Here is a 57671-nt window from a genome sequence, read left to right as displayed (position 1 = left end):
GTCTGGATGTCGGTGTATTTCAGGCCAGCATCTTCAAGGGCACGCACCAACAGGTAGTGCACGTTGGAGCCTTTGTTGAGCACCACTTTTTTGCCTTTGAGGTCTTTCACCGAGATGATCGGCGAATCCTTGGGCACCAGAATCGCTTCGCTGGTCGGCGCGGGTGGCTCATAGGCGACGTACAGCAGATCAGCGCCTGCGGCCTGGGCAAAGACAGGCGGGGTTTCGCCGGTCACGCCGAAGTCGATTGAGCCCACGTTCAGGCCTTCAAGCAGTTGCGGGCCGCCGGGGAACTCGGTCCATTGCACGTCGACGCCTTGCTCGGCCAGACGCTTTTCCAACGTGCCTTTGGCCTTGAGCAGCACCAGCGTGCCGTATTTCTGATAGCCGATACGCACGGTATCGGCTTGAGCTTGCAGTACAACGCCGAACGACACAGCCGCAGCAAACAGTGCGACCAGACCACGACGCAAAATAACAGGGCGCATGGCGCTCTCCTTATTTGTAATTCGATAATCGGGTAGCACCTGCCGAGCCGTTAGCGGTTCAGTAAGGTGGGTGACGCTTATAACGTCTTTGTAGGAGCGAGCTTGCCTCGCGATTTTTTGATCTTTTAAAAGATCGCGAGGCAAGCTCGCTCCTACAGATTGTGTTTATTAATTCAGATACTCCAGCGAGCCGTGCGCAGGCGCTCGTTGAGGATGTTGGGGTCCAGTGGTTTCGGACGGCGAGCCAGGGCGCTGTAGAAGTGCTCCAGGGACTCGTTCAAACGTTGCTCCAGAACCGGCACCAGTTGCGCTTGAGCGCTGCCCTCGCCGTAAGCAATTTGACTGTCTTCAGCAAAAATCCCGTGCAGCATTTCTTGAGCCTTGAGCGCCGACAAGACGGGCTTCAGCGCGTAGTCCACCGCCAGCATGTGAGCGATGCTGCCGCCGGTGGCGATAGGCAGAACCACTTTGTGGCTCAGGGCGCGCTCAGGCAGCAAGTCGAGCACGGTTTTGAGCGCACCACTAAAAGAGGCTTTGTACACCGGGGTCGCAATCACCAAACCATCGGCACGTTCAATTTGCTGCAACAGGTCGATAATTTTTGGGCTGTCGAAGCGCGCATGCAGTAAGTCTTCAGCCGGAAAGTCACGTACCTGATAACTCACCACTTCAACGCCTTGCTGGTTGAGCCAGTGCTTGGCGCGGTCCAGCAATACCCCGGAGCGGGATCGTTGGCTTGGGCTACCTCCGAGTGTCACGACCAGCATTAGGTGTTTCCTTGATTGAAGTGTGCAATGTGTTGTCAGCGTTTTCGCTTGAGTGAGGTGACATTAACAGGTGATTTTTATATCTATAAATCATATTTATTCATTTGTTTATTCCATAAATGCATATGAATTTATACGTAAAAAAAAGGCCGTCGAAACGGCCTTAAACCCTGTTGCATTGAAGAGGAAAACCTCATGGGAGCGAGCTTGCCTCGCGATCTTTTGATCATTAAAAGATCGCGAGGCAAGCTCGCTCCTACGGAAAACGGGTTACTTGTTTGGCTGTGGCGTCAGGCGCAGGTAGGGCTTCACGGCGCGGTAGCCTTTAGGGAAGCGTTTTTTGATTTCGTCTTCGTCCTTGAGCGACGGCACGATCACGACCTCGTCACCGTCTTGCCAGTTGGCCGGAGTCGCCACTTTGTAGTTATCGGTCAGTTGCAGCGAATCAACCACGCGCAGAATTTCGTTGAAATTACGCCCCGTGCTGGCCGGGTAGGTGATGGTCAGGCGAATCTTTTTGTTTGGATCAATCACAAACAGTGAGCGCACGGTGAGGGTGTCGCTGGCGTTGGGGTGGATCAAATCGTAGAGGTCAGACACTTTGCGATCGGTGTCGGCCAGGATCGGGAAGTTGACCACGGTGTTCTGTGTTTCGTTGATGTCGCCGATCCACTTGTGGTGCGAGTCCACCGGGTCAACCGACAGGGCAATGGCTTTGACGCCGCGCTTGCCAAATTCATCCTTGAGCTTGGCCGTGAAGCCCAGTTCGGTGGTGCACACCGGGGTGAAGTCGGCCGGGTGCGAAAACAGAATGCCCCAGCTGTCGCCCAACCATTCATGAAACTGGATTTTGCCAGCGCTGGAATCCTGTTCGAAATCGGGGGCGATGTCGCCGAGTCTTAGGCTCATGGTGCAGCTCCTTTTTGTAGGGAATGGCAGGGCGTGATGGGCTTACTCTGCCTGCGTCACGAGCGAATTAAAAAGAATAAATATCGATTTGGTTAGTCCTGAAAGGAATATTAAATACTGTTTCATTGGACGCAACCCGGTACCGGGTCCACTCTGGATCCAGGTTTAGGCAAGGGGAGTGGCAGGGAGCTACGACTATTAATGTGTTGCGAATTGACCGTTCAGGTCTTCGGTAAACACCCTGCCCGGCATTGCGCCGGGCAGGATTTTTCTTTCTTTTACGTCTTACTTTTTTTCGCTACAAACGGCTTACAGCAACGGGATCGAGTAGCTCACGATCAGACGGTTTTCGTCTTGGTTGCGCTGGCCAGCGATGTCGTTGCGCCACATGGCGTTTTTCCACATGAGGCCCAGGTTTTTCAACGCGCCTTCTTGAACAACATAGGCAACCGTGATGTCGCGTTCCCATTCGGAAGCGCCGTTGTTGTTCTGCTTGCCACCGCTGTAGGTGTCAATGTTGTCGCCGTGCAGGTAAACAGCACCTGCGGTCAGGCCAGGAACACCGACCTTGGCGAAGTCATACGAGTAGCGTGCTTGCCAGGTACGTTCGCCAGCACGGCCGAACTTCTGGATTTGCGAGTCAGTGATGGTGTAGTTCGACGAACCGTCGCCTTGGTTCAACCAAGGGAAGTCGCTGCTACCGTTGCTGACTTGGTAGCCGCCACCGAAGGTGTGGCCAGCAACGGTGTACAACAGCAAACCGCTGTACAGGTTGTTGTCGACTGGGCCTTTGCCGCTAGCGTTGCCGCTGTAGGAACCCGTGGTGTAGTAAGACGACTGGTTGCTGTTTTTGCCATCGTCGGTGCTGTTGAAATAACGCAGGTCAGTTTTCAACACGCCTGGACCGATTGCCCAGTTGTGAACCAGACCCAGGAAGTTCTGCTTGTAGAAATCTTCCAGGTTGCCGTAGTAGTACTGCAGCAACAGGTCTTTGGTGACCTTGTAGTCAGCACCGGCATAGCGGAATTTGTTGCTGAACTCACCCGTCACCGGGTTGTTCGCGCCCGAAATCGACAACTGTTCGTTGTTGCTGGAGTTACGGCCTTTAACGTGCTCGATCTGACCGCCGATCAGGGTCAGGTCCTTGATCTCGTTGGAGGTGATCTGGCCACCTTCAAAGGTCTGTGGCAGCAGACGACCATCGTTATAGGAAATAACGGGCAGTTTGGGCATCAGGGTGCCGTAACGCAGTTCGGTCTGAGAAATTTTGGCTTTGGCAGTGACGCCCAAGCTTGAGAAGTCATTAACAGCGTCGCCGTTGGACTTGCTCGGGAACACAGTGCCGCCGTACGAAGTAGCCGTTGCGCCGTTGGTGCCGCCGCCCGAATCCAGACGTACGCCCAACAGAGCAATTGCATCCACACCGAAACCTACAGTACCGGCGGTGAAGCCCGAGGTGTAGTCAACCTGGAAGCCTTGGCCCCACTCTTCGTTTTTGCTTTGCGCGCCTGCAGCTTTGGTGCCTGCATCGCGGTTATCCGTGTTGATGTAGAAGTTACGCAGTTTGAGCGTCGCTTTACTGTCTTCGATGAAGCCATCAGCGCTCGCTTGTTGCGCCAACAAACCGAGGGCTACAGCCACGGCCACGGTGGACTTGTTCATTGTGTTGCTCCTTTACATTTCTAATTTTTGTAGTTCGTTCGCCCAAGATCTGACGTCTCGGTGCTACTGGATGCGCGATTAGCGCCAGACCGTGAATGACAAGTCAATCCCAACATCTGGCGCCTACGACCTTCGTCTAGTGATCTACCGTAGACACGAAGGTTAAAGACTTTTTTATAAACCCAAAAAGAATTATTTCTAAATCTTTCATAACTAATAGGTATATGTAAGGAAAAGTCCTACGACCGCGCGAGCGGATGCTATCGGCCTTTGGTCGTATTCATAAATAGATTTTTATGAAATTTTTAAGTTGAGTCTTCCGAGCGGTTTGCGGCATGCGTGCCATGACTGAAAAACCCGGATAAAAGCTCGTGCGCGCGCACGAATGAAGAAGTCAGAACTTCATAAGCTAATGCTTAAAAGTTATTTATTTACTCGTTCTTAGATCATTTAACCTCGCATCTGCCGATAACCGGCCGCCTGCCGAGGACTCTCCCGATGAAACTGAACGCCCCCCTACGCCTTTTGGCAGCCCTGTCTCTGGCCGGTGCCAGTTTCTTTGCGCAGGCCGCCGCCGATGTGACCGTGGCTTACCAAACAACCGTAGACCCGGCCAAAGTGGCCCAGGCTGACGGCGCTTACGAAAAAGCCACGGGCGCCAACATCAAATGGCGCAAGTTTGATAACGGCGCAGACATCATTGCCGCCATCGCCTCGGGCGACGTGCAAATCGGCTACTTGGGTTCAAGCCCGCTGACGGCCGCCGTCACCCGCAAGGTGCCGGTAGAAACCTTTTTGATCGCCACCCAGATCGGCGGCGCAGAGGCGCTGGTCGTTCGTGATGGCTCCGGCATTAACGGCCCGCAAGACTTGGCGGGTAAAAAAATCGCCGTGCCATTCGTATCGACCGGCCACTACAGCCTGCTCGCCGCGCTGAAGCACTGGAACATCGACCCGTCGAAAGTGACGATTCTGAACCTCGCGCCACCGGCCATTGTGGCCGCCTGGAAACGCGGTGATATCGACGGCACTTACGTCTGGGACCCGGCACTGGGCGCAGCCAAAGAGAACGGCAAAGTGCTGATCACCTCTGGCGAGCTGGGCAAGCTGGGCGCACCGACCTTTGATGCCTGGATCGTGCGCAAAGACTTCGCCGCCAAGCACCCGGAAGTCGTTAAAGGCTTCGCTAAAGTCACGCTGGATGCCTACGCCGACTACCAGAAAGATCCGAAAGCCTGGGTGGCCAATCAGAGCAATGTCGACAAGGTTGTAAAACTTTCCGGCGCCAAGGCCACTGACATTCCTGGACTGCTGGAAGGCAACGTCTACCCGCTGGCAGCCGAACAAGTGGTTCTGCTCGGTGCACCGACCACCAAAGCACTGACTGACACGGCCGCCTTCTTGAAAGAACAAGGCAAGGTCGACGCGGTACTGCCGGACTACGCACCGGCGGTCAACGCCAGCTTCATCACTCAATAATTTACGCCCGCTGAGGAGTCGACCGTCATGGCCTTGTTATCACTGGAGCGCATCAGCGCACAGTACCCAGGCGCAGCTGAGCCGGTGCTGTCGGATATTTCCGTCAATCTCGGACCTCAGCAACTGCTGGTCGCACTTGGCCCTTCGGGCAGCGGCAAAACCTCGCTGCTTAACCTGATTGCCGGTTTTGTTGAGCCCAGTGCCGGACGCATCACCCTCGATGGCGCCCCGGTAAAAGGCCCCAGCGCCGAACGTGGCGTGGTGTTTCAGGACGATGTGCTGCTGCCTTGGCAAGACGTGCTGGCTAACGTCGCTTTCGGTCTGGAACTGGCTGGCATTGCGCGGGACAAACGCGAAGCGCGCGCCCGCGAAATGCTCTCGCTGGTGGATTTGTCGGGCTTTGAAAAGCGCCGCGTGTGGGAGCTTTCTGGCGGCCAGAAGCAACGTGTGGGCCTGGCCCGCGCCCTGGCGGCTGACCCGCGCGTGCTGCTGATGGATGAACCTTTCGGCGCCCTCGATGCTTTCACCCGCGAACAGATGCAAGAACTGCTGTTGCAAGTGTGCAAGCGCACCGACAAGCCGGTGTTCCTGATTACCCACGACATCGAAGAGGCCGTGTTTCTGGCCACTGACCTGATTTTGCTGGCGCCCAATCCTGGCCGTATCGTTGAGCGCCTGACCCTGGATTTCGGCCAGCGTTACAACGCTGGCGAGTCGGCTCGCTCGATCAAATCCGACCCTCGTTTTATTGAAACCCGTGAGCACGTGCTTGAGCGCGTGTTTTCACAACGCGGTGCCGCTCAGCGGCAGGAGCGCGCATGAGCAGCTATGAAGCCGTCGCAGCCCCCGTTGCTGCACCCCACGCGCCGCGCCCTGTAAAGCGCAGTTTGAGCACGCGCTGGATCAGCGTCATCACCCTCGTTACGTTAATCGCCACGTGGTGGGCCGTGACGGCGGCCGGTTTGATCGAACCGCTGTTTCTGCCGCCGCCGTCTGACGTGCTGGAAAAAGGCTGGTTGCTGGCGACCAAAGGCTACATGGACTCCACGTTGTGGCAGCACTTGGGCGCGAGCCTTAGCCGCATTGGTCTGGGCTTGGGCTTTGCGATTTTGACCGCCGTACCGGTGGGTATTGCGATTGGCCACAACCGGATTGCACGCGGCATTTTCGATCCGCTGATCGAGTTCTATCGCCCGATTCCGCCGTTGGCTTATTTGCCGCTGATTGTGATCTGGTGCGGCATTGGCGAGCTGTCGAAAGTGTTGCTGATTTACCTGGCGATTTTTGCCCCGATTGCGATTGCGACCGCCACTGGCGTGCGCACCGTCGACCCGGCCAAAGTCCGCGCTGCGCAGTCGTTGGGCGCCACCCGCTGGCAGTTGATTCGCCACGTGATTTTGCCGAGCGCCTTGCCGGACATTTTGACCGGCGTGCGCATTGGGCTGGGGGTGGGCTGGTCGACACTGGTCGCCGCCGAACTGATCGCAGCCACCAGCGGCCTGGGTTTTATGGTGCAGTCCGCGGCACAGTTTTTAGTCACCGACGTGGTGGTACTGGGGATTTTGGTGATCGCCATCATCGCCTTCGCCATGGAAATGGGCCTACGCGCCCTGCAACGCAAGCTGGTGCCGTGGCACGGCCAGGCTCACTAACAACTTCGAATAACATCGACGCTGATTAATCAGCGCGCAGATAACGAGATGACCATGAGCCTGACCATTACCCCTATTAGCTCTGCCCTGGGCGCCCAGATTGACGGCGTTGATCTGACCCAGCCACTCAGCCTGGAACACCGCGATGCCATCGAGCAGGCGCTGCTTAAGCACCAGGTCATATTCTTCAGAAATCAGCCCGTGACCCCGCAGCAACAAGCGCGTTTCGCGGCCAATTTTGGTGACCTGCACATTCACCCGATCTACCCCAACGTGCCCGAGCAACCTGAAGTGCTGGTGCTGGACACGGCCGTCACCGACGTACGTGACAACGCGATGTGGCACACCGACGTGACCTTTTTGCCGACGCCTGCTCTGGGCGCAGTCTTGAGTGCCAAGCAGTTGCCAGCGTTCGGTGGCGATACGTTGTGGGCCAGCGGCATCGCCGCCTTTGAAGGGTTATCGAAACCGCTGCAAGTGTTGCTCGACGGTTTGACCGCAACGCACGACTTCACCAAATCGTTCCCGCTGGAGCGCTTTGGTTCGACCCCGGAAGACTTTGCGCGCTGGGAACAAACCCGCAAAAGCAACCCGCCGCTGTCGCATCCAGTGATTCGTACGCACCCGGTGAGCGGGCGCAAAGCGCTGTTCGTCAACGAAGGTTTCACCACGCGGATCAATGAGCTTTCAGACCTGGAAAGCGAAGCGATTTTGAAGCTGCTGTTTGCTCACGCGACCCGCCCCGAGTACACCATTCGCTGGCGCTGGCAGGAAAACGACGTAGCGTTCTGGGACAACCGCGTGACCCAGCACTACGCCGTGGACGACTACCGCCCGAACCGCCGCGTGATGCACCGCGCGACAATTTTGGGTGATGCACCGTTTTGATCTAAGGCCAGTGCGAGCTGGCTACAGACAATGCTGTTCACTTAAGAGTAACGGGCTTGCCAGCGATGCAGGCGATGCAGTTTTTCTGTTAAACCGCATCGATTCCTTCGCGGGCAAGCCCGCTCCCACAGGGGCGCACTTCACGTTGCTACAGGGCCGGTGCAATCGCTTGGCGTTTTGGCAAAAAAGGCGGCAGGTATAACCCCAAATATGCATCAAACACGCGCTGACCTTCTTCGGCCATGCGCGGGGTGATGCAGTCGTGCAACTGGATCGAGCGCGCATACACCCGATCACCCAACTCCATCGCCAGCGCAAACACGTCCACGTCCTGTGGCAGTGTCGGCAATTCAAAATGACGCATAAACAACGCATGCATCAATTGCCCGAGTTCAAGGTCGTGCTGACGGTCAGCTCGCGTCACTTCGGTCAGCCCATGCTGGGCCAGGATCAGTTGCCGGGCTGCCGCATCTTCGCTGTAGATCGACAGCATGCGCCGCTCAACGATGTGCGACAGGTCACGCCAGGTGTTCAGGCTTTCGTGGGCGATGGGCGCTTGCAGGCACGCACGAAAAGCGGCGTGCACATCGCCGGTCAGCGCTTCGAGCAAGGCAGGCACATTGGCAAAAAAATGATAGACCGAAGAAGGCGGGATTTCAGCGCGCTCGGCCACGCTGTAGATCGACAGGCTGGACACCCCTTGCGTCGCCATCAAGGTGCGGGCAGCGGCGAGTATCGAATCGATTCGGCCCTGGCTGCGTGCACGGGATTTGCGAGGGGTTGCACGTGGGGTGGCGAGGCGCGTCATGGGTGTCTCCTGCAGGGCAGCAGGCATTGTACGAGCCGGGGGAACGGATTGCACAGGCATAAAAAACGCCACAGGCTGTGAAGCCCGCGGCGTTTTTTATGAGCGCTGCAATCGCTTACACGGTATGCAGGTACCAGTTGTATTCGAGGTCGGAGATGGAGTGTTCAAACTCTTCCAGCTCGCTCTCTTTACAGGCCACAAAGATGTCGATGTATTTCGGATCGATGTACTTGGCCATGACTTCGCTGTCATCCAACTCGCGCAACGCATCACGCAGGTTGTTTGGCAGGCTTTGCTCGTTTTGCTCGTAGCTGTTGCCTTCAACCGGAGCGCCCGGCTCGATTTTGTTGGTCAGACCGTGGTGAACACCAGCCAGAACAGACGCCATCAGCAGGTACGGGTTGGCATCGGCACCGGCTACCCGATGTTCGATGCGCACGGCATCAGAAGAACCAGTCGGTACGCGAATCGCGACCGTACGGTTGTCCAGGCCCCAGCACGGCGAGTTCGGCACGTAGAACTGTGCGCCGAAACGGCGGTACGAGTTGACGTTAGGGCAAAGGAACGCCATCTGCGCCGGTAGGGTCTCCAGCACACCGCCGATCGCGTGACGCAATGCGGCGTTCTGCTCGGGATCCTCGCTGGCAAAAATATTTTTGCCCTCTTTGTCCAGAATCGAAATGTGAACGTGTAGTCCGTTGCCCGCCTGGCCCGGGTAAGGCTTGGCCATGAAGGTGGTGTCCATCTCATGGTCGTAGGCGATGTTTTTGATCAAACGCTTCAGCAGTACCGCGTAGTCGCAGGCCTTGATCGGGTCGGCAACGTGGTGCAGGTTCACTTCGAACTGCGCCGGGGCACTTTCTTTAACGATGGCGTCAGCCGGGATGCCTTGCTCTTTCGCACCTTCCAGAATGTCCTGGAGGCAGTCGACGTATTCGTCGAGGTCGTCGATCAGGTAAACCTGTGTCGAATGCGGGCGTTTGCCGGAAATCGGCGAACGTGGCGGTTGTGGGCGGCCGTTTACGTTCTCCTGGTCGATCAGGTAGAACTCAAGCTCAAAGGCTGCACAGATGGTCAGGCCCAGATCGTCAAACTTGGTAACCACTTGACGCAAGACTTCGCGCGGGTCGGCGAAGAAAGGTTCACCTTCAAGTTCGTGCATGGTCATCAGCAGTTGCGCGGTCGGGCGCTTTTGCCATGGCTCATTGCACAGGGTGTCAGGGATTGGATAACAGATTCGGTCTGCGTCACCGATGTCCAGACCCAGACCGGTGCTTTCCACCGTTGAGCCATTGATATCCAGAGCAAATAAAGAGGCCGGCAGGTTGATGCCTTTCTCGTAAACCTTGTGGAGGCTGGTGCGTTCGATGCGCTTGCCGCGCACCACACCATTCATATCCGCAATTAGAAGGTCAACGTACAGAACCTCAGGATGTTCCTTAAGGAACGCGTTCGCTTCATTCAGCTGAACGGCACGCGGGGGTACCGACATGATGCAACACCTTTGTTGTTAAAAATATCAATCATTGAGCGCTACGGGTTTCAGTCAACCCGAACGGCATACCGAAGTCAAGCAGCCTCTTTTTTGCCCTAAAAAAGCGCTTAAAGGGCATTTTTGACGCATTTTAGGGCGAATTTCGCCCTTAGATCGTTGCCGCACCCGCAGTGTTGAGCGGGCCGTGTTGTATTTTTTACGGGGGTGTTGTGTAAAAAAATGAACGAGGCTAAGCTCGATTCAAACCCATAACAGCAATAATACCGGGGTGTTACATGTCACGCCTGCCGATAATCGGCGTCACCGCCTGCACCAAGCAGATCGGTTTGCATCCTTATCACATCACTGGCGATAAGTACGTGCGAGCCATTGCGGTGGCAGCCAAAGGCTTGCCTCTGATCCTTCCGTCACTGGCGGAACTGATTGATCCGACCGATATTCTGGACAGTCTGGACGGCCTGCTGTTTACCGGGTCACCCTCCAATATCGAACCTCATTTTTATCACGGCCCCGCCAGCGCGCCTGGCACCCTGCATGACCCTGACCGTGATCGCACCACCCTCCCCCTGATTCGCGCCGCATTGGCGGCAGGCGTTCCGTTGCTCGGCATTTGCCGGGGCTTTCAAGAGTTAAATGTAGCCCTGGGTGGCTCACTTCACCAGAAACTGCACGAAGTTAAAGGCTTTATCGAGCACCGCGAAGACCCCAGCGCACCGGTTGAGGTGCAGTACGGTCCAAGCCACGCCATGCAGGTTCAGCCGGGCGGTGTTTTAGCAGGTTTGGGCTTGCCGACGACGTTCGAGGTCAACTCAATTCACACCCAGGGCGTTGACCAATTGGCCCCGGGGTTGCGGGTTGAAGCCTGCGCGCCGGACGGCCTGGTCGAAGCGGTCTCGGTGCAAGACGGCAAGGCTTTTGCTTTAGCAGTTCAATGGCACCCTGAATGGCAGGTAAGCTCTAACCCGATTTACCTCGCCATCTTCCAGGCATTTGGAGATGCCTGTAGACGGCGCGCAACACAACGCGACGCCGATGCGTCAGTAAACGCCTGACTTATTCAAGTCAGGAAACTCAGCCCAGAGGCATTTATGAGTAACAACCTCGACCAGCTCACCGATTGGTTGAAAGACCACAAGATCACAGAAGTCGAATGCATGATCGCCGACCTTACCGGGATTACTCGCGGGAAGATTTCGCCGACCAACAAGTTCATTGCCGAAAAAGGCATGCGCCTACCCGAGAGCGTATTGCTGCAGACCGTTACGGGCGACTATGTCGAAGACGACATCTATTACGAGCTCCTCGATCCGGCAGACATCGACATGGTCTGCCGTCCCGATCAGAACGCAGTATTTCTCGTGCCATGGGCCATCGAGCCCACCGCTCAGGTGATTCACGACACCTACGACAAGCAGGGCAACCCGATTGAGTTGTCGCCGCGCAACGTGCTTAAAAAGGTCCTCAAACTCTATGCCGACCACGGCTGGCAGCCGATCGTGGCGCCAGAAATGGAGTTTTACCTGACCAAGCGCAGCGACGACCCCGACTACCCGTTGCAGCCGCCAGTAGGCCGCTCCGGCCGCCCGGAAACCGGCCGTCAGTCGTTCTCTATTGAAGCCGCCAACGAATTCGACCCGCTGTTCGAAGACGTTTACGACTGGTGCGAGCTGCAAGAGCTGGATCTGGACACCCTGATCCACGAAGACGGCACGGCGCAGATGGAAATCAACTTCCGTCACGGCGATGCCCTGTCGCTGGCCGACCAGATTCTGGTGTTCAAACGCACCATGCGTGAAGCCGCGCTCAAGCACGACGTCGCCGCCACGTTCATGGCTAAACCCATGACCGGCGAGCCGGGCAGCGCGATGCATTTGCACCAGAGCATCATCGACATCGAAACCGGCAAAAACGTCTTCTCTAATGAAGACGGAACCATGAGCCAGCTGTTCCTTAATCACATCGGCGGCTTGCAGAAGTTCATTCCTGAACTACTGCCACTGTTCGCCCCGAACGTGAACTCTTTCCGCCGCTTCCTGCCTGACACCTCAGCGCCGGTCAACGTGGAATGGGGCGAAGAGAATCGCACCGTGGGCCTGCGTGTGCCCGATGCCGGCCCGCAAAACCGCCGGGTCGAAAACCGCTTGCCGGGCGCCGACGCCAACCCGTACCTGGCCATTGCTGCCAGCTTGCTGTGTGGCTACATCGGCATGGTCGAAAGCATCAACCCAAGCGCGCCGGTCGTGGGCCGCGGCTATGAGCGCCGCAACCTGCGCTTGCCGTTGACCATCGAAGACGCCCTGGAGCGGATGGAAAACAGCAAGACCGTCGAGAAATACCTCGGCACCAAGTTCATCACCGGATACGTCGCGGTAAAACGTGCCGAACATGAAAACTTCAAGCGCGTCATCAGTTCGTGGGAGCGGGAATTCCTGCTGTTCGCCGTCTGACACGCCGGGTGTCGCTGCACCGGGAGCGGCGACACCCCAACTGAATAAAGGAGAGCTGTATGACTAGCAAAACCCCGCAAACCCTCGAATGGCAACAACTGAGCAACGACCATCACCTGGCACCGTTCAGCGACTTCAAACAATTGAAAGCAGTCGGCCCGCGCATCATCACTCACGCCAAGGGCGTGTACCTGTGGGACAGCGAAGGACACAAGATTCTCGACGGCATGGCCGGCCTGTGGTGTGTTGCCATTGGTTATGGACGTGACGAGCTGGCCGATGCCGCCAGCAAACAAATGCGCGAACTGCCGTACTACAACCTGTTTTTCATGACCGCCCACCCGCCGGTGCTTGAGCTGTCCAAAGTCATCGCCGACATCGCGCCAGAAGGCATGAACCACGTGTTCTTCACCGGCTCCGGCTCTGAAGGCAACGACACGATGCTGCGCATGGTTCGCCACTATTGGGCGATCAAAGGCCAGCCGAACAAAAAAGTCATCATCAGCCGCAAAAACGGTTACCACGGTTCGACCGTGGCAGGCGCCAGCCTGGGCGGCATGACCTATATGCACGAACAGGGCGACTTGCCGATTCCGGGCATTACCCACATCGCGCAGCCGTACTGGTTCGCTGAAGGCGGCGACATGACGCCGGAAGAGTTCGGCATCTTCGCGGCCAATCAGCTGGAAGAACGCATTCTGGAAATCGGCGTCGACAATGTCGGGGCCTTTATTGCCGAGCCGATTCAGGGCGCCGGCGGCGTCATTATTCCGCCAGACACCTACTGGCCGCGTATCAAAGAGATCCTGGCCAAGTACGACATTTTGTTCGTGGCCGATGAAGTGATCTGCGGTTTTGGTCGCACCGGTGAGTGGTTTGGCAGCGATTTTTACGACCTCAAACCCGACATGATGACCATCGCCAAGGGCCTGACCTCGGGTTACATCCCGATGGGCGGCCTGATCGTGCGCGACGAAGTGGTGGCAGTGCTCAACGAAGGTGGCGATTTCAACCACGGCTTCACCTATTCCGGTCACCCGGTAGCGGCCGCCGTTGCGCTGGAAAACATCCGCATTCTGCGCGAAGAAAAAATTATCGAGAACGCGCACAACGAAACGGCACCGTATTTGCAAAAGCGTTTACGCGAACTGAACGATCACCCGTTGGTGGGCGAAGTGCGCGGTGTGGGTCTGTTGGGCGCCATTGAACTGGTGCAAGACAAAGCCACTCGCAAACGCTATGAAGGCCGCGGCGCTGGCATGATTTGCCGACAATTCTGCTTTGATAACGGCCTGATCATGCGTGCCGTTGGCGATACCATGATCATCGCGCCACCGCTGGTGATCAGCAAAGATGAGATCGATGAGCTGGTGACCAAGGCTCGCAAGTGCCTGGATCTGACTTTGGAAGCACTGCAAAGTTAACTGCTAGGCTCTGAGCGCAAGACAACTGCAATTTTAATGTAGGCAATTGCGCTTAGAGCCTTAGGAATCAAGGCTCTTCCCTTGAAAGCCTGCCCCGGATCTTGCCAGACTAGCCCCCGGCTTTGGTTACCCTGATAACAGGTCGCTGAATCGGTGGTTTAAAAGAACAATTGGAGCATTACAGATGAAGGCATCAGGTTTTAAAAAAGCGGGCATGACCCTTCTCGCCCTGTCCTTGATGGGTGTGATGGCCGGGGCAGCACAGGCAGCCGATAAAGTGCTGCACATTTACAACTGGTCCGATTACATCGCACCCGATACCGTCAAAAAGTTCGAAGACAAGACCGGTATCAAAGTGGTTTACGACGTGTTCGACAGCAACGAGACCCTAGAGGCCAAGTTGCTCGCGGGCAAGTCCGGCTACGACATCGTCGTGCCATCCAACAATTTCCTGGCCAAGCAGATCAAGGCCGGGGTTTACCAGGAGCTGGACAAGTCCAAGCTGCCTAACTGGAAAAACCTCGACCCTGCGTTGCTCAAGGCCGTTGGCGATGCCAGTGACCCGGGTAACAAATATGCGTTCCCCTACATGTGGGGCACCATTGGCATCGGCTACAACCCTGAGAAAGTCAAAGCCGCTCTGGGCATCGACAAAATCGATTCCTGGGACGTGATCTTCAAGCCAGAAAACGCAGCCAAACTCAAAAGCTGTGGCATCAGCGTGCTCGACTCGCCGACCGAAATGCTGCCTGTAGCGCTGCATTACCTGGGCTTGCCGACCAACAGCCAGAAGAAAGACGATCTGCAGAAAGCTGAAGAACTGTTTCTCAAGGTTCGCCCTTCGATCGCTTACTTCCACTCCTCCAAGTACATCTCTGACCTGGCCAACGGCAACATCTGCGTCGCCGTGGGTTACTCGGGTGACCTTGAGCAATCCATCACTCGCGCTAAAGAAGCCGGTGACAAGGTCAAACTCCAGTACGTGATTCCGAAAGAAGGTGCAGGTAGCTTCTACGACATGGTCGCCATCCCTAAAGATGCCGAAAACGTCGAGGCTGCTTACGCTTGGATGAACTACCTGATGGAACCGGAAGTGATGGCTGAAATCACTAACAGCGTGCGTTTCCCGAACGGTAACAAGGCTGCAACACCACTGGTGAATAAAGACATCTCGGGTGATCCGAGCATTTATCCATCCGATGAAGTGAAAGCGCACCTGTACGCGATCAGCGACCTGCCGCCAGCAACCTTGCGCTTGTTGACCCGCAGCTGGACCAAAATCAAGTCCGGTAAGTAACACGGCAATCCTGTAGGAGCGAGCTTGTCTCGCGATCTTTTAAAAGATCAAAAGATCGCGAGACAAGCTCGCTCCTACAGGTCAGATCTCATGTGAGATCAGTGTGTTATCGCAATAAATCGCAGAAAACTTTGCTGTGCAGGTTTATCGAGGGTAAGTTGCGCGCCGGTTTTGTCTTTGGCGGCTCAGCTGCCGTGTGACGCGGGCAACTCAGGACCAACTATTTAGAGGACCACCACGTGTCTAATTCTTTGTTTCGCAAGACCTTGATGGTCGGAGCTGGTTTGGCGCTTGCCGTCAGCGTACAAGCGGCACCTACCGTGCACATTTATAACTGGTCGGACTACATCGCACCGAACACCCTGGCCGACTTTGAAAAGGCCACCGGGATCAAGCCGGTGTATGACGTGTTTGACTCCAACGAAACCCTGGAAGGCAAGCTGCTGGCTGGCCGTACCGGTTATGACGTGGTCGTTCCGTCTAACCACTTCCTGGGCAAACAGATCAAAGCGGGCGCGTTCCAAAAGCTCGACAAGTCGCAGCTGCCCAACTATTCCAACCTGGACCCGGCCTTGCTCAAGCGCCTTGAGCAAAACGACCCGGGCAACCTGTATGCCGTGCCGTACCTGTGGGGCACCAATGGCATCGGTTACAACGTCGACAAGGTCAAAGAAGTCCTTGGCGTCGACAAAATCGATTCTTGGGACGTGGTCTTCAAACCCGAGAACATGAAGAAGCTGACCCAATGTGGTGTGGCCTTCCTGGATTCAGCCGATGAAATGATGCCGACCGTGCTCAATTATCTGGGCCTGAATGCCAACAGCACCGACCCAAAAGACTACAAAAAAGCTGAAGCAACCCTGTTGTCGGTGCGTCCTTACGTCACCTACTTCCACTCTTCCAAATACATCTCCGACCTCGCCAACGGCAACATCTGCGTAGCGATCGGTTTCTCGGGGGATGTGTTCCAGGCCAAGGCGCGCGCCGCCGAAGCTAAAAAGGGCGTCAACATCGCCTACATCGTTCCCAAGGAAGGCGGCGCCCTTTGGTTTGACATGCTGGCGATTCCAAAAGACTCCGGCAACGTCAAGGAAGCTCACGCATTCATCAACTACCTGCTCCAGCCTGAAGTGATCGCTCAGGTCAGTGATTATGTTGGCTATGCCAACCCCAATCCTGCGTCCGACAAGGTGATGGATGAGTCCATTCGTACCGACGAAGCGGTTTACCCAACCCAAGCGGTGCTGGACAAGACTTACGTTTCGACCGAACTGCCCCCGAACATTCAGCGTCTGATGACGCGTTCGTGGACCAAGGTCAAGACGGGTAAATAGCTCGCAAGACCACCTATCCAAGGCCTGAGCATCTTGCTCGGGCTGCTAAATTTGTTGGGAGTTTCGTAAATGGCTGTTGCCTCCGGCGCCTATAAGAAAGCCCTCGAGGGCGACCAGACACCTAAACAGGTGCTGGTCAAAATCGACCGGGTCACGAAAAAATTCGACGAGACGATTGCCGTGGACGATGTGTCCCTGGAAATCAACAAAGGCGAAATCTTCGCCTTGCTCGGCGGATCGGGATCGGGCAAATCCACCTTGCTGCGCATGCTCGCCGGTTTCGAGCGCCCAACAGAAGGTCGTATTTTCCTGGATGGCGTAGACATCACAGACCTGCCGCCCTACGAGCGGCCGATCAACATGATGTTTCAGTCCTACGCCTTGTTCCCGCACATGACCGTGGCTCAAAACATCGCTTTCGGCCTCAAGCAGGACAAAATGTCCAACGCCGAGATCGATGCCCGCGTGGGCGAGATGCTCAAGCTGGTGCACATGACCCAGTACGCCAAGCGCAAGCCGCATCAATTGTCGGGCGGTCAGCGCCAGCGTGTGGCCTTGGCCCGTTCGCTGGCCAAACGCCCTAAATTGCTGCTGCTCGACGAGCCGATGGGCGCACTGGACAAAAAACTGCGTTCGCAGATGCAACTCGAACTGGTGGAAATCATCGAGCGCGTTGGCGTGACGTGCGTCATGGTGACTCACGATCAGGAAGAGGCCATGACCATGGCCCAGCGCATCGCGATCATGCACCTGGGCTGGATCGCCCAGATCGGCAGCCCGATCGACATTTATGAAACCCCGGTCAGCCGTCTGGTGTGTGAGTTCATCGGCAACGTCAACCTGTTCGACGGTGAAGTGGTCGACGACGCCGAAGGCTACGCACGCATCAAATGCCCGGAGCTGGAGAACGACATTTACGTCGGCCACGGCGTGACCACCTCGGTGGAAGACAAACACACCACCTACGCGATTCGGCCGGAAAAAATGCTGGTGACCACCGAAAAGCCGACCTACGAATACAACTGGTCGCGCGGCAAGGTGCACGACATCGCCTACCTGGGCGGGCACTCGGTGTTCTACGTTGAATTGCCTGGCGGCAAGCTGGTGCAATCATTCGTGGCCAACGCCGAACGCCGTGGCGCACGTCCGACCTGGGACGATGAAGTCTACGTGTGGTGGGAAGACGACAGCGGCGTGGTATTGCGCTCATGAACATGCGAAAGCTTAAACGCCGACTGCAACGAATAACCCCCGGTGGCCGCCATATGGTCATCGGGATTCCATTCCTGTGGCTGTTTCTGTTTTTCATGCTGCCGTTCTTCATCGTTCTGAAGATCAGCTTTGCTGAAGCAGACGTCGCGATTCCGCCTTACACCGAGATCTACAGCTACGTTGACCAAAAAGTTCAGTTGCTGCTGAACCTGGGCAACTACGCCATGCTGGGCGACGATGAGTTGTACATCGCCGCTTACCTGGGCTCGCTGAAGATGGCCTTCTTCAGCACGCTGTTGTGCCTGCTGATCGGTTATCCGATGGCCTACGCCATCGCCAATGCGCGCAAAGAGATGCAGACCGTACTGGTGCTGCTGATCATGATGCCGACCTGGACCGCGATCCTGATCCGCGTTTACGCGTGGATGGGCATCCTCAGCAATAACGGGTTGCTCAATGGCTTCTTGATGTCGATGGGCTGGATCGACCAACCCTTGCAGATCCTCAATACCAACATTGCGGTGTATATCGGCATTGTGTACTCGTACCTGCCGTTTATGATCCTGCCGCTGTACGCCAACCTGGTAAAACACGACCACAGCTTGCTGGAAGCCGCGTCTGACCTGGGTTCGAGCACCATCAACAGCTTCTGGAAAATCACCGTTCCGCTGTCCAAAAACGGCATCATCGCTGGCTGCATGCTGGTGTTTATCCCGGTGGTCGGTGAGTTCGTGATCCCGGAACTGCTGGGCGGCCCGGAAACCCTGATGATCGGTAAAGTGTTGTGGCAAGAGTTCTTCAACAACCGTGACTGGCCGGTAGCCTCTGCGCTTGCCGTGGTCATGCTGGCGATCCTGATCGTGCCCATCATTCTGTTCAACCGCAGCCAGGCTAAAGAGCTGGAGGGCAAGATATGAACCGCATCCGTTTCTCTAGCTTTATGTTGGTGGCGGGGCTGTTGTTCATCTACCTGCCGATGCTGATCCTGGTGATCTACTCCTTCAACGCCTCCAAACTGGTGACGGTATGGGGCGGCTGGTCTCTGAAGTGGTACACCGGCCTGCTCGACAACACCCAACTGATGGGCTCGGTGATGCGCTCGCTGGAAATCGCCTGTTACACGGCGATTGCAGCGGTCGCGCTGGGCACATTGGCGGCGTTCGTGCTTACGCGCATCAGCCACTTCAAGGGCCGCACGCTGTTCGGCGGCCTAGTGACGGCACCGCTGGTGATGCCAGAGGTGATCACCGGTCTGTCGCTGTTGCTGCTGTTCGTGGCCATGGCGCAGATGATTGGCTGGCCGCAAGAGCGCGGCATCGTCACCATCTGGATTGCTCACACCACGTTCTGTGCGGCCTATGTGGCGGTTGTGGTGTCGGCGCGTCTGCGTGAACTGGACCTGTCGATCGAAGAAGCGGCCATGGACCTGGGCGCCAAGCCCTGGAAAGTGTTCTTTTTGATCACCATCCCGATGATCGCTCCATCGCTGGCAGCGGGCGGCATGATGTCCTTTGCCCTGTCGCTGGACGACTTGGTACTGGCCAGCTTTGTGTCCGGTCCGGGTTCCACCACCTTGCCGATGGAAGTGTTCTCGGCGGTACGTCTGGGGGTTAAGCCCGAGATCAACGCCGTGGCCAGCCTGATCCTGCTGGCGGTGTCGCTGGTGACCTTCCTGGTGTGGTTCTTCAGCCGTCGTGCCGAAGAACACCGCAAAAAGGCCATCCAGCAAGCCATCGAAGAATCGGCGGCCGAGTCCTGGAAACAACCCGATGTACGCCGTCCACAAACGCCAAACGCGGTTTAAGACAGCGATATAAAAAACCTCGCCTCCTGTCACAGGGAGGCGAGGTTTTTTTATGGGCGCCGGGCCGTGAGATTGATTAATGACCGCTCTTGCGTTTGTGCTGAGTCAGATTGCCCTGCAAGGTGTACGTCTTGTAACAACCCGGAGCACCGCACCAGAGACGTGCTGCTTGTGTGTGAGTCAGTCGATGCCGCTTGAGGTTGCTCGAATCTGTAAAGCTTTTTGTGCAGCCAGGTTCAGGGCATGAGTGCGGTGTATCACCTGTGTGAGTCCGCTGGTGCAGCTTTAGATGTTGCTTGAGCGTAAAACTTTTTGCGCATCCAGGCTCAGAGCATGAGTGAGGTTTATCGCCGGTATGAGATCGCTGGTGCTTCTTCAGATTAGCGGCCTGCGTAAAGCTTTTTGTGCATCCAGGTTCAGCGCACGTGTGGGGCTTATCGCCCGTATGAGTGCGGGCGTGGTTTATCAGATTGTGGTTGCTGGTAAAGCTTTTATTGCAGTCAGGAGCACTGCACTGAAAACGCTTTGGTGCTGGCACCGCGGGCATCTTGAAGAGGCTCTGGGAAGACGTACTCGGCTGCGGTTGAACGCCAGCGGTGGCCAATGAGCCCACGATGGCGTCGTATTGCGCCTGCAAGCTGGGGGGTGACAACAAATTGAGATCAAAATCACTCAGAGATGGCGTAGGTGAAGACGGGGCCGAGAACAGACCCACATCAAAATCACTGAGCGACGGGGCCCGTGAAGGGGGTGGCCTCGCCCCCTCGCTGTGCGTGGCGTGTTCAGCTTCAGACCCGGCCGCTTCGGGAATCACGCTGCCATCCGCTCGTCTCTTGATCTGCCCATCGGTATCCACATGGCCTATCGGATCATTACCCACAAACCCATACACATTCAGCCCATCAATGGCGCCACCGGGGTCCGGGCTCAGCCAGCGTTGCAACCACGGCGCGTAGTAGCGATAACCGTAGTAATACAGGCCCGAGGCATCGCGTTCCTTACCCGAGTAACGAATGGTTTTGACGGTGGCTTCAATCGCACTGTTGGCCGCCCACCAGGCCGTGCCGCCAAAAGGGTAGTAGCCCTCCTGACTGATCAACGCGGCCTGCTCATCAAGCTCCACGGTGCAACTGCCCGTCATGTCCGACAGGCTGAAGCGCAATTGCTCATCGTCCCTGTGCGCAGGCCGCTGCTGCTCCCATTGCAACGCCCTGACGGTGGTGCGCCCGGCCTCGATCGACAGCACGCAGAGCCATTGCCCAGTGGCGTGATCGCGGCGCAGTTCAAGCCCCGGCAAATACATGACTTCGCGGGTGTGTGTCAGGCTTTTGGCCTTGCTCAACCGCCGTTTGAGGACACGTTGACCCGCCGCATCGTAGGTGTATAGCTCCTCATCGTGACCACCGTCCTCACGCAGCACTTGTGTCACCTGCGTCAGTTGTTGACGCACGTTCCAACTCATCGCCTGCCCCGCGACCAACGTCTGCTGATTGCCGCACAGATCAAAGCCACTCCCCAGCCCCGGGTTGTCGTGCGAGCCCTCCATTACGCTGTGATTGCTGCGCGCCGCCACGCTCATGCGCTGGGTATAACCCTGGCCTGTAGAGGGCACGTGCTGCATGTGCAACGCATTGCCCGCCGCATCGTAGTGGTAATGACGGGTGTACTGCCCCCAAGAGGTGTTTTGCGTTGCGCCCGGCAAGACCACACCCGGCAACGCCGCCCCGCGGGTGCTCTGAGCATTTTCACGGCCAGAGGCCTTGATCAACTGGGACAGCGAGTCGTAGTGGTACTGGCTCACGGCATCGATTTTGGCGTTACTGAACCAGACCGTGGGTTGGGCCGCGTCATGGATGCGGATCACATTGCCGACGCGGTCATACACATAGGAAAGGTCTTGCAACAGGCTATCCATTTTCTGCGACCGATAGACCTGCTGCCGTTGCAAACGGCCATCGAGCGCATCGTAGCGGGACACGCTGACTGTTCCGTTTCCGGCCCGCTCGGAGGTCAACTGGCCTTGCGCGTTATAAACCCGTTGATCCACCAGCACCTTGCGTTTGCCACTGCTCAATTGCAGCGTTATCCGGGTCAACTCGCCGCCTATCGTGTAGTCGAAAAACCGCCTGTTCTGTTTGGCATCACTCTGCTCCAGCACGTCACCCAACGCGCTGTAACGCCACGCACTGGTGAAGGTCTGCGACGCCAGCAACAACGCGCGCGCGCTTTCTTGCACAGGCCAATCGACGGGCGTGTGCGCCGTTAAAAAACGCCGAGACTGCCCCGTGACGGCGCCATTGAGCCCGTAATGATCGTGGTACACACACCCCGCCGGGTCCTCATGACGCAGCAGCCGTCCGCTGCGATTAAGTGCCGCGTGTTCAGGTGTCATGGCGGCATACGTCAGGTACTCGACGCAGCGTTCAGAGGGGTCATTGTGCGCCTGCTCAAACACTGCAATCGGCCTGAGCAGGTGATCGTATTCATAGCGTTGCAGACCACCACGAGCATCCCAGTGTTGAACCGGCTGACCGGCACAGCCCAGCAGCGATACACGCCATCCGGCATCGACACTGTCGACGCGCAACACCTGCCCGGACACGCTGTAACGGTGGCTGATAGTGGGTTCTACATCGGCATCTGTTGCGTGCAAGGCCTGCAGACGCGGGTCCCATTGTTGCTGCAAAAAGCCCGTGCTGCCGAACACCTGGCGAGTGATGCGAGCGACAGGGGCATCCTCAGCACGCACACGATGGTAGGCCACCGTGCGGATGCAGGCGCCTTTGGGATCGAGAGCGGACAGTGAAGGCGTGTGTCGATGCAGGGAAGGCATGCGTGTGACCTGGTTAGCGCAATGATCCACGCAGACTAAAAGAGCGGGCGGGGCTAAAGGCAGTATTTATATATTGCCGTCAGGCAGCTCTGTTCTGCGTGAGTTGAGTGCCACTGATCAATGACAAAGGGCTTGAGGGCCTAAGTGATGGACCGTGTCGCTCGCAAGTTCACAGCCCTCATTGATGAGTACTCAGGTGCCGGTTCCGACTACCGTTGCGAGCGAAGCTTTTAGTGCACCCCTCATGCGTACATGTGAAAAGTTTCACCTTTGTATGAACACTTTGGTGCACTGCTAAATGGTCTGGTCGAGCAAAGCTTTTGGTGCAACCCTCGTACGTGCATGGGAAAGGTTTCTCTTTTGTATGAACCCTTTGGTGCCGTGACAAATCCCCTTGGTAACCAAAGCTTTTACCGCAGCCCGGATACTCACATGGGAAAGATTTCTCCCCTGTATGAGTCCGTAGGTGCCCGTCGAAATGCTCCTTCCGGGCAAAACGGGATGGACAATTGGGGCATGAAAACCGTTTTTCTCCAGTGTGAGTGAGCAGGTGTCTAGTTAGACTTGGCTTTCTTGCATAACCTTTCCCGCACGCACCACAGTAATAACGGTTCAGTTTTGGCACAGCAGGCACTCGGAGTTGGCCTTGCGAAGATGTGCCAGGCTGTGGCTCTGCAACAGCCGCAGGCAAGGTCTCCATGATCTCCAGAAACTGATCTTGAAGATCAGTCTCTTGACGGTTTTCAAATACAACCTCATCAGCGAGTTCAAAGTTTTCAGCTTGGCTGTCTTGCGTATCGTCATCGGCCAAAAATGCAAGGGCTTGCACTCCTGTTATGTCAGGGGCTGCCCCCATTACTCCCACAACCAAATCCTCCCCGAGTTCCGCGCCTGAATTCTTGCGCACGCGCGTCCGCCCACCCGCATCCACATGCCCCATCGGGTCGTTGCCCACAAAGCCATACAGGTTCAGACCATCAATGTCGCCGCCCGGGTCGGGGTTCAGCCAGCGGTACAACCACGGGGCGTAGTAGCGATAGCCGTAGTAATACAGGCCTGTGGCATCGCGTTCCTTGCCTGAGTAACGAAGGGTTTTATAACTGGCCTCCACTTCATTGCGCCCGACCCAGCACGCGGTGCCGCCGAACGGGTAGTAGGTTTCCTGGCTGATGAGTTGGGCCTGATCATCCAGTTCCAGGGTGCTGGAACCCAGGTGGTCGTCGAAGGTGTAGCGCAGTTGATCGTTCTCAAGGCCGCTGGGCGGTATGTCCCAGTGCAACCATTGCACGCGGCAGCGCCCGGCCTGAAGGGTGACGACCTGAAGATTCTCTTGGGTGGCGCTGTTGGTGCGCACTTCCAGCCCCGGCAGGTAGCGGGTTTCCGCGAGGTGGCTGTTGGCCTGCGCTTGCCAGGTGCGGACTTTGCGCAGGCGTTTGCCTCCACCGCCGTAGATATAGCGCTCTTCGTCGTTGGCGGCGGCCTTACGCGTGACCTGGGCGGTAGCGCACAGTTGATTTCGGGCATCCCACTGCAGGGGTTGGCCGGGTTGCAGGGTCAGAAGATTGCCATTGGCGTCGTAGGTGTGTTCAGTCTCGCCGCTGCGAATAACACGGTTGTTGTGTGGGGCGATGTGTAGCGTTTGGGTGTGATCACTCCCCCCTAGGTGAATGCGCTCCAGCAGATTGCCCGCCGCATCATAGCGATAGGTTTCGTTGTAATTGACCACCCGGCTGGTGTCCGGGGTTTGCCAGGTTGGCAAGTCCGGGCCGAGTGACGGCTGGGCGGTCTCCCAGCCGCTGGCTTCTATCAGTTGGTAGAGGCTGTCGTAAGCAAAACGGCGAATGGGTTCGATGCGCTGATTGGCAAAATGACGGGTGGCCTGGGTTGTGTCTTCAATCTCAATGAGGTTGCCGACCGGGTCGTAGCGGTAGTGCAAGTCTTGCAAGAGCCGTTTACCCGGCACTTGTGCCTGTAGGCGAGCCAAGCGGCCAGTCGCCGATTCGTGGGTCAGAAAAGTGACAACACCATTGCCAGCGGTTTCGCTTTCGACTTGAGAAAAGGCGTTGTAACGGATGTTGCTGACCAAGGTTTTAACCGCGCTGCTGCCCGCGGTTTGCAGGCCGGTATCGCGTAACTGCCCAGCCACGGTGTGGCTGAAGTGTTGTTGATGCCCTTTGGCATCGGTCTGGCTGAGCAGTTCACCCGCAGCGTTGTAGTGCCAGCGGTTGATGAACGGCTCGGCCTCCTCCAGCAACGGGTCGCGCTGCGCCTCGGACTCGGGCCAATGAGGCAGATCAAGGCTGCACAAAAACTGCTGGGTTTCTTCCAGCGATCCGCCTGCCAGGCCGTACTCGGTCATGTGCCGTGTGCCCGCCGGGTCGTCGTGCCGCAAAAGCCTGCCGCAGCGGTTGTGCCGGGCGCTCTCCACGCTGGTGCTGGCGTAGGTAAAACGCTCGATCACATGGGTGCTGTTTTCAGTCACGCTGATCGGGCGCATCGAGTCGTCATAGATGGTTTGCCAATGGCTCTCGCGGGCGTCCCACACCTCCAGCGTCTGCCCGGCCTCGCCCGGAAGGCTGAGCCGCCACCCGGCATCGGTGCTGTCAGTGGCCAATACCTGACCGGACAGGCTGTACACGGTCAGCAGGTTGGCAGGGGCAGTAGAGTCCGCGAACAGCCGAGGGTCGCGCTGCGCCACCAGCCGCCCCATGGGATCGAACGTGCTCCACGTCACCCGTTGCTCAGGGGTTTGCCCACTCACTGAGCGCGCAAACGCCACAGAGCGAACTGGCAAACCGCGCGGCTCGATGACCGCGAGTGTCGGTGTGCGGGCGTGGAGCGACGTCATAGGCAGGCCCTCCAGAACTTTCTGCCACACAGCATGCGCTCAAGGCGTGAGTGCGTCTGCTGTCAGAAATGACAGTCATGATCTGGGTGGCTGCCTATCACTGAATCGCGGGCAAGCCCGCTCTCACGACTGAGCGGGCCCGCTCGACAGGTTTACGGTTTAGCCACGTGCCACACATCGCCTTTGCCGTCGCCGGTCTTGTCACCGGCGCTCTTGTCGCCTGCAAAGGTGTACAGCGGTTTACCCTTATAAGCCCACTGCATCATGCCGTCATCGCGCTTGATCACTTGCCAGTGGCCCATGTTCTTGTGGTCGCCTTGTACCTTCAACGGCGGCCAGTTCGTGGCGCACTGGTCATTGCACATCGACTTGCCACTCGCATCCTTGTCAAAGGTGTAGAGCGTCATGTGGTTGTGGTCAACGAGCATCCCGTCCTTGGTCATCGCCGGATCATCTGCAAACGCCAGCCCCGGCAAAGCCAATGCACCCGCGACCAATAAAGCAGAGAGGGAAACGCTTCTGTGAGTCATCGCAATCGTCCTTTTTGTGGTTGTACGATTTGAACTCAAAGCGTAGTTCACTAAGCTGCCAAGCGTGTTACACCCCAAAAGCTGTCACACGACTGCAATAATTCCGTTATCTAATGCGCCACAAGACAGTTAAATGACACGAGGGTTACGGCATGGTTGGCAGGAGCATTTTGATCGTTGATGACGAGGCACCCATCCGCGAGATGATCGCCGTGGCCTTGGAAATGGCTGGCTACGACTGCCTTGAAGCCGATAATGCCCAGGACGCGCATGCCATTATCGTGGACCGTAAACCTGACCTGATCCTGCTCGACTGGATGCTGCCTGGCGGCACGTCGGGTATTGAATTGGCCCGTCGCCTGAAGCGCGAAGAGCTGACCAACGACATTCCGATCATCATGCTCACCGCCAAAGGCGAAGAGGACAACAAGATCCAGGGCCTGGAAGTGGGCGCTGATGATTACATCACCAAGCCTTTTTCCCCGCGTGAACTGGTGGCTCGCCTCAAGGCCGTATTGCGCCGCGCAGGCCCGGCCGACAACGAGTCACCGATTGAAATCGGCGGCTTGCTGCTCGATCCGATCAGCCACCGTGTGACCATCGATGGCACTCCGGCTGAAATGGGCCCGACCGAGTATCGCCTGCTGCAATTCTTCATGACCCACCAGGAGCGCGCGTACACCCGCGGCCAACTGCTGGATCAGGTGTGGGGCGGCAACGTGTACGTTGAAGAGCGTACCGTGGACGTGCACATCCGCCGCCTGCGCAAAGCCCTCGGCGAAGCGTACGAAAATCTGGTACAAACCGTGCGCGGCACCGGCTACCGGTTTTCCACGAAGGCTTAAAAGCAGCTGCAAGCTATCAGCCTCAAGCGGCAAGATTAAAGCGGCTCAGTCTTTAGCTTGAGGCTTGAGGCTTGTAACTTGGCGCTCACAACGGGACTTGTGACCTTGAATCAAAACTGGCATGGCACTCTGATTCGTCATTTGTTGCTGTTGATCACCGGCTGTCTGTTAGTCGGGCTGATCAGTGGTTACTACGGCTGGAGTCTGGCCGTTGGCCTTGGCCTCTATCTGGGCTGGACCCTTAAACAATTGCTGCGTCTGCACGATTGGCTGCGCCATCACCAACCCGATGAAGCGCCACCGGATGGCTATGGCCTGTGGGGCGAGGTGTTCGACAGCATCTATAACTTGCAACGCCGCGACCAACGCGTACGCGGGCGCCTGCAAGCGGTGATTGATCGGGTGCAAGAGTCGACGGCCGCGCTCAAGGACGCGGTGGTCATGCTCGACAGCGATGGCAACCTCGAATGGTGGAACCGCGCCGCAGAGACCTTGTTGGGGCTCAAGACGCCACAAGACAGCGGCCAGCCGGTCACCAACCTGGTGCGCCATCCGCGCTTCAAGGAATACTTCGAAAACAACAATTACAACGAGCCGCTGGACATTCCTTCGCCGGTCAACGATCACCTGCGCATCCAGCTCTACATCACCCGCTATGGCAATAACGAGCACCTGATGCTGGTGCGCGACGTCACGCGCCTTCACCAGCTTGAGCAGATGCGCAAAGACTTCATCGCCAACGTGTCCCACGAACTGCGCACGCCATTGACGGTGATCTGCGGCTATCTGGAGACCCTGCTCGATAACGTCGAAGACGTGAACCCGCGCTGGAAGCGCCCGCTGTCGCAAATGCAGCAACAGGGCGAACGCATGCAGACGTTGCTCAACGACCTGCTGCTGCTGGCCAAGCTCGAAGCCACAGACTACCCCTCGGACAACCAGCCGGTGGCCATTGACGCCTTGCTGCGCTCGATCAAGGGTGACGCACAGGCCTTGTCCGGGCAGCGCAACCAGACCATCACCCTCGACGTTGAAACCGATGTCGCGCTCAAGGGCAGCGAAGCCGAGCTGCGCAGTGCGTTTTCCAACCTGGTGTTCAACGCCGTCAAATACACCCCTGACGGTGGCGCCATTCGTATTCGCTGGTGGGCAGACCACTTGGGAGCGCACCTGAGCGTGCAGGATTCTGGTGTCGGCATCGACAACAAACACCTGCCGCGCCTGACCGAGCGCTTCTACCGCGTCGATTCCAGCCGCAACGCCAACACTGGCGGCACCGGGCTGGGGCTGGCCATCGTCAAACACGTGCTGCTGCGCCATCGCGGGCATCTGGAGATCAGCAGCGTGCTGGGCCACGGCAGCACCTTTACCTGCCAGTTCGCCCCGGTCCAGGTCATAAAAGCCAACATCCGGGCGTCGACCCACTGACACATGTGGCAATAACCCACTAGGCAAGTGCCGCATCAGCCGCTACATTGCTTGGCCGAGGCCTGTTTTACAGGCCTCGAAACCCTCCACTATTTGAAATAACGGAACCCGTAAAACTCCATCATGGACCCTTCCCCTGGCTTGACCCTCGCAACACTCTTCGCCGACTTCGGCATGATTCTTTTTGCTCTGATCCTGGTGTTGCTCAACGGTTTTTTCGTTGCGGCTGAATTTGCCATGGTCAAACTGCGCTCGACCCGCGTCGAGGCCATCGCAGACGTGAACGGCTGGCGCGGTCAGATCCTGCGCACCGTGCACAACCAACTCGACGCTTACCTGTCCGCCTGCCAGCTGGGTATTACGCTGGCCTCTCTGGGGCTGGGCTGGGTCGGCGAGCCAGCGTTCGCACACTTGCTGGAGCCGCTGCTCGGCGCCCTGGGCGTTCAGTCGCCTGAAGTGATCAAAGGCGTGTCGTTCTTTGCCGCCTTCTTCATCATTTCGTACCTGCACATCGTGGTGGGCGAACTGGCCCCAAAATCGTGGGCCATCCGCAAGCCCGAGGCGTTGTCGCTGTGGACCGCCGTGCCGCTGTACCTGTTCTACTGGGCCATGTACCCGGCGATTTACCTGCTTAACGCCAGCGCCAACACCATCTTGCGCATTGCTGGCCAAGGCGAACCCGGCGCTCATCACGATCACGCCTACAGCCGCGAAGAACTCAAGCTGATCCTGCACTCCAGCCGTGGCCAGGACCCGAGCGACCAGGGCATGCGCGTACTGGCCTCGGCCGTTGAAATGGGCGAACTGGAAGTGGTCGACTGGGCCAACTCCCGCGAAGACCTGGTGACCCTGGACTCCAAGGCCCCGCTCAAGGAAATCCTGGCGCTGTTCCGTCGTCACAAGTTCAGCCGCTACCCGGTCTACGACGCCGAAACCAACACCTTCCTGGGGCTGTTGCACATCAAGGACTTGTTGCTTGAGCTGGCCGATCTCGAACATTTGCCAGAAACCTTCAACCTTGAAGAACTGACCCGTCCGCTGGAGCGTGTATCGCGCCACATGCCGCTGTCGCAATTGCTGGAGCAGTTCCGTAAAGGCGGCGCGCACTTTGCGCTGGTCGAAGAAGCTGACGGCAAAGTGGTCGGCTACCTGACCATGGAAGACGTGCTTGAAGTGCTGGTGGGCGATATTCAGGACGAACACCGCAAGGCTGAGCGCGGCATCCTCTCGTACCAGCCGGGCAAACTGCTGGTGCGTGGCGACACGCCGCTGTTCAAGATCGAACGCCTGCTGGGCGTCGACCTGGACCACGTCGAAGCCGAAACCATTGCAGGCCTGATCTACGACACCCTCAAGCGCGTGCCCGAAGAAGAAGAGCAACTGGAAGTCGAAGGCCTGCGCATCATCATCAAAAAGATGAAAGGCCCGAAAATCGTATTGGCCAAAGTGCTCAAGCTCGATTGATTCTGTGGGAGCTGGCTTGCCAGCGATGGTATCGATGCGGTGCCAGATTGATCTGATCGCCTGCATCGCTGGCGAGCCAGCTCCCACAAGGTTTATGTATTGCCCCCGATATTTTCCCTCGGCGAAAGCTGGCTGAAAGCATTCCCCTCTAGCATCCCGTCACCCCCGGCATTAGACCGGCTGGCCTGACCGCCCTATGCGGCCAGTGCCTTCTGCACAAAAATAAAAACGGTGATTGTTATGATGCTGACCTTCCTTGGCTTTGCCATGGTCATTACGTTCATGTACCTGATCATGACCAAGCGCTTGTCTGCCCTGATCGCGCTGATTCTTGTCCCTATCCTGTTTGCTATTTTCGGTGGTTTTGCCCCGGAAATCGGGCCGATGATGCTCGCAGGTATCACCAAACTCGCCCCCACGGGCGTGATGCTGATGTTCGCCATCCTGTACTTCGCCCTGATGATCGACTCCGGGCTGTTCGATCCCGCCGTGCGCAAGATCCTCAAACTGGTCAAAGGTGACCCGCTCAAAGTCTCGGTCGGTACCGCCGTACTGGCGCTGGTGGTGTCTCTGGACGGCGACGGCGCAACCACCTACATGATTTGCGTGGCGGCCATGCTGCCGCTCTACAGCCGCATCGGCATGAGCCCGCGGATCATGGCCGGTTTGATCATTCTGGCCGGTGGCGTGATGAACATGACCCCGTGGGGCGGCCCGACGGCGCGCGCGGCCAGTGCGCTGCATGTCGACCCTTCCGACATCTTTGTGCCAATGATCCCGGCCATGTTCGCCGGGGTGTTGGCGATTCTCGCGATTGCCTGGTTTTACGGCAAACGTGAGCGCGCCCGTTTGGGTGAACTGCACCTGCAAGGCGACGAAATCGACCACAGCGAGATCAGCGTGTCGCAGTTCCCGGACGCCCGCCGTCCAAAACTGATCTGGTTCAACGGTGCCCTGACCTTACTGCTGATGGTCGCCCTGATCGCAGGCCTGCTGCCATTGCCGGTGCTGTTCATGGTCGCGTTCAGCATCGCCATGATCGTCAACTACCCGTGCCTGCAACAGCAAAAAGACCGCGTTGCAGCCCATGCGGGCAGCGTGTTGGCAGTCGTCGGACTGATCTTCGCCGCAGGTATTTTCACCGGCATTCTGTCCGGCACGGGCATGGTCGATGCCATGTCGAAAAGCCTGCTGAGCGTAATTCCGCCTGAGCTGGGCCCTTATCTGGCGATGATTACCGCGCTGGTAAGCATGCCGTTTACCTTCTTCATGTCTAACGACGCGTTCTACTACGGCGTATTGCCGGTCCTGGCCGAAGCCGCCAGCCACTACGGCATTACTGCCGTCGAAATGGCCCGTGCCTCGATTGTGGGTCAGCCGGTGCACTTGCTCAGCCCGCTGGTGCCATCGACCTACTTGCTGGTGGCGTTGGCCGGTATCGAGTTTGGCGAACACCAGCGTTTTACCCTCAAATGGGCGATTCTGGTGTGCCTGTGCATCATGGTCGCGGCGCTGCTGCTGGGCACCTTCCCGCTGTACAGCACCCTTTGAATGTGTAGGAGCGAGCTTGCTCGCGATCTTTTGATCTTCTAAAAGATCGCGAGCAAGCTCGCTCCTACAGGTTTTATGTGTGTCACACATGTTTCAACGCCCCGCCAGCTATGCGATGCTGGCGCTCTGATCAATTTCCGTCTACAGCTTAAGAAACATCTGTAAGAACGGTCTGCAGCTATCTGCTCCTTCGAAATATCCAATACAGGGAGCCAGCATGCTGACCCTGCTCAATCTGCTTTCTGCCGTGACCCTGCTTATTTGGGGCACGCACATCGTGCGAACCGGCATCTTGCGGGTCTACGGCACCCATCTGCGTCATGTCATCGGGCAGAACGTGTCCAAACGCATGCTGGCCTTTGTCGCCGGTATTGTGGTCACGGCCATGGTGCAAAGCAGCAACGCCACCGCCATGCTGGTCACCTCTTTTGTGGGCCAGGGCTTGATGGCGCTCACGCCTGCGCTGGCGACGATGCTGGGGGCCGACGTGGGTACCGCGCTGATGGCCCGCGTGCTGACCTTCGATCTGTCGTGGTTGTCGCCGCTGCTGATTTTCCTCGGCGTGATTTTTTTTCTGTCGCGCAAACAAACCCGTGCGGGCCAACTGGGCCGGGTCGGGATTGGCCTGGGGCTGATCATTCTGGCGCTGCAACTGATCGTCGAAGCCGCCTCGCCCATCACCCATGCCCAAGGCGTGAAGGTGATTTTTGCCTCTCTGACCGGCGATCTGCTGCTCGATGCCTTGGTCGGCGCACTGTTTGCGATGATTTCGTACTCAAGCCTGGCCGCCGTGCTGCTGACCGCCACCTTGGCCGGCGCCGGGGTGATCAGCTTGCCAGTGGCGATTGGCCTGGTGATCGGCGCCAACATCGGCAGCGGTGTACTGGCGTTTCTCAGTACCAGCATGCAGAACGCCGCTGGCCGCCAAGTGGCATTGGGCAGCCTGCTGTACAAACTGATTGGCCTGCTGTTGATCATGCCCGTGCTCACGCCGCTGGTGCACTGGATGGACGACCTCAGCTACAGCGCCCAAGAATTGGTGATCGGCTTTCACTTGCTCTACAACACCGCCCGCTGCTTTTTGCTGCTGCCCACAGTGGGCCCCATGGCCCGGTTGTGTGCCTGGCTGTTGCCCGAGCGCGAGCTCGCCAACGCCAGCGTGAAACCTCGCCACCTCGACCCGGCAGCGCTGGACACACCGAGCCTGGCGCTGACCAATGCTGTGCGTGAAACCCTGCGCATTGGCGACCTGATCGACACCATGCTGGTCAATATGCTCGACGTGTTGCGCGGCAAACAAACGTCCATGACCCAACAAATGCGCACCCTCAGCGATGACGTCGAAGTGCTGTACAGCGCGGTAAAACTGTACTTGGCGCAAATGCCTCGCGAAGACTTGGGCGAGCACGACAGTCGGCGCTGGGCAGAAATCATCGAGCTGGCGATCAACCTCAAACTCGCCAGCGACCTGATCGAACGCATGCTGCGCAAAGTCCAGCAGCAAAAAACCTCGCAGCGCCGCTCGTTTTCAGAGACCGGGCTTGAGGAACTGGTAGGCCTGCAAACGCAGTTGATCGAGAACCTGCGTCTGGGTCTGACGGTGTTTTTAAGCGCCGACCCGCAAAGCGCACGCCAATTGCTGCGTGAGAAACGCCGCTTTCGTGCTCAGGAACGGCGCCTTGCCCACAACCACGTGAGACGCCTGCAACTCAAAATCACCCAAAGTATCGAAACCAGTTCCATGCACCTGGAGCTGATTGCCGACATGCAGCGCCTTAACTCACTGTTTTGCGGCAGCGCCTACGTGGTGCTGGAAAACACTGACACCGGCGCCCTGGAACCCGATGACAGCATCGACACCGTGCATTCGCCTTGAACGTTGCACGCCGGGCTGGTGTCAGTCTGTAAACAGCGTCTAACCTGCACAGGCTGGATCGGGGATTCAGGGATAAAGGGACTTTTTATGCGTTGCCTGCTGTTCATCTGCTTGCTGCTTGGTGCCGCTCAGAGCTTTGCCCTCGACCGCTACAGCGTTGAGGGGTATCAACTGCCCAATGGCCTGCAACTGATCCTCAAACCCGGTTATGAACGTGGGCATGTGTCCATTCGACTCGTGGTCGGCGTGGGCCTGGATGACTTCAGCTGCGGTGATCAACAACTGCCGCACCTGCTGGAACACCTATTGTTCAGCGGCATTGACGACACCGGCGAAGGCGGTCTGGAGGAGCGCATGCAGGCGCTGGGTGGTGAGTGGAACGCCTACACCAGCCACGCTGACACCACGTTTGTGATCGAAGCCCCGGCGAAGAACCAGCGCAAAATCCTCGACCTGCTGCTGAGCCTGCTGACCCGCACACAACTGACCGAACAGCGCATCAGTGACGCCAAACACGTGGTTGAGCGCGAAGACGGCGGCCATTACTCGCACTTGCAACGCTGGCTCGACCGCCAAGACTTGGGCCACAGCGCCAGCAACCAATTGGCCGTTGAGTTGGGCCTCAAATGCGCCGAACGTGCCGAGGTGCATGCCCTCACACGCCAACAGCTCGAAGCCGTGCGCAGCACCTGGTACGCCCCCAACAACATGACCCTGATTGTGGTCGGTGACCTTGACCGTTTGCTGCCGGCGTATCTGGAGCGAACGTATGGCGCACTTGAGCCGGTTGAACCCAGCGAGCACCTGCCGTTACCGGACATCGAAGCCAAAGCCGATACCGAACGCACCTTGGTGCGCGGTGTAGTCGGCGACACCGCCAAACTGCACTGGCTGTTGCCGGAACCGGTGATCGACGACCAGAGCGATGAAACCTGGGACTTGCTGCGTGACTATCTGGAGTGGTCGTTGTACAGCGAACTGCGGCTCAAACACGGTTTGTCGTACGGGCCCTGGGCCGAGCGTGAAGTGTTTGGCGGGGTCGGCTTTTTAAGCCTGAATGCCGACCTCGCTCGCGATGACGTATCAAAGGCCCAGCAGGTCATGGCGCAACTCAAGGCGCACTTACTCAAGGACGGCCTTGATCCAGACGTCTTTAATCGCCTCAAAAATGCGGCCGTGGTGCGCCAGGCCTGGGCCGTACAAGGCAACAGTGCTTTGGCCGACTACTACTGGAGCGCCTTGGGCGATTACGACAATGGCCGTTTCGCCGACCCGTCCAAACGCTTGCAGGCCGTGACGCTTGAGCAAGCCAATGCCGCGCTGCGCCAGTTGTTCGCCGAGCCGGGCTACGTGCGCATCGAAAAGCCCTTGTTCAGCTACAACACCCTGAGCGTGGCGATTGGCGTCGCGCTGGGCGTACTGCTACTGATTGCACTGGGCTGGCGCGTCTGGCGTCGGCGTTAAGCTTTAATTGGCCGAGTCTGAAACTGTTTGATACCGTAAAATCATTGCCAATTCGCGGCTGATCGATCAGCCGCCAGCGTGCGGAGAATTCATCGTGAGTGATCGTTCCAATCCTTGGCAATTGCAAACCATCGTCAGCCAGTTGCGCACCGCCCGTAATCAGTGGCGGACGCAAAACGGGCGGGTCAGCGGTGAGTTGGGAGGCCGTGAGCTGCCGTCACGTGCCGCGATGGCCGAGATTCTTGAAGCCCTGTGCGGCGCGTTGTTCCCGATGCGCCTGGGCCCGGTCGACCTTCGCGAAGAGAGCGAAGACTTCTACGTTGGTCACACCTTGGACGTAGCGCTCAACGCGCTGCTGGCTCAGGCCCGCCTGGAACTGCGCTATGCCGCGCGCCAGGCGGGTCTGCCCGATGACGGCGTCGATGCCACGGCGACCATTTTGATCCAGGACTTTGCCCTGGCCTTGCCACGCCTGCGCAGCATCCTCGACACCGACGTACTGGCCGCCTACCACGGCGACCCGGCGGCGCGCAGTGTTGATGAAGTGCTGTTGTGCTACCCGGGCATCCTGGCGGTGATCCATCACCGACTGGCGCACCACATGTACCGTGCCGGGTTGCCGTTGCTGGCGCGCATCAGCGCTGAAATCGCGCACTCATCCACGGGTATCGACATCCACCCTGGCGCGCAGATTGGCCGCAGCTTCTTTATCGACCATGGAACAGGCGTAGTGATTGGTGAAACCGCGATCATCGGCGAACGTGTGCGTATCTACCAGGCAGTGACCTTGGGCGCCAAACGCTTCCCGGCGGACGAATCTGGCCAACTGCAAAAAGGCCACCCGCGCCACCCGATTGTTGAAGACGACGTGGTGATCTACGCCGGGGCGACCATTCTGGGGCGCATCACCATCGGCAAGGGTTCGACCATTGGCGGTAACGTCTGGCTGACGCGCAGCGTGCCAGCGGGTTGCAACCTGACCCAGGCCAACCTGCAACACGATGACGGGACACAGAAGTAAGAGGATTTCGTAGCAGTTGCCGAGCCTGCGAGGCTACGTCCGATTGCGAAGCGATCGTAAACACTAAGCGCAGGGTTTAACTGACATACCGCAGCGCTTGATTCTACGACTGCTGCGCAGCCGGACGTAGCCTCGCAGAGCTCGGCAACTGCTACGAGGCTTCGTAATTGTGTACGGCGCTCTAGCGCGCGGTACGCACGCCTTCTGCCAGTGCCGCGCACAAGCTCAGCACGCCATCCACTGCCTGCTCAGGCGTGGCGGCATTTTCAATCTTGTCGATCAACGCCGAGCCCACCACTACACCGTCCGCGAGTCGCGCAATGGCGGCCGCTTGCTCCGGGGTGCGAATCCCGAAACCTACGCTGATCGGCAAGTCGGTGTGACGACGCAGTCGCGCAATCGCTTCGCTCACTTGTTCGGTGGTCGCAGAACCTGCACCCGTCACGCCAGCCACCGACACGTAGTACACGAAGCCCGAGCTGCCATTGAGCACTTTAGGCAAGCGCACGTCGTCGGTGGTCGGGGTGGTCAGGCGGATAAAGTCCAAGCCTGCTGCTTGCGCCGGATCGCACAGTTCTGAGTTGTGCTCAGGCGGCATGTCGACCACGATCAGGCCGTCCACGCCCGCCGCCTTGGCTTCGGCGATGAATGTAGGCACACCGTAATGGTGGATCGGGTTGAAGTAGCCCATCAGCACCAGCGGCGTGTCGCTGTTGCCTTCACGGAACTCGCGGACCATTTGCAGGGTTTTCGCCAAATTCTGTTTGGCACCCAGCGCACGAATGTTGGCCAGCTGAATCGCCGGACCATCCGCCATCGGATCGGTGAAGGGCATGCCCAACTCGATCACGTCAGCGCCCGCAGCAGGCAGGCCCTTGAGGATCGCCAGCGAGGTGGCGTAGTCCGGATCACCGGCGGTGATGAACGTGACCAGCGCGGCGCGGTTCTGTTCTTTGAGTTCGGTAAAACGCGTTTGCAGGCGGCTCATCAGTGTTTCTCCTGCTGGGACTGTTCGACGTGGTGCATCACGGTTTGCATGTCTTTGTCACCTCGGCCAGAGAGGTTGACCACCATCAGGTGATCGGCTGGCAGGGTGGGTGCACGCTTGAACACTTCGGCCAGGGCGTGGGCGCTTTCAAGGGCCGGGATGATGCCTTCAAGGCGGCAGCATTTGTGGAACGCATCGAGGGCTTCTTCGTCAGTCACCGAGGTGTATTCAACCCGGCCAATGTCGTGCAACCACGCGTGTTCCGGACCAATGCCCGGATAGTCGAGGCCCGCCGAGATGGAGTGGGCGTCGATGATCTGGCCATCGTCGTCTTGCAGCAGGAACGTCCGGTTGCCGTGCAACACGCCCGGCTCGCCGCCATTGAGGCTGGCCGCGTGTTTGCCGGTTTCAATGCCGTAACCGGCCGCTTCAACACCGATGATCTCAACGCTGGTGTCATCCAGAAACGGATGGAACAGGCCCATCGCGTTGGAGCCGCCGCCGATGCACGCCACCAGGCTGTCCGGCAGACGGCCTTCCTGGGCTTGCATCTGGTCGCGGGTTTCCTTGCCGATCACGGCCTGGAAATCGCGCACCATCGCAGGGTAAGGGTGTGGCCCGGCCACGGTGCCGATCAGGTAGAACGTGCTGTCGACGTTGGTCACCCAGTCGCGCAACGCTTCGTTCATCGCGTCCTTGAGGGTGCCCGTGCCAGCCACGACCGGGATCACTTCGGCGCCCAGCAGTTTCATGCGGAACACGTTGGCCTGTTGGCGCTCGATGTCGGTGGTGCCCATGTAGATCACGCATTGCAGGCCAAAACGCGCCGCCACGGTGGCCGTCGCCACGCCGTGCATGCCTGCGCCAGTCTCGGCGATGATGCGTTTTTTGCCCATGCGCCGCGCCAGCAGGATCTGGCCGATGCAGTTGTTGATCTTGTGTGCGCCGGTGTGGTTCAGCTCTTCGCGCTTGAGGTAAATCTTGGCGCCACCACAGAATTCGGTCAGGCGCTCGGCGAAGTACAGCGGGCTTGGACGGCCCACGTAGTCGCGCTGGAAGTAGGCCAGCTCTTTGATGAACTCAGGGTCGGTCTTGGCCAGTTCGTATTCACGGTCCAGGTCAAGGATCAGTGGCATCAGGGTTTCAGCGACGTAACGGCCGCCGAATGAGCCGAACAGGCCATTGTCGTCCGGGCCGTTACGCAATGTGGATTGAGTCATGTGACGCTCCAGGTAAAGAGGTGCGAAGGTCGATGGGCCTGACTTTACCCGCGACAGCGCAGGATGAAAACCGATAAGATCGCCGCAACCTGTCAGGAAAACTCACAGATACCATGAACCGCGACCTTCCCCCTCTGAACGCCCTGCGCGCGTTCGAAGCCACCGCCCGCCTGAACAGCGTCAGCCAGGCGGCTGAGCAGCTTAACGTCACCCACGGCGCCGTTAGTCGGCAACTCAAAGTGCTGGAAGAACACTTGGGCGTGAGTCTGTTCGTCAAGGAAGGTCGCGGTCTGAAGCTGACAGAGGCCGGTATTCGCCTGCGCGATGCCAGCGCTGAAGCCTTCGACCGCTTGCGCAACGTATGCACTGAACTCACGCAAAGCCATATCGACGCGCCGTTTGTGCTCGGCTGTTCGGGCAGTTTGCTCGCGCGATGGTTTATTCCGCGCCTGGGCCGTTTGAATGCCGACTTGCCAGACCTGCGCCTGCACTTATCGGCCGGTGAAGGTGACCTGGACCCGCGCCGCCCGGGGCTAGACGCCCTGCTGGTGTTTGCCGAGCCGCCATGGCCCGCCGACATGCAGGTGTACGAATTGGCCAGCGAGCGCATCGGCCCGGTGCTGAGCCCGCGTTACGCCCATTACCCGCGCTTGTGCCAGGCGCCCGTCAGCGCCCTGCTAGATGAGCCTTTACTGCACACCACCTCGCGCCCACAGGCGTGGCCGAGCTGGGCACAGCAAAACGCTATCGATGCCAAGGCGTTGAAATACGGGCAAGGCTTTGAGCATTTGTATTACTTGCTCGAAGCAGCGGTGGCGGGATTGGGGGTGGCGATTGCCCCCGAGCCGTTGGTGGCTGAAGACCTGCGGGCCGGACGCCTGGCTGCGCCGTGGGGCTTCAAGGAAACCCCGGCGCAGTTGGCGTTATGGCTGCCCAAGCGCGCCGCAGACGGGCGCGCTCGGCAACTGGCGCAATGGCTCAAGGCTGAGCTTGCGCGTGGCGCTGTTTAGTTGCCGCGTTTGCACAGGACAAATGCAGCCAACAGACCCAGCGCGCCAATCGCAACACCTGCGGTGGCATACGGGTGCTCTTGAGCGTATTCACGGGTAGCAATCGCGGTTTCGCGCGTCTTGTCTTTCACTTCTTCGTACGCGTCGCTGAGCAGGTGGCGCGAGTGTTTCAGTGCGTTCTCAGCGTTATTTTTGAGGGCACCAAGGGTTTTCTTGGACTCGTCTGAAGCGTCGTGCTTAAGGCTTTCCAGAGACTTGAGCAGGCTCTCGATCTCTGCTTCCATGCTTTGCAATGAGGCTTTACGTAGAGAATTGCTAGCCATTAGGGCTCTCCTGCATTGATGAGTGAGGGTGCGTGTTAAGTCCGACTCCGGCGTTTCTCAAAAGTGCAAAAAACCTGAACTTTTCCTTTTGAACAGCCCACGAAGTATTCAGCAGATTCGCTGCTAGGCTTTGATCTACGACAAAAGGAGAACGTTATGTCTGACCATCACACCTACAAGAAAATCGAACTCGTAGGCTCGTCCCCGAGCAGCATAGAAGACGCCATCGCGAATGCACTGGCCGAGGCCAACAAAAGCATCAAGCACCTGGAATGGTTCGAAGTCATCGACACCCGCGGGCACATCAAAGACGGCAAGGTGGCGCACTACCAGGTCACGCTCAAGGTCGGTTTCCGGATTGCCAGCAGCTAAGACACAGAACGTCTTTTTGAACTTACGGACTGGCCGTTTGCCATAAAGTCCGCTACACCGTCTGGGTGCGACGTGGTCAAGCGTGTCGCACCCTTTTTGTTTTGATCTGGGGATCTGACCGATGAAAAAGATTTTAGTGGCTATAGGTTTACTGAGTCTTGCAGGCACTGCCTTCGCAGCGGGCAAGCCTTGCGAAGAACTGAAAAGCGAAATCGCCGCGAAGATTGATGCCAAAAACGTCCCGCATTACTCGCTGGAAGTCGTCGACAAAGGCGCTTCGGCTGACGGAAAAGTCGTGGGCTCCTGCGAAGGCGGCACCAAAGACATCGTCTACAAGCGCGGCTGATTCTGTGGGAGCGGGCTTGCTCGCGATCTTTTCAATGATCAAAAGATCGCGAGACAAGCTCGCTCCTACAGAAGCGGTTTAGGACCCTTTCATGACTTGCGACAGCAGTTCGTAGGAGTGAATGCGGTCTGCATGCTCATACAAGTCACAGGTAAAGATCAGCTCATCGGCTTGAGTCTGCTCAACCAGAACCTGCAGCTTGGCGCGGATTTTCTCCGGGCTGCCGATCATCGCCAGGCCCAAAAAGCTCATCACCGCCTCTTTCTCGTGTGGCAACCACAGGCCGTCCATGGTCTTGACCGGCGCGCGCTGCACCAGGCTTTGCCCACGCATCAGCGCCAGGATCCGTTGCAACACGGACGTGGACAGGTAGTCAGCCTGCTCATCGGTATCGGCCGCGACCAATGGCACACCCAGCATCACGTACGGCTTGTCGAGTACCGCCGACGGCTTGAAGTGATTGCGGTAGACGCGGATCGCTTCGTGCATCAAGCGCGGGGCGAAATGTGAGGCGAAGGCATACGGCAAGCCGCGCTCACCGGCCAGTTGTGCACTGAACAGACTGGAACCCAGCAACCATACCGGGACGTTGGTGCCCGTGCCGGGCATGGCGATCACGCGTTGATCCGGAGTGCGCGGGCCCAGATAGCGCATCAGTTCGGCCACGTCTTGCGGGAAGTCATCGGCGCTGCCCGAGCGCTCACGGCGCAGGGCGCGGGCGGTCATCTGGTCGGAGCCCGGCGCGCGGCCAAGGCCCAGATCGATGCGACCCGGATACAGGCTTTCGAGCGTTCCGAACTGCTCGGCAATCACCAGCGGCGCATGGTTGGGCAGCATCACCCCGCCCGAGCCGACGCGAATAGTCGACGTGCCACCGGCCAGATAGCCAATCAAGACCGACGTGGCCGAACTGGCGATGCCGTCCATGTTGTGGTGTTCAGCCACCCAAAAGCGGTTATAGCCGAACTTTTCGACGTGTTGGGCCAAATCCAGCGAGTTGTGCAACGACTGGGCCGCGCTGCCGTTTTCGCGCACAGGCACCAGATCGAGGGTCGAGAATTTGACATCAGACAAGCGTTTCATCAGCCGGCTACTCCAAGTGGGATGCAGATTTGGGCACTCGCCAAAACCCGCCAGTGATTACAGCAATATGGGCATATACCCGAGTTTCAATGGCATCGATGATTTGGACTACTAAAAAGTGCGATTTGTCCGACAGGCTGAACTTTCAGAAGCCAACTACTCTCACAACTCCCATCAGGCGTGAAACCTTCACGCCGTTTTCAGGAGGCACGCATGAGTATTAAAAAGAAAGCATCGGCTCATTGGGCAGGCGACCTTAAGACCGGCATTGGCTCCATCTCGACTGAGACCGGCGTACTGCGTGAAGCTCCGTATGGCTTCAAGGCACGCTTTGAAGGCGGCAAGGGCACCAACCCTGAAGAACTGATTGGCGCGGCGCATGCCGGGTGTTTTTCCATGGCGCTGTCGATGATCCTGGGCGATGCCGGGCTCAAGGCTGACAGCATCGACACCACCGCCGAGGTCACGCTGGATCAGGTAGACGGCGGTTTTGCGATCACGGCGGTGCATCTGATCCTCAAAGCCAAAGTGCCGGGCGCGAGCCAGGAACAATTTACAGAGCTGACCACAAAGGCCAAAGAAGGCTGCCCGGTGTCCAAGGTGCTGAACGCTAAAATCACCCTCGACGCGACCTTGGTGGCGTAATTGAAGTAACCGCACGCCCCGCTCGCGACGAGCGGGGTGGCGTTAGCCCGGACAGTTCGCACATCGCACACAATGTGATCGAATGATCGCCACTGGCGTCATACCCTGACGTTGCGTACTGAATGAAGGGAGTCTCACCATGAAACGTTTTGCTTTAGCGGTTATCGCTTGCGCCCTCACCCCCTCGGTGCTGGCCGCGCCCAAGCCCTGCGAAGAGTTGAAGGCTGAAATCGAAACCAAGATTCAAGCCAACAACGTGTCGTCTTATACGCTCGAAATCGTGACCAATGACGAAGTACACGATCAGAATCTGGTGGTCGGCTCGTGCGAAAACGGCACCAAGAAGATCATCTACCAGAAAAACGACACCTGAGTTTCAAGGCAGGCAGTTAACCAGTCGCTCCTCGGCCAGCACCTTGCCTTCGGCGTTATACAGCCGGGCGTAGGCGTTAAAGCCCAGCGAGCGAGCCTGCAACCGGTAGCGTTGGCCGGGCTCAAAGTCTGCGTAATTGACCGATAAGTAGCACAGCCGTTCTTGCGGCTCGCTGAACATCCCCATCCCGCCGATAAACACCTCGTAATCAAAGCGCACCATCAACTCGTGACTGCCCGGCGTTACCTGAAAATAGCGGCCGTCGTTCAAGCGCTGATTATCCAGGCGCTCGGCCATGACCAGCTTGCCGGTTTGCGTGTCGAGATCGACCCACGCCATATTTGGATCGTGTGGCGGCAATGGCGTGCTGGCGCAAGCGCTCAACAGACAGGCCATCAGTAACAGCAAAGACGTGCGCATGGTGACTTCCACACAGGGATGAAGCGTAAGCATAGCGCCACACCGCCTGTGGGCGCTGCCGAAGGCTGCGATGTTTTGATCTGAGGGTTGTAAGATCGCAGCCTTCGGCTGCTCTCACAGATCTATGGCGCGCGAACGCGTAGCAGTTGCCGAACCTGCGAGGCTACGTCCGATTGCGAAGCGATCGTAAAACCCTAAGCGCAGGGTTTAACTGACATACCGCTGCGCTTGATTCTACGACTGCTGCGCAGCCGGACGTAGCCTCGCAGGCTCGGCAACTGCTACGAAATCAGCTTGCTGCACACCCTAGAATCTCCCACTGGACCGCACTATGCCGCTGATCACCCGTTGCCTGCTCACCCTCGTTACGTTGGCGCTGCTCAATGGCTGCTCAAGCGCGCGCTATTACTCGCAACTGGTCACAGGCCAGTTGCAGCTGCTACAGGCCCGCGAACCCGTGGCCAAGGTGGTCGCCGACCCGCAACGCGATCCCGTCCTGCGCGAACATCTGGCCAAGTCTCAGGCCGCCCGCACCTTTGCCAGCCAGCAGTTGCTGTTGCCCGACAACCAAAGCTATCGCCGGTATGCCGACCTTAAACGGCCTTTCGTGGTGTGGAATGTGTTTGCCACGCCTGAGTTTTCGCTCAACCCGGTCACGTATTGCTTCCCGGTTGCCGGGTGCGTGGCCTACCGAGGTTATTACGCACAGGGCGGCGCCCGCGGCGATGCGGCCCTCAAGCGCCAGCAGGGCATGGATGTCTTTGTCAGCGGGGTTGAGGCCTATTCCACCTTGGGCTGGTTTGACGACCCGATTCTTAACAGCATGCTGCATTGGGGAGATGAGCGGCTGGCCACGCTGATTTTTCATGAACTGGCGCATCAGCGCTTCTACGTGAAGGACGACACCGAGTTCAATGAGTCATTCGCCAGCTTTGTGGAGCAGGAAGGCACCCGCCAATGGCGCGCTTACCAAGGCTTGCCGCCTGCCAGTGTCGATGGCCTGGCGCAACGCGATCAGTTTATTGCTTTGGTGCTGAGCACCCGCCAGCGCCTGCAACAGCTCTACGCGCAGCCTTTGACGGCGACGCAAATGCGTCAGCGCAAAGCGGCAGAGTTTGATCGAATGCGCCGCGAATACCGTGAGCTTCGCGACCAGCAATGGGCCGGAAACAATCGCTATGACGCGTGGGTAAATTCGCCGATGAACAACGCCAAGCTGCTGCCCTTCGGTTTGTATGACCAGTGGGTGCCCGCCTTTGCGGCGTTGTTTAAACACTCAAACGACGATTGGGCGGTGTTTTATACCCACGTAGAGCAATTGGGCAAACTCGCGCCGCTACAACGTAAAGCGGCTTTGCGACAGTGGGCCGATTGACGTTTGAAGGCTTGAGCGCGCGAGCGCTGCGAAATGTCAGGCCTTGCCCGAGAACCAGTTTTTCACCACACAAGAAGCAAACGGGCTGGTGCTGCAAGCGCCGCTGCTCAGGGCTGCGCGCAGTGCAGGGATGTCCGCTTTTTTCATGTAGTTGGCGCCATCCACGAAGTGAGTGCTCTGGCCGAAACCGCCCTGAGTCATTTCCTTGAGGGCGTCTTCTTTGCTCCAGTCCTCTACCACCACGCGGTACATCGCAGACATCAAGCCTGTGCGATCCGAACCGTGCTTGCAGTGCATCAGCACCGGGCCTTGGGCTTGTGCGGTCTGAATGGCGCGCAAGGCGGCCAGTACGTCTGCGTCATCCACATGGTTGGTGCGGTACGGCAATTGAATTTGCGTGACACCCGGGGTTTTCAACCAGGTGCTATCGGCTTCCGGCAAAAAGTTGATCACGGTGCCGATGTGAAGTTTTTCCAGCAAAGGCTGGGCTTCGCTGTCGGGCAAGGCGCTGCGATACAGCGTGGGTGACATTTGATACAGGTTGTACTGTGCATCAACAGGCTGGGCCCATTGCGCCGGGCGCGCCACGGAGAGGTCATCGGCCTGAACCTGTGGCAGCGCGAGAGCCGCTAGTAATGTCAGGCACAGAGCAGGAAAAAACCGGGCTTTCGGCATGTCAGTTCGACCACTAGGACAGAGAGTTTCAGGATGTGACGTTAGGTTGAGTTAAGACGGATCAAAACTGTGTGAGCCAATTGTCAAAAATTCGTGATGCGTCAACCCGAACAGCGTGTTCACGTGCGACAAAATTACGCATGAATCGGTTCAGCTCAGCGTCTGACCTGCTAGTATTTGTAACCATTGATTGCTGCACCCTGTTTTTTTAGGTCATCTGCGACGCTTGTCGCTGCCAAAACGAAAGTTGCCATTGAGCAACTGCTACCCGTGAATGTCTGAAGAGGTGCCCCTCCCATGTCTGAACAAGACAACCCGCGGCGTGAGTTTTTGCGCAAAACCCTGACCCTGATTCCGGTGGTTACCGTGGCCAGCACCGGCCTCGGCGGTTCTGTACTAATGGCCACACCGGCTGCGGCCGCCCCAGCTGCGACTGAACCTGCGGGGCGCACGTCTTCCCCTGCCGCACCCTATGAGCCGACGTATTTCACCGCTGAAGAGTGGGCATTCCTGAACGCCGCCGTGGCGCGCTTGATCCCCGCCGACGAACAAGGCCCTGGCGCCCTGGAAGCGGGCGTCCCGGAATACATCGACCGTCAAATGCACACGCCATACGCCAGCGGCGCACTCTGGTTCATGCAAGGCCCGTTCAATGCCGATGCGGCGCCCGAGATGGGCTGGCAGAGCAAACTGGTGCCCAAACAGATCTACCGCCTGGGTATTGCCGCCACGGAGGCACTGTGCAAAAAGGCCTATAACTCAACATTTGCTGGGCTAGACAGCGCTACCCGAGACGAAGTGCTTAAACAACTGGAAGCCGGGACCCCGCAATTCGAGAACGTCCCGCCCAAGATGTTTTTCAGTTTCTTGCTGCAAAACACCAAGGAAGGGTTCTTTTGCGACCCGATCCACGGCGGCAACAAAGGCATGGTCGGCTGGACCATGATCGGCTTTCCCGGCGCCCGCGCCGACTTCATGGACTGGGTTGAACGCAACGAGCAATACCCCTTCCCGGCAGTTTCCATCCGCGGCGAGAGGGCTTGAGCATGTCGACCGTTATGAAAAAAGTAGATGCAGTGATCGTTGGTTTCGGCTGGACCGGCGCGATCATGGCCAAAGAGCTGACCGAAGCCGGTCTGAATGTTGTGGCCCTTGAACGTGGCCCGATGCAGGACACCTACCCGGACGGCAACTATCCACAGGTGATCGACGAACTCACCTACAGCGTGCGTAAAAAGCTCTTTCAGGATGTATCGAAAGAAACCGTGACCATTCGCCACAGCGTCAATGACGTGGCCTTGCCGAATCGCCAACTGGGCGCCTTCTTGCCTGGCAACGGGGTGGGCGGCGCAGGGTTGCACTGGTCGGGCGTGCATTTTCGGGTTGATCCGATTGAGCTGCGCATTCGCAGCCATTACGAAGAGCGTTACGGCAAAAACTTTATCCCCAAGGACATGACCATCCAGGACTTCGGCGTGAGCTATGAAGAGCTGGAGCCGTTCTTTGATTACGCTGAAAAAGTCTTCGGCACCTCGGGTCAGGCCTGGACCGTCAACGGTCAATTGGTCGGCGAAGGCCGTGGCGGCAACCCGTACGCGCCAGATCGCTCCAACCACTTCCCGCTGGAGTCGCAGAAGAACACCGTGTCTGCACAGTTGTTTCAGAAGGCGGCCAATGAGGTGGGTTACAAGCCCTACAACCTGCCGTCCGCCAACACGTCGGGGCCGTACACCAACCCGTATGGCGCGCAAATGGGGCCGTGCAACTTCTGCGGCTTTTGCAGCGGTTATGTCTGCTACATGTATTCCAAAGCCTCGCCCAACGTGAACATCTTGCCAGCACTCAAACCGTTGCCGAACTTTGAGCTGCGCCCTGACGCCCATGTGATCCGGGTCAATCTGGACAGCACCAAAAGCAAAGCCACCGGCGTGACATACATCGACGCGCTGGGCCGTGAAATCGAACAACCGGCCGACTTGGTGATTTTGGGTGCGTTCCAGTTTCACAACGTACGTTTGATGCTGCTTTCGGGCATCGGCAAGCCGTACGACCCGAAAACCGGTGAAGGCGTGGTCGGCAAAAACTTCGCCTACCAGAACATGGGCACCATCAAGGCCTACTTCGATAAAGAGGTGCACACCAACAACTTTATCGGCGCGGGCGGAAATGGCGTGGCGATTGATGATTTCAACGCCGACAACTTTGACCACGGGCCGCATGGCTTTGTGGGTGGTTCGCCGATGTGGGTCAACCAGGCGGGCAGCCGCCCGATTGCCGGCACGTCCAACCCGCCCGGCACTCCGGCATGGGGCAGCGCCTGGAAAAAAGCCACGGCCGATTACTACACCCACCAAGTGTCGATGGACGCCCACGGCGCGCATCAATCCTACCGGGGCAACTACCTGGATCTCGACCCGGTGTATCGCGATGCCTACGGCCAGCCACTATTGCGCATGACCTTCGACTGGCAAGAAAACGACATCAAGATGAACCGTTTCATGATGGAAAAAATGGGCAAGATCGCCGAAGCGATGAACCCCAAAGCCATTGCCCTGCTGGGTAAAAAAGTCGGCGAGCATTTCAACACCGCGTCCTACCAGACCACTCACCTCAATGGCGGCGCGATCATGGGCACCGACCCGAAAACCAGTGCGCTGAACCGTTACCTGCAATCGTGGGACGTGCACAACGTGTTTGTGCCGGGCGCTTCAGCCTTTCCGCAGGGCTTGGGTTACAACCCGACCGGTCTTGTGGCGGCGTTGACCTACTGGTCGGCCAGAGCGATCCGCGAGCAGTACCTGAAAAACCCCGGCCCGCTGGTTCAGGCATAAGGAGCGATGACCATGAAAGCAGTAGTTATCGCGACCCTGGCCTTGCTGGGCAGTTTTTCGGTGATGGCCGCCGACGTCGATCAGCCCGCGCTGATCAAACAAGGCGAATACCTGGCGCGTGCCGGGGACTGTGTGGCGTGTCACACGGCCAAGGGCGGCAAGCCGTTTGCCGGTGGTCTGCCGATGGAAACCCCGATCGGCATGATTTACTCGACCAATATCACGCCGGACCCAACCGGGATCGGTGCCTACAGCTTTGACGATTTCGACAAGGCCGTGCGCCATGGCGTCGCCAAAAACGGCAGCACGCTGTACCCGGCCATGCCGTATCCGTCTTACGCACGGGTCAACCAGGCCGATATGCAGGCGCTGTATGCCTACTTCATGCAGGGCGTAAAGCCGGTCGCCCAAGCGAATAAAGCGGTCGATATTCCGTGGCCGTTGAGCATGCGCTGGCCGTTGGCGATGTGGCGCTGGACCTTTGCCCCGGCGGTGGCCGACTTCACGCCTGTGCTGGGGCAAAATCCGGTGGTGAGTCGTGGTGCGTACCTGGTGGAAGGCCTTGGGCATTGCGGCGCCTGCCACACGCCACGGGCGCTGACCATGCAGGAAAAAGCGCTGAGCGCGGCTGACGGCAGCACATTCCTGTCGGGCAGCGCACCGCTGGAAGGCTGGATCGCCAAGAACCTGCGCGGCGACCACAAGGACGGTCTTGGCAGCTGGAGCGAAGAGCAGCTGGTGCAGTTTCTCAAGACCGGCCGCAGTGATCGCAGCGCCGTGTTCGGCGGCATGAGTGATGTGATCGTGCATAGCATGCAATACATGTCCGACGCTGACCTGACAGCTATCGCTCGCTACTTGAAGACCTTGCCTGCGGTCGACTCAAGCGACACACCGCATCAATACGACCCGACGGTCGCCGACGCCCTATGGAACGGTGACGACAGCAAGCGTGGCGCGGCGGTGTACATCGACAACTGCGCGGCCTGCCATCGCACCGATGGTCACGGCTACACCCGCGTATTCCCGGCGTTGGCGGGCAACCCGGTGTTGCAGTCAGATGACCCGACGTCGCTGATTCATATCGTGCTTAAAGGTGGGACATTGCCTGCGACGCATACCGCGCCATCGACCTTTACCATGCCGGGCTTTGACTGGCGGCTGTCGGATCAGGAAGTGGCCGATGTGGTCAATTTCATCCGCACCAGCTGGGGCAATAAAGGCTCTGACGTGAAGCCTGCGGACGTGAAGGGATTACGCGAGTAAAGCACTTGACCGCGTAGGAGCGAGCTTGCCTCGCGATCTTTTAACGATCAAAAGATCGCGAGGCAAGCTCGCTCCTACAAGGATCCGCGTTCGCTTAAATCATGCCCCCGCAACGGTCTATTGATCCGTAGCGTCCATCTCCAGCCACTTCTCGGACAACGCGGCCAAACGGCCATCCGCCTTGATGCGCTGCAAGGCTTTGTCCAGGCTGCCCTGAAACGCCGGGTTGCCTTTCTGAAAAGGGATCGCCAGTGTGGGCGAGGCTAAATAAGGTTCGCTGAAATCGAACCGATCCTGAAGTTCGGGAGTCAAAGCGATGTGATTGATTGCAACGTCGAACTTGCCGCTTTCAACCCCCGGCAATACGTCGTTGCTGTCCGTGACGAGGATGGACGGATGCACTTCAAGCTCCTGAGCCAGCAACTCGCCCAGTTCGACGTCAAAACCGGTTAAATGCCCGTCTTGTTGCTTGAAGCTGAAAGGCGGCAAGTTGCCCTCAACGGCGATGCGCAACTCGCCACGGTCGTTAACGTCATCAATCAGTTCGGCGTGAACAATAGGACTCGCCAATGGCAATAGAAGCATCAGGCCCGGCAAAAAACGCATGGTCACTCCTTTGATCTTGTTGCAAGCGATTCGCACTTGGCGTCCGCTTTGCTTTATGTTGGTCTGTTGCGGCGTTGGACAGCAAATCATCTGAAAGTTGTCGTAACCCTACAGAATTAGCGAAAAAACTGGAGAAAAAATGAAAACCCTACTGTCTCGTGTTGCGTTGGCTTCTGTGTTGATGGGCGCTTCGGTCATGGCCTTTGCTGCCACTCCAGCCCCCGAAGGCGCAAAAGTGTCCATTATTTCCCCATCTGATGGCGCCACGGTGGATAAAACCTTCACCGTCAAGTTCGGCATTGAAGGCATCGACCTCAAGCCCGCTGGCGATGTGTCCCCGCACTCTGGCCACCACCACTTGCTGATCGACGTCGACCAACCGATTGCTCCGGGTCAGGTCATTCCGGCCGATGCTCAGCACGTGCACTTCGGCAAGGCACAGACTGAAACCGAACTCACCCTGACGCCAGGCAAACATACCTTGCAGTTAGAACTGGGTGACACCGGCCACCAAGCGTTTGACCCAGTGATCGTGTCGAAGAAAATCACCGTGAATGTGAAGTAAGTTTTCAAGGCGCATAAAAAAGGGAGACCCAAGGGTCTCCCTTTTTTATTCACGCGGGTCTTAGAACAACACGCGGCAACGGATAGTGCCGTTGATGGTTTGCAGCTTCGCCTGCGCCAGGTCGGAAGACTCGGCGTCGACGTCGATCACGACATAACCCACTTTTTCGTTGGTTTGCAGGAACTGACCGGAGATGTTGATCCCGTTTTCAGCGAAGATCTTGTTGATCTCGCTCATCACACCCGGAATGTTCTCGTGGATGTGCAGCAAACGGTGCTTGCCAGGGTGAGCCGGCAGGGCCACTTCCGGGAAGTTCACGGACGATACGGACGTGCCGTTGTCGCTGTACTTGACCAGTTTTTCTGCTACTTCCAGGCCGATGTTGGCTTGGGCTTCAGCAGTCGAACCACCGATGTGCGGGGTCAGGATCACGTTGTCCAGGCCACGCAGCGGGCTTTCGAACACGTCGTCGTTGGAACGCGGCTCAACCGGGAATACGTCGATAGCGGCGCCGATCAGGTGCTTGTCCTTGATCGCGTCAGCCAGGGCGTCCAGTTCAACCACGGTGCCACGTGCGGCGTTGATCAGAATGCCGCCCTTTTTGATGGCGCGGATTTCTTTCTCGCCGATCATCCATTGGGTGGCGGCGGTTTCAGGTACGTGCAACGTCACGATGTCGGACATGCCCAACAGGTCGTGCAAGTTGGCAACCTGAGTCGCGTTGCCCAATGGCAGTTTGGTCACGGTGTCATAGAAGAACACCTGCATGCCCAGACCTTCAGCCAGTACCGACAGCTGAGTACCGATCGAACCGTAACCCACGATGCCCAGCTTCTTGCCGCGGATTTCGAAGGAATTGGCCGCGCTTTTGATCCAGCCACCACGGTGGCAGGAAGCGTTCTTCTCAGGGATGCCACGCAGCAACAGGATCGCTTCAGCCAGCACTAACTCGGCCACCGAACGGGTGTTGGAGTAAGGGGCGTTGAATACAGCGATGCCGCGCTCGCGAGCAGCGTTGAGATCGACCTGGTTGGTGCCGATGCAGAAACAACCAACAGCGACCAGTTTCTTGGCGCAGTCGAACACTTCTTCGGTCAGCTGGGTACGAGAACGGATGCCGATAAAGTGGGCATCAGCGATCTTTTCCTTCAGCTGGGCTTCAGGCAAGGAGCTAGTGATGTACTCGATACTGGTGTAACCAGCAGACTTCAGTACTTCAACAGCCGATGGGTGGACGCCTTCTAAAAGAAGGAACTTGATCTTGCTCTTATCGAGAGAAGTCTTGCTCATCTGCGTAAACCTGTGTCCCAGAGAAAAAATGGCAGGGAATGGACAGCCTGAGCTGACCTGGCCGGCGTGAAGACCGGCGCCGAGAATCGTCCTACGGCTCGATTCTACGGGGGGGTCGTATGCTAGCATAAGCGCCCCGCTAAACACCCATTCCTGCGACGTGAAGCGTTCTCAGGATGACCATGAATTGTTCGAGAGTTCTGTTGATGACCCATCCTGCCGTGATTGATGAGCTGAAGACCCTGGTTGAGCCTGGCAAGGTTTTGACCGACGCCGACTCCCTTAATGCTTACGGCAAGGACTGGACCAAGCACTTCGCCCCTGCCCCGATTGCCATTGTGTTCCCGAAAACCACTGAACAAGTGCAAGCCATCGTGCTGTGGGCCAACGCCCACAAGGTCGCGCTGGTGCCATCGGGTGGCCGTACCGGCCTGTCGGCGGCGGCCGTGGCGGCGAATGGCGAAGTGGTGGTGTCATTCGATTACATGAACCAGGTGCTGGACATCAACCTCACGGACCGCACGGCGGTCTGCCAGCCGGGCGTGGTCACTGAGCACCTGCAAAATCTGGCCGAAGAAAACGGTCTGTACTACCCGGTGGACTTCGCCTCGGCAGGGTCTAGCCAGATTGGCGGCAACATCGGTACCAACGCTGGCGGGATCAAGGTGATTCGCTATGGCATGACCCGCAACTGGGTCGCGGGCATGAAAGTCGTGACCGGCAAGGGCGATGTGCTGGAACTGAACAAAGACCTGATCAAAAACGCTACCGGCTATGACATGCGCCAGCTGTTTATCGGCGCCGAAGGCACGTTGGGTTTTGTGGTGGAAGCGACCATGCGCCTGGATCGCGCGCCGAAAAACCTGACGGCGATGGTGCTGGGCACGGCTGACTTCGACTCGATCATGCCGGTGCTGCACGCGTTCCAGAACAAGCTTGATCTGACGGCGTTTGAGTTCTTCTCCGACAAGGCGCTGGCTAAAGTCATGGGCCGTGGCGACGTACCTTCTCCGTTTGAGACCGACTGCCCGTTCTACGCGCTGCTGGAATTTGAAGCGACCACGGAAGAAGTGGCCACTGCCGCGCTGGAAACCTTCGAGCACTGCGTGGAACAAGGCTGGGTGCTGGACGGCGTGATGAGCCAGAGCGAAACCCAGCTGCAAAACCTGTGGAAACTGCGCGAATACATCTCCGAGACCATCTCGCACTGGACGCCGTACAAAAACGACATCTCGGTCACCGTGTCGAAAGTACCGGCTTTCTTGAAAGAAATTGACGCGATTGTCGGCGAATACTACCCGGACTTCGAAATCGTCTGGTTCGGCCACATTGGCGACGGCAACCTGCACTTGAACATCCTCAAGCCGGACGCCCTGAGCAAGGACGAGTTCTTCGCCAAGTGCGCGACGGTCAACAAGTGGGTATTTGAAACCGTTCAGAAGTACAACGGCTCGATCTCTGCCGAGCATGGCGTGGGCATGACCAAGCGCGATTACTTGACCTACAGCCGCTCGCCGGTTGAGATCGAATACATGAAAGCGCTCAAGGCCGTGTTCGACCCCAACGGCATCATGAACCCCGGCAAGATTTTTGCGGTTTAACTAACCCCCAAAACCTGTAGGAGCGAGCTTGCCTCGCGAGCTTTTAACGATCAACAGATCGCGAGGCAAGCTCGCTCCTACACAGTCAGCAACCCCCAGCGGAGTCGATTCATGAGCTATCAGCACCAATATGTCGACGGTACCCGGATTCACTTTCCTATGGGCAAAGTGGTGTGCATCGGCCGTAACTACGCCGAGCACGCAAAAGAGCTGGATAACCCGATCCCGACTGAACCGTTACTGTTTATCAAGCCAGGCAGTTGCGTGGTCGCAGCCGAAGGCGGGTTTGCGATTCCAACCGAGCGCGGCTCGGTGCATTACGAAGCAGAAATCTCGGTGCTGCTCGGAAAACCGCTGTCGAACAACCCGACCCGTGAAGAAGTGCTGGACGCGATCTCCGGTTTCGCCCCGGGCCTGGACCTGACCCTGCGCGATAAGCAATCCGAGCTCAAGAGCAAGGGCCTGCCGTGGGAAATCGCCAAATCGTTCGACGGCGCCTGCGTGCTGGCTCCGTTTGTGCCGAGCTGCACCTTCACTGATCTGACCGACATCGGCATTCGCCTGACCATCAACGGCGAAGTACGTCAGGACGGCAACAGCGCCCTGATGCTCAACCCGATTGTGCCGATGATTCAGCACATGGCTGCGTGCTTCTCGCTGCAAGCGGGCGACGTGATCATGACCGGCACCCCGGTCGGTGTTGGCCCGCTGAACGTGGGCGACGAGCTGGTGCTGGAACTGACAGACGTGAGCCGCTTCCAAAGCAGCGTGCGCTAATCCATAAAACCGCGCCGACCTTATCGCGGGCAAGCCCGCTCCCACAGGTTGATCTGACCTTGTGGGAGCGGGCTTGCCCGCGATGGGATCACCGCCGGGCAATCAACCCGGACGCCAACCCCGCTAAACCGTTATTCTGTCTTGGATTTTTCCTACGCAGAATGTGAACCACCGAATGCCAAACTGGAACCACTACGTACAGCGCATCCTTGAGTTGATGAAGCGCTATCCAGGGCTGATCGCGCTGTTCGGCTTTTGCTCGGGGGTGGGCAGTTTTATTCTGGTGGACCGCCAACAAGGCATGGCCCGCTGGATCGCCGTGATCCTGCTGGTGAGCTGGGTCTGGTTGATGCTCGAAAACACCCTGACCCAATGGTTCGCCCGGGTGTTCAAACGCGAAATCCCCCCGCCTCTGCTGCGTTATGCAACGCAGATGATCCATCAAGAAAGCCTGTTTTTCGTCCTGCCCTTCTTCTTTGTCACCACCACCTGGAACAGCGGCCAATTGGTGTTTACTGGCCTGCTCGGTGCCGCCGCGCTGGTGACCATCACTGACCCGCTGTATTACAAATGGCTGGCCCCACGCCGCTGGCTGTACTTGGGCATGCACACGTTGGCCTTGTTTGCGGCGCTGCTGACTGCGCTGCCGATCATCCTCAACCTGACCACCGCCGAGAGCTACAAACTGGCGCTGGGCGCCGCTGTGCTGCTTTCCATCCCCAGCATGGCGGTCAGCCTGCCGCTCAAAACCTGGCGCGGCTGGCTGATACTGCCACTGATCGTCCTCGCGTTGGGCGGCACGGGCTGGCTGCTGCGCTCGTGGGTGCCGCCCGCGACGCTGTGGATGACCGAAGTGGCAGTAACGACTCAGTTGCAAGGCCGCACACCAGGCGAGAGCATCGAGCAGATCAGCGTCAATCAACTGCGCAGCAATGGCCTTTATGCCTACACCTCTATCAATGCCCCGCGCGGCCTGAACGAACGGATTTACCACGTCTGGAAACTCAACGGCCAAGCCGTTGATCGTATTGCCCTGGATATTCGCGGCGGGCGCAAGGAAGGCTACCGGGCCTGGACCCACAAGCTGAACTTCCCGCCCAACTCGGTCGGACGCTGGCAAGTGCAGGTTTTGACCGAGGACGGGCAAATGATTGGTGTGCTGCGCTTCGACGTTACCGACACAGATCAATCCCCCGCGACCGATGTGCAGGCAAACTGAAACACTTTTACAAGAGTGTGCTATTACATAAGGTCTGCGTTTAAGCGTACTGAGCATGGAGCCTACGACTATCACTGCCATGGCGGGCGATGCCCAACTAGACACGTCAAGCAATCCGGCGCGGCTGAAAATCAGTGGCCAATGGACGCTGGTCAACTATGCCCGGCTAAAATTGCTGACCGAACAGCTCGCGGGCAAGTACGACGCTGGCACCCTGATTGACCTCGATGACGTCTCTCGGCTCGACACCGCGGGTGCGTCGCTGCTGGTCGAACTGCTGGGCGCCGAACGCGTCGCCCAACTGGCCGACTCCGCAACCAAACTCCCCGCCGCTGATCGCGCCTTGCTGCAAACCGTTTATTCCTCCATGCGCGACTTCTGTGTGCCGGTTAAAGCTGTCGAAGTGAACCTCGGCATCCAATTGCTGAGTCGCATCGGCTGCTCGGTCAATAAGTTATGGCAAGACACGCTGCAACTGCTGGGGTTTATCGGGGTGATCCTGCAAACCCTGGCCCGCAATCTCTTTCGTCCCAAGCAATGGCGCATCACCCCGGTGGTGGCACAAATCGAGCAAATCGGCCTTAACGCCGCGCCCATTGTGGCGCTGCTGACCTTCATGGTGGGCGCCGTGGTGGCGTTTTTGGGGGCCACGGTGCTGGCCAACTTTGGCGCGGGCATTTACACCGTCGACCTGGTGGCGTTTTCATTTCTGCGTGAGTTTGGCGTGTTGCTCACTGCCATCCTGATGGCGGGCCGTACGGCCAGTTCCTTTACCGCCCAGATCGGCTCAATGAAGGCCAACGAAGAAATCGATGCGATCCGCACACTGGGCCTCGATCCGATGGATTTGCTGGTATTGCCACGGGTGCTGGCGCTGTTGATCGCCCTGCCGCTGCTGACCTTTGTCGCCATGATGGCCGGCATTCTCGGCGGCGCGGTGGTGTGCGTTGTATCAATCGGCATCTCCCCGGACATGTTTATTTCGATGCTGCACTCCGACATCGGGGTCAAAAATTTTCTGGTAGGCATGGCCAAAGCCCCCTTCTTTGCCTTTCTGATCGCAGCTGTCGGCTGCCTTGAGGGCTTTAAAGTCAGCGGCAGCGCTGAGTCGGTGGGCGCACACACCACCTCCAGCGTGGTGCAGTCGATCTTTATCGTGATCCTCCTCGACGCCGTGGCCGCGTTGTTCTTTATGGAGATGGGCTGGTGAGTACTCCTACAAAGGCGCCCCGCGAGGCGGTAATCGAAGTACGCGGCCTGTGTAATCGCTTCGGCAGCCAAAGCGTGCACGAGAACCTCGACCTGGATGTGTACAAAGGTGAAATTCTCGGCGTGGTCGGCGGTTCTGGCACGGGTAAATCGGTGCTGTTGCGCAGCATTGTTGGCCTGCGTCGGCCCAGTGAAGGCGAAGTGCGGGTGTTCGGCAAAGACTTGCTCAGCCTGCATGAAGCCGAGCGTTCGCTGATTGAACGGCGCTTTGGCGTGCTGTTTCAACAAGGCGCACTGTTTTCCTCGCTGACGGTGACAGAGAACATCGCCCTGCCCTTGATCGAGCACGCCGGGCTAAGCCGCCCCGACGCCGAGCACCTGGCGTGCGTCAAGCTGGCATTGGCCGGGCTGCCGCTGTCGGCTGCCGACAAGTACCCCTCGGCGCTGTCTGGCGGGATGATCAAGCGCGCCGCACTGGCCCGTGCACTGGCGCTGGACCCGGATATTCTGTTTCTTGACGAACCCACTGCCGGGCTCGACCCGATTGGCGCGGCGGCGTTCGACCAACTGATTCTGACCCTGCGTGATGCGTTGGGTTTGAGCGTGTTTCTGGTCACCCATGACCTCGACACGCTGTACACCATCACTGATCGGGTGGCGGTGTTATCGCAAAAACGGGTGTTGGTGGCAGCGCCTATCACCGAAGTCGAAGATTTCGACGACCCGTGGATTCATGAGTATTTCCATGGCCCCCGTGGCCGCGCCGCGTATGAAGCGGCAACCCAGTGTAAGGAGCAATAACATGGAAACCCGTGCCCATCATGTATTGATCGGCCTGCTCAGCGTGTTGGTCGTCGTCGGGGCCATGCTGTTTGGCCTGTGGCTGGCCAAATCGAGCATGGACAACACGTTCAAGGACTACGAAGTGGTGTTCAACGAGGCGGTCAGTGGCTTGTCCAAAGGCAGCTCGGTGCAATACAACGGGATCAAGGTCGGTGACGTGATCGAATTGCGTCTGGACGACAAAGACCCGCGTCGCGTGCTGGCGCGTATTCGCCTGGCGGCGGGCACTCCGGTCAAGGTCGACACCAAGGCCAAGCTCGCGCTGACCGGCGTGACGGGCACCTCGATCATCCAGCTCAGTGGCGGCGACCCGAGCAGCCCGATGCTCACGGGTAAAGACGGCAAGCTGCCGGTCATTGTGGCCGCACCCTCCCCGATTGCCCGACTGCTGACCGATGGCAACGACATGCTGGCCAACATCAACGTATTGCTGCACAACGCCAATCAGCTGTTCTCTCCTGAGAACGTCGACCGTGTGAGCAAAACCCTGGATAACCTTGAGCAAACCACCACGGCGATTTCCAGCCAGCGCGGGGACATTGCCCAAACCCTCAAGCAGCTGTCACAGGTGGGCAAACAAGCCTCCACAACGCTTGAGCAAACCACTGCGCTGATGCGTAACGCCAACGGCTTGCTCAATGACCAGGGCAAGCAAATGTTCACCAGCGCCGAGCAAGCCATGAAGTCGCTGGAGCACAGCACCGCGACCATCAACACGTTGATCAACAACAACCAGGACTCGCTCAACAGCGGGCTGCAAGGCCTTAATCAGCTAGGCCCTGCGGTCAATGAGCTGCGCGAAACCCTCGGCACGCTGCGGGGCATTTCGCGGCGTCTGGAAGCCAACCCGAGCGGTTACTTGCTGGGCCGCGAGCAGAACAAGGAATTCACGCCATGACCCTTACTTTTCGCCTGGCAGGCTCCCTCCTCCTGGCCGCCAGCCTGAGCCTGATCAGCGCTTGCTCGATTTTGCCCAAGCCTGAGGTCGTTGATGTGTATCGGTTGCCTGACGCACAAACGCCGATTGCTGCCAGCCAAGGCGCGCCAGTCACGTGGTCACTGCGTCTGGACAAGCCGATGGCCAGCAACGCGCTCAACAGCCAGAACA

The 57671-nt window shown here is 58.1% G+C and carries 53 protein-coding genes (2 of these 53 only partly in view); 36 read left to right on the top strand and 17 right to left on the bottom strand.

From position 1 onward, the window contains the following. The 4 genes from RHM56_RS24240 to RHM56_RS24225 form a co-directional block, all read right to left on the bottom strand. Positions 1-488: the 5' portion of a sulfonate ABC transporter substrate-binding protein gene (locus RHM56_RS24240; RefSeq protein WP_322236801.1), read on the bottom strand. Its footprint begins 478 nt before the window's first position; 488 of the gene's 966 nt are visible here — the first part of the coding sequence; it begins with the start codon at positions 486-488; its stop codon lies off the left edge, out of view. 173 nt (positions 489-661) lie between these two features. Further along, on the bottom strand, positions 662-1255 hold the full coding sequence (gene ssuE / locus RHM56_RS24235; protein WP_019410782.1) for an NADPH-dependent FMN reductase: 594 nt from the start codon (positions 1253-1255) through the stop codon (positions 662-664). A 270-nt stretch (positions 1256-1525) separates the two neighbouring features. Then, a complete protein-coding gene (locus RHM56_RS24230) occupies positions 1526-2164 on the bottom strand; it encodes a peroxiredoxin (RefSeq protein ID WP_322236799.1) in 639 nt (212 codons plus the stop codon). Between the two features lie 309 nt (positions 2165-2473). Beyond that, complete coding sequence (locus RHM56_RS24225; RefSeq protein WP_322236797.1) at positions 2474-3826, bottom strand: OprD family porin; 1353 nt, start codon at positions 3824-3826, stop codon at positions 2474-2476. A gap of 498 nt (positions 3827-4324) precedes the next feature. Between RHM56_RS24225 and tauA the strand changes: the two genes are divergently transcribed. From tauA to tauD, 4 genes are read left to right on the top strand one after another with little or no spacing between them, the layout of a single operon-like run. Further along, the gene (gene tauA / locus RHM56_RS24220; RefSeq protein ID WP_322236795.1) at positions 4325-5305 is read left to right on the top strand and encodes a taurine ABC transporter substrate-binding protein; all 981 of its coding nucleotides are present in this window, start codon (positions 4325-4327) and stop codon (positions 5303-5305) included. Between the two features lie 27 nt (positions 5306-5332). Beyond that, on the top strand, positions 5333-6127 hold the full coding sequence (gene tauB / locus RHM56_RS24215; RefSeq protein WP_322236793.1) for a taurine ABC transporter ATP-binding subunit: 795 nt from the start codon (positions 5333-5335) through the stop codon (positions 6125-6127). Further along, positions 6124-6957: a taurine ABC transporter permease TauC gene (tauC, locus tag RHM56_RS24210; RefSeq protein ID WP_322236791.1), complete on the top strand. Its 834-nt coding sequence runs from the start codon at positions 6124-6126 to the stop codon at positions 6955-6957. Before tauB ends, tauC begins: the two co-directional genes overlap by 4 nt. A 54-nt stretch (positions 6958-7011) precedes the next feature. Then, positions 7012-7845, top strand: a complete 834-nt coding sequence (gene tauD, locus RHM56_RS24205; protein WP_322236789.1) for a taurine dioxygenase — start codon at positions 7012-7014, stop codon at positions 7843-7845. Positions 7846-7993: 148 nt separating this feature from the next. Here tauD and RHM56_RS24200 read toward each other — a convergent pair whose 3' ends face one another. Together RHM56_RS24200 and RHM56_RS24195 are read right to left on the bottom strand one after the other, a co-directional pair. Continuing rightward, a complete protein-coding gene (locus RHM56_RS24200) occupies positions 7994-8653 on the bottom strand; it encodes a TetR/AcrR family transcriptional regulator (protein WP_322236787.1) in 660 nt (219 codons plus the stop codon). 115 nt (positions 8654-8768) lie between these two features. Then, a complete protein-coding gene (locus RHM56_RS24195; RefSeq protein ID WP_019410790.1) occupies positions 8769-10145 on the bottom strand; it encodes a glutamine synthetase family protein in 1377 nt (458 codons plus the stop codon). Between the two features lie 278 nt (positions 10146-10423). Here RHM56_RS24195 and RHM56_RS24190 point away from each other — a divergent pair, with 278 nt between their 5' ends. The 8 genes from RHM56_RS24190 (at position 10424) to RHM56_RS24155 (ending at position 19666) form a co-directional block, all read left to right on the top strand. After that, positions 10424-11200: a gamma-glutamyl-gamma-aminobutyrate hydrolase family protein gene (locus RHM56_RS24190; protein WP_322236784.1), complete on the top strand. Its 777-nt coding sequence runs from the start codon at positions 10424-10426 to the stop codon at positions 11198-11200. 36 nt (positions 11201-11236) lie between these two features. Continuing rightward, positions 11237-12595, top strand: a complete 1359-nt coding sequence (locus RHM56_RS24185) for a glutamine synthetase family protein (protein WP_322236782.1) — start codon at positions 11237-11239, stop codon at positions 12593-12595. A gap of 59 nt (positions 12596-12654) precedes the next feature. After that, on the top strand, positions 12655-14019 hold the full coding sequence (locus tag RHM56_RS24180) for an aspartate aminotransferase family protein (RefSeq protein ID WP_322236780.1): 1365 nt from the start codon (positions 12655-12657) through the stop codon (positions 14017-14019). Positions 14020-14203: 184 nt separating this feature from the next. Next, positions 14204-15316: a polyamine ABC transporter substrate-binding protein gene (locus RHM56_RS24175; RefSeq protein ID WP_322236778.1), complete on the top strand. Its 1113-nt coding sequence runs from the start codon at positions 14204-14206 to the stop codon at positions 15314-15316. A 239-nt stretch (positions 15317-15555) separates the two neighbouring features. Beyond that, positions 15556-16650, top strand: coding sequence for a polyamine ABC transporter substrate-binding protein (locus RHM56_RS24170; protein ID WP_322236776.1), 1095 nt, complete (start codon positions 15556-15558; stop codon positions 16648-16650). A 69-nt stretch (positions 16651-16719) separates the two neighbouring features. Beyond that, on the top strand, positions 16720-17862 hold the full coding sequence (locus RHM56_RS24165; RefSeq protein ID WP_322236774.1) for an ABC transporter ATP-binding protein: 1143 nt from the start codon (positions 16720-16722) through the stop codon (positions 17860-17862). Continuing rightward, complete coding sequence (locus tag RHM56_RS24160; protein WP_322236772.1) at positions 17859-18779, top strand: ABC transporter permease subunit; 921 nt, start codon at positions 17859-17861, stop codon at positions 18777-18779. Before RHM56_RS24165 ends, RHM56_RS24160 begins: the two co-directional genes overlap by 4 nt. Then, a complete protein-coding gene (locus RHM56_RS24155; protein ID WP_322236770.1) occupies positions 18776-19666 on the top strand; it encodes an ABC transporter permease subunit in 891 nt (296 codons plus the stop codon). The genes RHM56_RS24160 and RHM56_RS24155 overlap by 4 nt, the downstream gene beginning before the upstream one ends. Before the next feature lie 76 nt (positions 19667-19742). On the opposite strand, the gene RHM56_RS24150 is transcribed toward RHM56_RS24155, so the two are convergent. The 3 genes from RHM56_RS24150 to RHM56_RS24140 all read right to left on the bottom strand — a co-directional run bounded on the left by RHM56_RS24150 (position 19743) and on the right by RHM56_RS24140 (position 25877). Continuing rightward, complete coding sequence (locus RHM56_RS24150; protein WP_322236768.1) at positions 19743-22499, bottom strand: RHS repeat-associated core domain-containing protein; 2757 nt, start codon at positions 22497-22499, stop codon at positions 19743-19745. Positions 22500-22677: 178 nt separating this feature from the next. Beyond that, positions 22678-25347, bottom strand: a complete 2670-nt coding sequence (locus RHM56_RS24145; protein WP_322236766.1) for an RHS repeat-associated core domain-containing protein — start codon at positions 25345-25347, stop codon at positions 22678-22680. Positions 25348-25499: 152 nt separating this feature from the next. Beyond that, the gene (locus RHM56_RS24140) at positions 25500-25877 is read right to left on the bottom strand and encodes a hypothetical protein (RefSeq protein ID WP_322236764.1); all 378 of its coding nucleotides are present in this window, start codon (positions 25875-25877) and stop codon (positions 25500-25502) included. A 152-nt stretch (positions 25878-26029) separates the two neighbouring features. On the opposite strand from RHM56_RS24140, the gene phoB reads away from it, so the two are divergent. The 7 genes from phoB to epsC all read left to right on the top strand — a co-directional run bounded on the left by phoB (position 26030) and on the right by epsC (position 35526). After that, on the top strand, positions 26030-26722 hold the full coding sequence (phoB, locus tag RHM56_RS24135) for a phosphate regulon transcriptional regulator PhoB (protein WP_019409226.1): 693 nt from the start codon (positions 26030-26032) through the stop codon (positions 26720-26722). A gap of 105 nt (positions 26723-26827) precedes the next feature. After that, complete coding sequence (gene phoR, locus RHM56_RS24130) at positions 26828-28150, top strand: phosphate regulon sensor histidine kinase PhoR (RefSeq protein ID WP_322236761.1); 1323 nt, start codon at positions 26828-26830, stop codon at positions 28148-28150. Positions 28151-28273: 123 nt separating this feature from the next. Then, positions 28274-29614 carry a hemolysin family protein gene (locus tag RHM56_RS24125; protein ID WP_322236759.1) on the top strand — a complete coding sequence of 447 codons (1341 nt, stop codon included), beginning with the start codon at positions 28274-28276 and terminating at the stop codon, positions 29612-29614. A gap of 243 nt (positions 29615-29857) precedes the next feature. Then, positions 29858-31165 (top strand): CitMHS family transporter, encoded by a 1308-nt coding sequence (locus RHM56_RS24120; RefSeq protein WP_322241856.1) that lies wholly within the window; start codon positions 29858-29860, stop codon positions 31163-31165. Positions 31166-31382: 217 nt separating this feature from the next. After that, on the top strand, positions 31383-33041 hold the full coding sequence (locus RHM56_RS24115; RefSeq protein WP_322236756.1) for a Na/Pi cotransporter family protein: 1659 nt from the start codon (positions 31383-31385) through the stop codon (positions 33039-33041). Positions 33042-33128: 87 nt separating this feature from the next. Then, the gene (locus tag RHM56_RS24110) at positions 33129-34505 is read left to right on the top strand and encodes a pitrilysin family protein (protein ID WP_322236754.1); all 1377 of its coding nucleotides are present in this window, start codon (positions 33129-33131) and stop codon (positions 34503-34505) included. Between the two features lie 94 nt (positions 34506-34599). Then, the gene (gene epsC, locus RHM56_RS24105) at positions 34600-35526 is read left to right on the top strand and encodes a serine O-acetyltransferase EpsC (RefSeq protein WP_322236752.1); all 927 of its coding nucleotides are present in this window, start codon (positions 34600-34602) and stop codon (positions 35524-35526) included. A 181-nt stretch (positions 35527-35707) separates the two neighbouring features. Here the strand turns inward: epsC and trpA are convergent, their stop codons facing one another. Both trpA and trpB read right to left on the bottom strand, forming a co-directional pair. Continuing rightward, positions 35708-36514, bottom strand: a complete 807-nt coding sequence (gene trpA, locus RHM56_RS24100; RefSeq protein ID WP_322236750.1) for a tryptophan synthase subunit alpha — start codon at positions 36512-36514, stop codon at positions 35708-35710. Next, on the bottom strand, positions 36514-37734 hold the full coding sequence (gene trpB, locus RHM56_RS24095; RefSeq protein ID WP_322236748.1) for a tryptophan synthase subunit beta: 1221 nt from the start codon (positions 37732-37734) through the stop codon (positions 36514-36516). The genes trpA and trpB overlap by 1 nt, the downstream gene beginning before the upstream one ends. Before the next feature lie 113 nt (positions 37735-37847). Here trpB and RHM56_RS24090 point away from each other — a divergent pair, with 113 nt between their 5' ends. Then, positions 37848-38744, top strand: coding sequence for a LysR family transcriptional regulator (locus RHM56_RS24090; RefSeq protein ID WP_322236746.1), 897 nt, complete (start codon positions 37848-37850; stop codon positions 38742-38744). On the opposite strand, the gene RHM56_RS24085 is transcribed toward RHM56_RS24090, so the two are convergent. Beyond that, positions 38741-39067 carry a DUF883 family protein gene (locus RHM56_RS24085; protein ID WP_322236744.1) on the bottom strand — a complete coding sequence of 109 codons (327 nt, stop codon included), beginning with the start codon at positions 39065-39067 and terminating at the stop codon, positions 38741-38743. The two genes, RHM56_RS24090 and RHM56_RS24085, sit on opposite strands and share 4 nt — an antisense overlap. 156 nt (positions 39068-39223) lie before the next feature. On the opposite strand from RHM56_RS24085, the gene RHM56_RS24080 reads away from it, so the two are divergent. Beyond that, positions 39224-39439 (top strand): dodecin, encoded by a 216-nt coding sequence (locus RHM56_RS24080; RefSeq protein WP_019409237.1) that lies wholly within the window; start codon positions 39224-39226, stop codon positions 39437-39439. 121 nt (positions 39440-39560) lie between these two features. After that, positions 39561-39785: a DUF1161 domain-containing protein gene (locus RHM56_RS24075; protein ID WP_322236742.1), complete on the top strand. Its 225-nt coding sequence runs from the start codon at positions 39561-39563 to the stop codon at positions 39783-39785. Positions 39786-39863: 78 nt separating this feature from the next. Here RHM56_RS24075 and RHM56_RS24070 read toward each other — a convergent pair whose 3' ends face one another. Continuing rightward, positions 39864-40868: an LLM class flavin-dependent oxidoreductase gene (locus RHM56_RS24070; protein ID WP_322236740.1), complete on the bottom strand. Its 1005-nt coding sequence runs from the start codon at positions 40866-40868 to the stop codon at positions 39864-39866. A 213-nt stretch (positions 40869-41081) separates the two neighbouring features. On the opposite strand from RHM56_RS24070, the gene RHM56_RS24065 reads away from it, so the two are divergent. Both RHM56_RS24065 and RHM56_RS24060 read left to right on the top strand, forming a co-directional pair. Then, the gene (locus RHM56_RS24065; RefSeq protein ID WP_322236738.1) at positions 41082-41513 is read left to right on the top strand and encodes an OsmC family protein; all 432 of its coding nucleotides are present in this window, start codon (positions 41082-41084) and stop codon (positions 41511-41513) included. A gap of 139 nt (positions 41514-41652) precedes the next feature. Continuing rightward, a complete protein-coding gene (locus tag RHM56_RS24060; protein ID WP_322236736.1) occupies positions 41653-41886 on the top strand; it encodes a DUF1161 domain-containing protein in 234 nt (77 codons plus the stop codon). A 3-nt stretch (positions 41887-41889) separates the two neighbouring features. Here RHM56_RS24060 and RHM56_RS24055 read toward each other — a convergent pair whose 3' ends face one another. Further along, a complete protein-coding gene (locus RHM56_RS24055; RefSeq protein ID WP_322236733.1) occupies positions 41890-42306 on the bottom strand; it encodes a hypothetical protein in 417 nt (138 codons plus the stop codon). Between the two features lie 331 nt (positions 42307-42637). On the opposite strand from RHM56_RS24055, the gene RHM56_RS24050 reads away from it, so the two are divergent. Continuing rightward, on the top strand, positions 42638-43681 hold the full coding sequence (locus RHM56_RS24050) for an aminopeptidase (protein ID WP_322236731.1): 1044 nt from the start codon (positions 42638-42640) through the stop codon (positions 43679-43681). Between the two features lie 36 nt (positions 43682-43717). Here RHM56_RS24050 and RHM56_RS24045 read toward each other — a convergent pair whose 3' ends face one another. After that, the gene (locus RHM56_RS24045; protein ID WP_322236729.1) at positions 43718-44356 is read right to left on the bottom strand and encodes a dual specificity protein phosphatase family protein; all 639 of its coding nucleotides are present in this window, start codon (positions 44354-44356) and stop codon (positions 43718-43720) included. A 297-nt stretch (positions 44357-44653) separates the two neighbouring features. On the opposite strand from RHM56_RS24045, the gene RHM56_RS24040 reads away from it, so the two are divergent. The 3 genes from RHM56_RS24040 (at position 44654) to RHM56_RS24030 (ending at position 48453) form a co-directional block, all read left to right on the top strand. Next, positions 44654-45400 carry a gluconate 2-dehydrogenase subunit 3 family protein gene (locus RHM56_RS24040; protein ID WP_322236728.1) on the top strand — a complete coding sequence of 249 codons (747 nt, stop codon included), beginning with the start codon at positions 44654-44656 and terminating at the stop codon, positions 45398-45400. 2 nt (positions 45401-45402) lie between these two features. Next, the gene (locus RHM56_RS24035; RefSeq protein ID WP_322236726.1) at positions 45403-47187 is read left to right on the top strand and encodes a GMC family oxidoreductase; all 1785 of its coding nucleotides are present in this window, start codon (positions 45403-45405) and stop codon (positions 47185-47187) included. Between the two features lie 63 nt (positions 47188-47250). After that, a complete protein-coding gene (locus tag RHM56_RS24030; RefSeq protein WP_416194929.1) occupies positions 47251-48453 on the top strand; it encodes a c-type cytochrome in 1203 nt (400 codons plus the stop codon). Between the two features lie 117 nt (positions 48454-48570). On the opposite strand, the gene RHM56_RS24025 is transcribed toward RHM56_RS24030, so the two are convergent. Then, on the bottom strand, positions 48571-49059 hold the full coding sequence (locus RHM56_RS24025) for a transporter substrate-binding domain-containing protein (RefSeq protein WP_322236722.1): 489 nt from the start codon (positions 49057-49059) through the stop codon (positions 48571-48573). 139 nt (positions 49060-49198) lie between these two features. On the opposite strand from RHM56_RS24025, the gene RHM56_RS24020 reads away from it, so the two are divergent. Continuing rightward, entirely contained in the window at positions 49199-49624 is a 426-nt protein-coding gene (locus tag RHM56_RS24020) for a DUF4399 domain-containing protein (RefSeq protein WP_322236719.1), read from the top strand. Positions 49625-49684: 60 nt separating this feature from the next. Here the strand turns inward: RHM56_RS24020 and serA are convergent, their stop codons facing one another. Continuing rightward, a complete protein-coding gene (gene serA, locus RHM56_RS24015; RefSeq protein WP_322236717.1) occupies positions 49685-50914 on the bottom strand; it encodes a phosphoglycerate dehydrogenase in 1230 nt (409 codons plus the stop codon). A gap of 206 nt (positions 50915-51120) precedes the next feature. Between serA and RHM56_RS24010 the strand changes: the two genes are divergently transcribed. The 7 genes from RHM56_RS24010 to RHM56_RS23980 form a co-directional block, all read left to right on the top strand. Further along, complete coding sequence (locus tag RHM56_RS24010; RefSeq protein ID WP_322236715.1) at positions 51121-52515, top strand: FAD-binding oxidoreductase; 1395 nt, start codon at positions 51121-51123, stop codon at positions 52513-52515. Positions 52516-52626: 111 nt separating this feature from the next. Next, on the top strand, positions 52627-53292 hold the full coding sequence (locus RHM56_RS24005; RefSeq protein WP_322236713.1) for a fumarylacetoacetate hydrolase family protein: 666 nt from the start codon (positions 52627-52629) through the stop codon (positions 53290-53292). Between the two features lie 175 nt (positions 53293-53467). Next, positions 53468-54511, top strand: a complete 1044-nt coding sequence (locus RHM56_RS24000) for a DUF5924 family protein (RefSeq protein ID WP_322236711.1) — start codon at positions 53468-53470, stop codon at positions 54509-54511. 79 nt (positions 54512-54590) lie between these two features. Next, the gene (locus tag RHM56_RS23995) at positions 54591-55721 is read left to right on the top strand and encodes an ABC transporter permease (protein ID WP_322241854.1); all 1131 of its coding nucleotides are present in this window, start codon (positions 54591-54593) and stop codon (positions 55719-55721) included. Continuing rightward, positions 55718-56521 carry an ABC transporter ATP-binding protein gene (locus RHM56_RS23990; protein WP_322236709.1) on the top strand — a complete coding sequence of 268 codons (804 nt, stop codon included), beginning with the start codon at positions 55718-55720 and terminating at the stop codon, positions 56519-56521. The genes RHM56_RS23995 and RHM56_RS23990 overlap by 4 nt, the downstream gene beginning before the upstream one ends. Position 56522: 1 nt before the next feature. After that, entirely contained in the window at positions 56523-57461 is a 939-nt protein-coding gene (locus RHM56_RS23985) for an MlaD family protein (RefSeq protein WP_322236707.1), read from the top strand. Further along, positions 57458-57671, top strand: the beginning of a protein-coding gene (locus RHM56_RS23980; RefSeq protein ID WP_322236705.1) for an ABC-type transport auxiliary lipoprotein family protein. Its footprint extends 413 nt past the window's final position; the window shows 214 of its 627 coding nt (coding positions 1-214); it begins with the start codon at positions 57458-57460; the stop codon falls past the right edge of the window. Before RHM56_RS23985 ends, RHM56_RS23980 begins: the two co-directional genes overlap by 4 nt.

The organism is Pseudomonas sp. CCC3.1 (genome assembly GCF_034347405.1).
In the GTDB taxonomy this organism is placed as follows: domain Bacteria; phylum Pseudomonadota; class Gammaproteobacteria; order Pseudomonadales; family Pseudomonadaceae; genus Aquipseudomonas.
Note: the sequence above shows the minus strand (reverse complement) of the source record. Positions and strands in the feature narration are given on the sequence as shown.

Coding starts and splice junctions, on each gene's coding strand:
- ssuE (WP_019410782.1), bottom strand. CDS start 1,255: ATGCTGGTCGTGACACTCGGAGGTAGCCCAAGCCAACGATCCCGCTCC.
- RHM56_RS24230 (WP_322236799.1), bottom strand. CDS start 2,164: ATGAGCCTAAGACTCGGCGACATCGCCCCCGATTTCGAACAGGATTCC.
- RHM56_RS24225 (WP_322236797.1), bottom strand. CDS start 3,826: ATGAACAAGTCCACCGTGGCCGTGGCTGTAGCCCTCGGTTTGTTGGCG.
- tauA (WP_322236795.1), top strand. CDS start 4,325: ATGAAACTGAACGCCCCCCTACGCCTTTTGGCAGCCCTGTCTCTGGCC.
- tauB (WP_322236793.1), top strand. CDS start 5,333: ATGGCCTTGTTATCACTGGAGCGCATCAGCGCACAGTACCCAGGCGCA.
- tauC (WP_322236791.1), top strand. CDS start 6,124: ATGAGCAGCTATGAAGCCGTCGCAGCCCCCGTTGCTGCACCCCACGCG.
- tauD (WP_322236789.1), top strand. CDS start 7,012: ATGAGCCTGACCATTACCCCTATTAGCTCTGCCCTGGGCGCCCAGATT.
- RHM56_RS24200 (WP_322236787.1), bottom strand. CDS start 8,653: ATGACGCGCCTCGCCACCCCACGTGCAACCCCTCGCAAATCCCGTGCA.
- RHM56_RS24195 (WP_019410790.1), bottom strand. CDS start 10,145: ATGTCGGTACCCCCGCGTGCCGTTCAGCTGAATGAAGCGAACGCGTTC.
- RHM56_RS24190 (WP_322236784.1), top strand. CDS start 10,424: ATGTCACGCCTGCCGATAATCGGCGTCACCGCCTGCACCAAGCAGATC.
- RHM56_RS24185 (WP_322236782.1), top strand. CDS start 11,237: ATGAGTAACAACCTCGACCAGCTCACCGATTGGTTGAAAGACCACAAG.
- RHM56_RS24180 (WP_322236780.1), top strand. CDS start 12,655: ATGACTAGCAAAACCCCGCAAACCCTCGAATGGCAACAACTGAGCAAC.
- RHM56_RS24175 (WP_322236778.1), top strand. CDS start 14,204: ATGAAGGCATCAGGTTTTAAAAAAGCGGGCATGACCCTTCTCGCCCTG.
- RHM56_RS24165 (WP_322236774.1), top strand. CDS start 16,720: ATGGCTGTTGCCTCCGGCGCCTATAAGAAAGCCCTCGAGGGCGACCAG.
- RHM56_RS24160 (WP_322236772.1), top strand. CDS start 17,859: ATGAACATGCGAAAGCTTAAACGCCGACTGCAACGAATAACCCCCGGT.
- RHM56_RS24155 (WP_322236770.1), top strand. CDS start 18,776: ATGAACCGCATCCGTTTCTCTAGCTTTATGTTGGTGGCGGGGCTGTTG.
- RHM56_RS24150 (WP_322236768.1), bottom strand. CDS start 22,499: ATGCCTTCCCTGCATCGACACACGCCTTCACTGTCCGCTCTCGATCCC.
- RHM56_RS24145 (WP_322236766.1), bottom strand. CDS start 25,347: ATGACGTCGCTCCACGCCCGCACACCGACACTCGCGGTCATCGAGCCG.
- RHM56_RS24140 (WP_322236764.1), bottom strand. CDS start 25,877: ATGACTCACAGAAGCGTTTCCCTCTCTGCTTTATTGGTCGCGGGTGCA.
- phoB (WP_019409226.1), top strand. CDS start 26,030: ATGGTTGGCAGGAGCATTTTGATCGTTGATGACGAGGCACCCATCCGC.
- RHM56_RS24125 (WP_322236759.1), top strand. CDS start 28,274: ATGGACCCTTCCCCTGGCTTGACCCTCGCAACACTCTTCGCCGACTTC.
- RHM56_RS24120 (WP_322241856.1), top strand. CDS start 29,858: ATGCTGACCTTCCTTGGCTTTGCCATGGTCATTACGTTCATGTACCTG.
- RHM56_RS24115 (WP_322236756.1), top strand. CDS start 31,383: ATGCTGACCCTGCTCAATCTGCTTTCTGCCGTGACCCTGCTTATTTGG.
- RHM56_RS24110 (WP_322236754.1), top strand. CDS start 33,129: ATGCGTTGCCTGCTGTTCATCTGCTTGCTGCTTGGTGCCGCTCAGAGC.
- trpA (WP_322236750.1), bottom strand. CDS start 36,514: ATGAGCCGCCTGCAAACGCGTTTTACCGAACTCAAAGAACAGAACCGC.
- trpB (WP_322236748.1), bottom strand. CDS start 37,734: ATGACTCAATCCACATTGCGTAACGGCCCGGACGACAATGGCCTGTTC.
- RHM56_RS24090 (WP_322236746.1), top strand. CDS start 37,848: ATGAACCGCGACCTTCCCCCTCTGAACGCCCTGCGCGCGTTCGAAGCC.
- RHM56_RS24085 (WP_322236744.1), bottom strand. CDS start 39,067: ATGGCTAGCAATTCTCTACGTAAAGCCTCATTGCAAAGCATGGAAGCA.
- RHM56_RS24080 (WP_019409237.1), top strand. CDS start 39,224: ATGTCTGACCATCACACCTACAAGAAAATCGAACTCGTAGGCTCGTCC.
- RHM56_RS24075 (WP_322236742.1), top strand. CDS start 39,561: ATGAAAAAGATTTTAGTGGCTATAGGTTTACTGAGTCTTGCAGGCACT.
- RHM56_RS24070 (WP_322236740.1), bottom strand. CDS start 40,868: ATGAAACGCTTGTCTGATGTCAAATTCTCGACCCTCGATCTGGTGCCT.
- RHM56_RS24065 (WP_322236738.1), top strand. CDS start 41,082: ATGAGTATTAAAAAGAAAGCATCGGCTCATTGGGCAGGCGACCTTAAG.
- RHM56_RS24060 (WP_322236736.1), top strand. CDS start 41,653: ATGAAACGTTTTGCTTTAGCGGTTATCGCTTGCGCCCTCACCCCCTCG.
- RHM56_RS24055 (WP_322236733.1), bottom strand. CDS start 42,306: ATGCGCACGTCTTTGCTGTTACTGATGGCCTGTCTGTTGAGCGCTTGC.
- RHM56_RS24050 (WP_322236731.1), top strand. CDS start 42,638: ATGCCGCTGATCACCCGTTGCCTGCTCACCCTCGTTACGTTGGCGCTG.
- RHM56_RS24045 (WP_322236729.1), bottom strand. CDS start 44,356: ATGCCGAAAGCCCGGTTTTTTCCTGCTCTGTGCCTGACATTACTAGCG.
- RHM56_RS24040 (WP_322236728.1), top strand. CDS start 44,654: ATGTCTGAACAAGACAACCCGCGGCGTGAGTTTTTGCGCAAAACCCTG.
- RHM56_RS24035 (WP_322236726.1), top strand. CDS start 45,403: ATGTCGACCGTTATGAAAAAAGTAGATGCAGTGATCGTTGGTTTCGGC.
- RHM56_RS24030 (WP_416194929.1), top strand. CDS start 47,251: ATGGCCGCCGACGTCGATCAGCCCGCGCTGATCAAACAAGGCGAATAC.
- RHM56_RS24025 (WP_322236722.1), bottom strand. CDS start 49,059: ATGCGTTTTTTGCCGGGCCTGATGCTTCTATTGCCATTGGCGAGTCCT.
- RHM56_RS24020 (WP_322236719.1), top strand. CDS start 49,199: ATGAAAACCCTACTGTCTCGTGTTGCGTTGGCTTCTGTGTTGATGGGC.
- serA (WP_322236717.1), bottom strand. CDS start 50,914: ATGAGCAAGACTTCTCTCGATAAGAGCAAGATCAAGTTCCTTCTTTTA.
- RHM56_RS24010 (WP_322236715.1), top strand. CDS start 51,121: ATGACCCATCCTGCCGTGATTGATGAGCTGAAGACCCTGGTTGAGCCT.
- RHM56_RS24005 (WP_322236713.1), top strand. CDS start 52,627: ATGAGCTATCAGCACCAATATGTCGACGGTACCCGGATTCACTTTCCT.
- RHM56_RS24000 (WP_322236711.1), top strand. CDS start 53,468: ATGCCAAACTGGAACCACTACGTACAGCGCATCCTTGAGTTGATGAAG.
- RHM56_RS23995 (WP_322241854.1), top strand. CDS start 54,591: ATGGCGGGCGATGCCCAACTAGACACGTCAAGCAATCCGGCGCGGCTG.
- RHM56_RS23985 (WP_322236707.1), top strand. CDS start 56,523: ATGGAAACCCGTGCCCATCATGTATTGATCGGCCTGCTCAGCGTGTTG.